This is a genomic window from Sulfitobacter mediterraneus, assembly GCF_003054325.1.
Lineage (GTDB): Bacteria > Pseudomonadota > Alphaproteobacteria > Rhodobacterales > Rhodobacteraceae > Sulfitobacter > Sulfitobacter mediterraneus.
On sequence record NZ_QBKU01000003.1, the window covers coordinates 57,672 to 115,342 of the forward strand.

At 59.5% G+C, this 57,671-nt stretch carries 47 protein-coding genes (2 of these 47 cut by a window edge); 13 read left to right on the forward strand and 34 right to left on the reverse strand.

What is annotated here, in order from left to right; translation table 11 throughout:
* From C8N31_RS05530 to C8N31_RS05575, 10 genes are all read right to left on the reverse strand, one after another.
* Positions 1-2,199, reverse strand: the 5' portion of a protein-coding gene (locus C8N31_RS05530) for an FG-GAP-like repeat-containing protein (protein ID WP_025048457.1). 1,899 nt of this gene lie to the left of the window's left edge; the window shows 2,199 of its 4,098 coding nt (coding positions 1-2,199); its start codon is at positions 2,197-2,199; its stop codon lies beyond the left edge, outside the window.
* Positions 2,200-2,478: 279 nt separating this feature from the next.
* On the reverse strand, positions 2,479-3,093 hold the full coding sequence (locus tag C8N31_RS05535; protein ID WP_025048456.1) for an AAA family ATPase: 615 nt from the start codon (positions 3,091-3,093) through the stop codon (positions 2,479-2,481).
* Positions 3,090-4,025 (reverse strand): carbohydrate kinase family protein, encoded by a 936-nt coding sequence (locus C8N31_RS05540; protein ID WP_025048455.1) that lies wholly within the window; start codon positions 4,023-4,025, stop codon positions 3,090-3,092. Before C8N31_RS05540 ends, C8N31_RS05535 begins: the two co-directional genes overlap by 4 nt.
* Positions 4,026-4,028: 3 nt before the next feature.
* Complete coding sequence (locus C8N31_RS05545; protein WP_037918518.1) at positions 4,029-5,525, reverse strand: mannitol dehydrogenase family protein; 1,497 nt, start codon at positions 5,523-5,525, stop codon at positions 4,029-4,031.
* Positions 5,525-6,298 carry an L-iditol 2-dehydrogenase gene (locus C8N31_RS05550; RefSeq protein WP_025048453.1) on the reverse strand — a complete coding sequence of 258 codons (774 nt, stop codon included), beginning with the start codon at positions 6,296-6,298 and terminating at the stop codon, positions 5,525-5,527. Before C8N31_RS05550 ends, C8N31_RS05545 begins: the two co-directional genes overlap by 1 nt.
* A complete protein-coding gene (locus C8N31_RS05555) occupies positions 6,295-7,299 on the reverse strand; it encodes an ABC transporter ATP-binding protein (RefSeq protein WP_025048452.1) in 1,005 nt (334 codons plus the stop codon). Before C8N31_RS05555 ends, C8N31_RS05550 begins: the two co-directional genes overlap by 4 nt.
* Positions 7,300-7,316: 17 nt before the next feature.
* Positions 7,317-8,147 (reverse strand): carbohydrate ABC transporter permease, encoded by an 831-nt coding sequence (locus C8N31_RS05560; RefSeq protein WP_025048451.1) that lies wholly within the window; start codon positions 8,145-8,147, stop codon positions 7,317-7,319.
* A 66-nt stretch (positions 8,148-8,213) separates the two neighbouring features.
* Positions 8,214-9,080 (reverse strand): carbohydrate ABC transporter permease, encoded by an 867-nt coding sequence (locus tag C8N31_RS05565; RefSeq protein ID WP_025048450.1) that lies wholly within the window; start codon positions 9,078-9,080, stop codon positions 8,214-8,216.
* Between the two features lie 119 nt (positions 9,081-9,199).
* The gene (locus C8N31_RS05570) at positions 9,200-10,501 is read right to left on the reverse strand and encodes an ABC transporter substrate-binding protein (RefSeq protein WP_025048449.1); all 1,302 of its coding nucleotides are present in this window, start codon (positions 10,499-10,501) and stop codon (positions 9,200-9,202) included.
* Positions 10,502-10,599: 98 nt separating this feature from the next.
* A complete protein-coding gene (locus C8N31_RS05575) occupies positions 10,600-11,631 on the reverse strand; it encodes a LacI family DNA-binding transcriptional regulator (RefSeq protein WP_025048448.1) in 1,032 nt (343 codons plus the stop codon).
* Between the two features lie 37 nt (positions 11,632-11,668).
* On the opposite strand from C8N31_RS05575, the gene C8N31_RS20300 reads away from it, so the two are divergent.
* Both C8N31_RS20300 and C8N31_RS05580 read left to right on the forward strand, forming a co-directional pair.
* Positions 11,669-11,854 (forward strand): hypothetical protein, encoded by a 186-nt coding sequence (locus C8N31_RS20300; protein ID WP_156026892.1) that lies wholly within the window; start codon positions 11,669-11,671, stop codon positions 11,852-11,854.
* A gap of 56 nt (positions 11,855-11,910) precedes the next feature.
* The gene (locus C8N31_RS05580) at positions 11,911-15,738 is read left to right on the forward strand and encodes an acetoacetate decarboxylase family protein (RefSeq protein WP_025048447.1); all 3,828 of its coding nucleotides are present in this window, start codon (positions 11,911-11,913) and stop codon (positions 15,736-15,738) included.
* A gap of 4 nt (positions 15,739-15,742) precedes the next feature.
* Here the strand turns inward: C8N31_RS05580 and C8N31_RS05585 are convergent, their stop codons facing one another.
* The 6 genes from C8N31_RS05585 to C8N31_RS05610 all read right to left on the reverse strand — a co-directional run bounded on the left by C8N31_RS05585 (position 15,743) and on the right by C8N31_RS05610 (position 25,155).
* A complete protein-coding gene (locus C8N31_RS05585; protein WP_081785685.1) occupies positions 15,743-16,723 on the reverse strand; it encodes an NAD-dependent epimerase/dehydratase family protein in 981 nt (326 codons plus the stop codon).
* Positions 16,716-19,970, reverse strand: a complete 3,255-nt coding sequence (locus C8N31_RS05590) for an ATP-binding protein (protein ID WP_025048445.1) — start codon at positions 19,968-19,970, stop codon at positions 16,716-16,718. Before C8N31_RS05590 ends, C8N31_RS05585 begins: the two co-directional genes overlap by 8 nt.
* 33 nt (positions 19,971-20,003) lie before the next feature.
* A complete protein-coding gene (locus C8N31_RS05595) occupies positions 20,004-21,044 on the reverse strand; it encodes a polyprenyl synthetase family protein (RefSeq protein WP_025048444.1) in 1,041 nt (346 codons plus the stop codon).
* Positions 21,041-21,766 carry a hypothetical protein gene (locus C8N31_RS05600; protein ID WP_025048443.1) on the reverse strand — a complete coding sequence of 242 codons (726 nt, stop codon included), beginning with the start codon at positions 21,764-21,766 and terminating at the stop codon, positions 21,041-21,043. The genes C8N31_RS05595 and C8N31_RS05600 overlap by 4 nt, the downstream gene beginning before the upstream one ends.
* Positions 21,763-23,889: an NAD(P)-binding protein gene (locus C8N31_RS05605; RefSeq protein ID WP_197021520.1), complete on the reverse strand. Its 2,127-nt coding sequence runs from the start codon at positions 23,887-23,889 to the stop codon at positions 21,763-21,765. Before C8N31_RS05605 ends, C8N31_RS05600 begins: the two co-directional genes overlap by 4 nt.
* Before the next feature lie 135 nt (positions 23,890-24,024).
* On the reverse strand, positions 24,025-25,155 hold the full coding sequence (locus C8N31_RS05610) for an SMP-30/gluconolactonase/LRE family protein (protein WP_025048441.1): 1,131 nt from the start codon (positions 25,153-25,155) through the stop codon (positions 24,025-24,027).
* Positions 25,156-25,245: 90 nt separating this feature from the next.
* Here C8N31_RS05610 and C8N31_RS05615 point away from each other — a divergent pair, with 90 nt between their 5' ends.
* The gene (locus C8N31_RS05615) at positions 25,246-25,812 is read left to right on the forward strand and encodes a TetR/AcrR family transcriptional regulator (RefSeq protein ID WP_025048440.1); all 567 of its coding nucleotides are present in this window, start codon (positions 25,246-25,248) and stop codon (positions 25,810-25,812) included.
* Between the two features lie 24 nt (positions 25,813-25,836).
* On the opposite strand, the gene C8N31_RS05620 is transcribed toward C8N31_RS05615, so the two are convergent.
* From C8N31_RS05620 to C8N31_RS05635, 4 genes are read right to left on the reverse strand one after another with little or no spacing between them, the layout of a single operon-like run.
* Complete coding sequence (locus tag C8N31_RS05620; protein ID WP_081785683.1) at positions 25,837-26,181, reverse strand: RidA family protein; 345 nt, start codon at positions 26,179-26,181, stop codon at positions 25,837-25,839.
* Positions 26,178-27,584, reverse strand: coding sequence for an FAD/NAD(P)-dependent oxidoreductase (locus tag C8N31_RS05625; protein ID WP_025048438.1), 1,407 nt, complete (start codon positions 27,582-27,584; stop codon positions 26,178-26,180). The genes C8N31_RS05620 and C8N31_RS05625 overlap by 4 nt, the downstream gene beginning before the upstream one ends.
* The gene (locus tag C8N31_RS05630; RefSeq protein ID WP_025048437.1) at positions 27,581-27,871 is read right to left on the reverse strand and encodes a (2Fe-2S)-binding protein; all 291 of its coding nucleotides are present in this window, start codon (positions 27,869-27,871) and stop codon (positions 27,581-27,583) included. The genes C8N31_RS05625 and C8N31_RS05630 overlap by 4 nt, the downstream gene beginning before the upstream one ends.
* Positions 27,864-28,964, reverse strand: coding sequence for an NAD(P)/FAD-dependent oxidoreductase (locus tag C8N31_RS05635; RefSeq protein ID WP_025048436.1), 1,101 nt, complete (start codon positions 28,962-28,964; stop codon positions 27,864-27,866). Before C8N31_RS05635 ends, C8N31_RS05630 begins: the two co-directional genes overlap by 8 nt.
* Positions 28,965-29,173: 209 nt before the next feature.
* Between C8N31_RS05635 and C8N31_RS05640 the strand changes: the two genes are divergently transcribed.
* The 3 genes from C8N31_RS05640 to pssA all read left to right on the forward strand — a co-directional run bounded on the left by C8N31_RS05640 (position 29,174) and on the right by pssA (position 31,889).
* Complete coding sequence (locus C8N31_RS05640) at positions 29,174-30,259, forward strand: sulfurtransferase (RefSeq protein WP_170116153.1); 1,086 nt, start codon at positions 29,174-29,176, stop codon at positions 30,257-30,259.
* Between the two features lie 188 nt (positions 30,260-30,447).
* Positions 30,448-31,125 (forward strand): phosphatidylserine decarboxylase, encoded by a 678-nt coding sequence (locus C8N31_RS05645; RefSeq protein ID WP_025048434.1) that lies wholly within the window; start codon positions 30,448-30,450, stop codon positions 31,123-31,125.
* A gap of 8 nt (positions 31,126-31,133) precedes the next feature.
* Positions 31,134-31,889 (forward strand): CDP-diacylglycerol--serine O-phosphatidyltransferase, encoded by a 756-nt coding sequence (gene pssA, locus C8N31_RS05650; RefSeq protein ID WP_025048433.1) that lies wholly within the window; start codon positions 31,134-31,136, stop codon positions 31,887-31,889.
* A gap of 9 nt (positions 31,890-31,898) precedes the next feature.
* Here pssA and C8N31_RS05655 read toward each other — a convergent pair whose 3' ends face one another.
* Genes C8N31_RS05655 through C8N31_RS05665 form a run of 3 tightly spaced genes read right to left on the reverse strand, consistent with a single transcriptional unit; the run spans position 31,899 to position 34,913 of the window.
* Positions 31,899-32,909, reverse strand: a complete 1,011-nt coding sequence (locus tag C8N31_RS05655) for an ABC transporter substrate-binding protein (protein ID WP_025048432.1) — start codon at positions 32,907-32,909, stop codon at positions 31,899-31,901.
* The gene (locus C8N31_RS05660; protein ID WP_025048431.1) at positions 32,888-34,255 is read right to left on the reverse strand and encodes a sensor histidine kinase; all 1,368 of its coding nucleotides are present in this window, start codon (positions 34,253-34,255) and stop codon (positions 32,888-32,890) included. The genes C8N31_RS05655 and C8N31_RS05660 overlap by 22 nt, the downstream gene beginning before the upstream one ends.
* Positions 34,248-34,913 carry a response regulator transcription factor gene (locus C8N31_RS05665; protein ID WP_025048430.1) on the reverse strand — a complete coding sequence of 222 codons (666 nt, stop codon included), beginning with the start codon at positions 34,911-34,913 and terminating at the stop codon, positions 34,248-34,250. Before C8N31_RS05665 ends, C8N31_RS05660 begins: the two co-directional genes overlap by 8 nt.
* Before the next feature lie 106 nt (positions 34,914-35,019).
* Here C8N31_RS05665 and C8N31_RS05670 point away from each other — a divergent pair, with 106 nt between their 5' ends.
* Genes C8N31_RS05670 through C8N31_RS05680 form a run of 3 tightly spaced genes read left to right on the forward strand, consistent with a single transcriptional unit; the run spans position 35,020 to position 38,068 of the window.
* On the forward strand, positions 35,020-36,006 hold the full coding sequence (locus C8N31_RS05670; RefSeq protein WP_025048429.1) for a Bug family tripartite tricarboxylate transporter substrate binding protein: 987 nt from the start codon (positions 35,020-35,022) through the stop codon (positions 36,004-36,006).
* 60 nt (positions 36,007-36,066) lie between these two features.
* On the forward strand, positions 36,067-36,549 hold the full coding sequence (locus tag C8N31_RS05675) for a tripartite tricarboxylate transporter TctB family protein (protein WP_025048428.1): 483 nt from the start codon (positions 36,067-36,069) through the stop codon (positions 36,547-36,549).
* Between the two features lie 4 nt (positions 36,550-36,553).
* Positions 36,554-38,068 carry a tripartite tricarboxylate transporter permease gene (locus C8N31_RS05680; protein WP_025048427.1) on the forward strand — a complete coding sequence of 505 codons (1,515 nt, stop codon included), beginning with the start codon at positions 36,554-36,556 and terminating at the stop codon, positions 38,066-38,068.
* Positions 38,069-38,086: 18 nt separating this feature from the next.
* On the opposite strand, the gene C8N31_RS05685 is transcribed toward C8N31_RS05680, so the two are convergent.
* Complete coding sequence (locus C8N31_RS05685; protein WP_025048426.1) at positions 38,087-39,466, reverse strand: aspartate aminotransferase family protein; 1,380 nt, start codon at positions 39,464-39,466, stop codon at positions 38,087-38,089.
* 121 nt (positions 39,467-39,587) lie between these two features.
* The gene (locus tag C8N31_RS05690) at positions 39,588-40,070 is read right to left on the reverse strand and encodes an Lrp/AsnC family transcriptional regulator (protein ID WP_025048425.1); all 483 of its coding nucleotides are present in this window, start codon (positions 40,068-40,070) and stop codon (positions 39,588-39,590) included.
* A gap of 107 nt (positions 40,071-40,177) precedes the next feature.
* Here C8N31_RS05690 and C8N31_RS05695 point away from each other — a divergent pair, with 107 nt between their 5' ends.
* The 3 genes from C8N31_RS05695 to C8N31_RS20470 all read left to right on the forward strand — a co-directional run bounded on the left by C8N31_RS05695 (position 40,178) and on the right by C8N31_RS20470 (position 48,190).
* Complete coding sequence (locus C8N31_RS05695) at positions 40,178-41,362, forward strand: M24 family metallopeptidase (RefSeq protein WP_025048424.1); 1,185 nt, start codon at positions 40,178-40,180, stop codon at positions 41,360-41,362.
* Positions 41,359-42,351, forward strand: coding sequence for a N(2)-acetyl-L-2,4-diaminobutanoate deacetylase DoeB (gene doeB, locus C8N31_RS05700; RefSeq protein ID WP_025048423.1), 993 nt, complete (start codon positions 41,359-41,361; stop codon positions 42,349-42,351). The genes C8N31_RS05695 and doeB overlap by 4 nt, the downstream gene beginning before the upstream one ends.
* 280 nt (positions 42,352-42,631) lie before the next feature.
* Positions 42,632-48,190 (forward strand): DUF4214 domain-containing protein, encoded by a 5,559-nt coding sequence (locus C8N31_RS20470; protein WP_025048422.1) that lies wholly within the window; start codon positions 42,632-42,634, stop codon positions 48,188-48,190.
* A gap of 34 nt (positions 48,191-48,224) precedes the next feature.
* Here the strand turns inward: C8N31_RS20470 and hemN are convergent, their stop codons facing one another.
* From hemN to ccoG, 5 genes are read right to left on the reverse strand one after another with little or no spacing between them, the layout of a single operon-like run.
* Positions 48,225-49,577, reverse strand: coding sequence for an oxygen-independent coproporphyrinogen III oxidase (gene hemN, locus C8N31_RS05710; protein WP_025048421.1), 1,353 nt, complete (start codon positions 49,575-49,577; stop codon positions 48,225-48,227).
* Complete coding sequence (gene ccoS, locus C8N31_RS05715) at positions 49,574-49,774, reverse strand: cbb3-type cytochrome oxidase assembly protein CcoS (RefSeq protein WP_025048420.1); 201 nt, start codon at positions 49,772-49,774, stop codon at positions 49,574-49,576. Before ccoS ends, hemN begins: the two co-directional genes overlap by 4 nt.
* The gene (locus tag C8N31_RS05720) at positions 49,771-51,963 is read right to left on the reverse strand and encodes a heavy metal translocating P-type ATPase (protein ID WP_025048419.1); all 2,193 of its coding nucleotides are present in this window, start codon (positions 51,961-51,963) and stop codon (positions 49,771-49,773) included. The genes ccoS and C8N31_RS05720 overlap by 4 nt, the downstream gene beginning before the upstream one ends.
* A 9-nt stretch (positions 51,964-51,972) precedes the next feature.
* On the reverse strand, positions 51,973-52,425 hold the full coding sequence (locus tag C8N31_RS05725; RefSeq protein WP_338063670.1) for a FixH family protein: 453 nt from the start codon (positions 52,423-52,425) through the stop codon (positions 51,973-51,975).
* Between the two features lie 2 nt (positions 52,426-52,427).
* Positions 52,428-53,921, reverse strand: a complete 1,494-nt coding sequence (gene ccoG, locus C8N31_RS05730) for a cytochrome c oxidase accessory protein CcoG (protein WP_025048417.1) — start codon at positions 53,919-53,921, stop codon at positions 52,428-52,430.
* A gap of 199 nt (positions 53,922-54,120) precedes the next feature.
* On the opposite strand from ccoG, the gene C8N31_RS05735 reads away from it, so the two are divergent.
* Positions 54,121-54,705 carry a DJ-1/PfpI family protein gene (locus C8N31_RS05735; RefSeq protein WP_025048416.1) on the forward strand — a complete coding sequence of 195 codons (585 nt, stop codon included), beginning with the start codon at positions 54,121-54,123 and terminating at the stop codon, positions 54,703-54,705.
* Between the two features lie 91 nt (positions 54,706-54,796).
* Here the strand turns inward: C8N31_RS05735 and ccoP are convergent, their stop codons facing one another.
* The 4 genes in view from ccoP to ccoN are tightly spaced (at most 14 nt apart) and all read right to left on the reverse strand, a layout consistent with a single transcriptional unit that may run on beyond the window.
* On the reverse strand, positions 54,797-55,696 hold the full coding sequence (ccoP, locus tag C8N31_RS05740) for a cytochrome-c oxidase, cbb3-type subunit III (protein WP_025048415.1): 900 nt from the start codon (positions 55,694-55,696) through the stop codon (positions 54,797-54,799).
* Positions 55,693-55,917: a CcoQ/FixQ family Cbb3-type cytochrome c oxidase assembly chaperone gene (locus C8N31_RS05745; protein ID WP_025048414.1), complete on the reverse strand. Its 225-nt coding sequence runs from the start codon at positions 55,915-55,917 to the stop codon at positions 55,693-55,695. The genes ccoP and C8N31_RS05745 overlap by 4 nt, the downstream gene beginning before the upstream one ends.
* Before the next feature lie 14 nt (positions 55,918-55,931).
* Positions 55,932-56,687, reverse strand: coding sequence for a cytochrome-c oxidase, cbb3-type subunit II (ccoO, locus tag C8N31_RS05750; protein ID WP_025048413.1), 756 nt, complete (start codon positions 56,685-56,687; stop codon positions 55,932-55,934).
* A gap of 11 nt (positions 56,688-56,698) precedes the next feature.
* Positions 56,699-57,671 carry the 3' portion of a cytochrome-c oxidase, cbb3-type subunit I gene (gene ccoN, locus C8N31_RS05755; RefSeq protein ID WP_037918505.1) on the reverse strand. 632 nt of this gene lie beyond the right edge of the window, so 973 of the gene's 1,605 nt are visible here — the last part of the coding sequence; its start codon lies off the right edge, out of view; its stop codon occupies positions 56,699-56,701.

Genomic DNA, 57,671 nt, shown 5'->3' on the forward strand with positions numbered 1-57,671 from the left:
GCGTCCGCCGATCAAAGTGTCATCGCCATCGTTGCCATAGACAATGTCGTCTTCGTCGCGGGCAAACACGTGATCGTTGCCTGCCCCGGCAGTGATCACATCATCACCATACAGCCCTTCGATCTGGTCATCGCCATCGCCGCCGTTGATCGTATCGGCCCCATGTCCGCCGCGCAGCGTATCTGCGCCATCGCCGCCATCGATCAGATCATCGCCCGCATCCCCTTCGACGCTATCGTCCCCGCCAAGCGCCAGAATTGTATCATCGCCTGTGGTGCCAACCAGATTGTCGTCACCTTCGGTGGCTTGGTTTGTGTCATCTTCGGGTGGATTGCTGTCAGAAACATAGGCCGCTGTGTCAAAATCCTGCACCAAAGGTGCACCATCGACCTGTTCAAAACCGGTGCCCGTGGACAATGCAACCTGCACGCCCTCCGCGCCAAATCCGACCAGATCCGCCATGCCGTCGCCATCCACATCGGCCACGGCGCGGGCGTCGGCATCATTGGTCCAGCCCTCGGATGTGCCCATCAGCGTGGACCAGGACGTGGCATCGTCAAACCCTGTGCCGGTTGAGAGCGCGACATAGACGCCATCTGCGCCAAAAGACACAACATCAGACAGCCCATCGCAATCAACGTCGGCAATTGTGCGCGTGTGATCCGCGGCGTTCCAGTCGCTGCCCGCGGCAGCCTCATCCAGCCAAAGCTCGGTCTCGTCAAAGCCACTGCTGTTGGACGTGGCGACCGATACGCCATCACTCCCAAAACCGACAATATCGGCCAGCCCGTCGCCGTTCACATCATCCAACACCCGCACATGATCATCCATGCGCCAGCCATCATTGTAGCCAAAATCGGTTGACCATCTCTGGCCCGCTTCAAAACCCGTTCCGGTGGACAGGGCCACTGTCACTTGGTTTTCGCCAAAGGCCACAACATCGGCCAGCCCGTCACCATCCACATCCGCCACATCGCGCTCGTGCCGGCTGCTGGTCCAACCGGCATCGCTGTCAAAGCCGTTTGACCAAAGCTCAATGGTTTCAAAACCGCTGCCATCGGACAAAGCCACAATCACATTGCTGCCGCCAAAGCCGACAATGTCGTCCAAGCCATCGCCGTTCACATCGCCCAAGGCGCGGTCATGGCTATCAACGCGCCATCCACCTGCGTTCTGGGTAAAATCGTTTATCGCTGCTGTGGCGCTCTCAAACTGGGTGCCGTCTGAATGTGCGATCTGCACGCCGGTCTCGCCAAATCCGGCGATATCGGCCATGCCATCGCCGTTGATATCCGCCAAGGTGCGGATGTGTTCGGCGTTATCCCAACCGCCTGCGCCGCTGGCAAATTGATCCGACCAGTTTTCAGGATGTGCATGGGGGTCCGGCAAGTTGCCAACCTCATAGCTGGCCTCGGTCCATGCGCGGTAAGTGTCCGAAATGATCGGATTGCCATCCGCATCGGTGCCGCTGGCCACATGAGGATCATGGGCGGCATATTCGTAAAAGGTATCAAGGTTCTGCGCCGCATCCTCATCAGACAGGTTTGCCCCCAAATCGGCAGAGGCATATTCGACATAGGAAATCAGCTCATGATCGCCGCTGTAAAACTGCTGTGCCTCATAGGCAAATTGCGAGGAGTTCACATGGTCCGAATGGTTGCCGCCCGCATGTTCAGAACTGTGATCCTGAATGAGAATGGCGTCAGGCTGATGATGTTCCATGATCCCGAGCAGAAGACCGGAAACATCATCAGCTGATAGGGTATTGGACCCGTCAACACTGCCAATCGCGGCAATATCGCCGTCCCACAATTGTTCAAGACTTTGCTGATCCGTGCTGGCATAGCCAGACCCGTTTGGATTGCCATCGGGCAGACGCAGGAAATACAAACGGATGTCAGGATCGCTTTCCAGATAGGATGCGCGGACCTCAAAATCATCGCTGCCATTGCTGAAGGTTGTAACCGTATCGACCCAGTCATCCGCCCCGGCCATATGCGCATATGCGGCCTTGGCCCCCAGTTCGCGACCTTCCCAATAGTCCGCGTCCTGTCCGGCATCACCAGCTGTCAAATAGACTGTCGTGTGCCCGCCGCCCGCAGAAATACTGTGCTGGATATCGGGGTTCTGAAACAGCAGATCGTCATCAATATGAGCGACAATGGATAGTGTTGCGCCCGCAGCATTTGAAAGAGGCATCGGGGGGTCTCACAGTTCTATTTGGTCCTAAACAAGGCAGAGATTGCCTGAAAGGACGGCCATCTGGCAACGCTCTGCAATGGCGGTACTTCGTGTTTAATTGAATAAAATCATTATATTGAGCCAAATCTGATTGGATTTAGCTGGGTCAAACAAGCGTTAAATAAGGCAAGGGCCGGCCGCTCTTGGGTGACAATAATCGGAGATTTCAGGAATTGTTTCGATTCAATCATCGGGTGAATCCACAATTAGGCCGAATCAACCGGCCTTTGCGCACCTTTATGCGGATTGAACGCGGATATCAGGCTCAATCGACTGACCCATAACCGTTTGCGCGTTCGGCAAATCGTTTGATGCGGCCCGGTCCTGCGCCTGTTGAAGCGGCAAGTCATGATCTGTCCAACGCTGAACAAGACGTCGGCGCAACTCGGCCTCGGGCACATCAAGCAGGACGGTCAAATCCCACATCTCATGCATCTCGCGCCAGCCCGGCGCGTCCAGCAGCAGGTAATTGCCTTCGACAAGGATGATCTGCGCCTCAGTGGCGATCAACGCCCCATCCGGCACCACGGCATCGGCAGTTCGGTCAAAGATTGGCACAGACACTGCGCCCCCGGCGGCGACCTTGCGCAAGACCCGCAGCATCTCGGCTGTGTCAAACGTGTCCGGCGCGCCCTTGCGGTGCAGGCGGCCTTTCGCTGTCAGGGTGTCATTGTCCAGATGAAACCCGTCCATCGGAACAACGGCGCTATGCGGGATGCACTTGCGCAGGGTCTCAACGATGGTGGATTTGCCCGATCCCGGCGCACCGGCAATCGCAATCATCCGGCGCGATTTGCCATCGTTTTGCGCAGCAATCTGTATCGCCAGAGCTGCAATGCCCTGCGGGGTCACCCCAAACCTTCCAGTTCCGTCGCCCATGGTGGATTGGCACCCGCCCGCGAAACCGTGACCGCAGCGGCCTGCGCACCCAATGTCAGGGCAGGGCGCAGATCCTCAATCGTGGCGGCGGCGAGGCTGGCTTTGTCCAATAGCCCAAAGTGGCTGAGGCCAACCATGAGACCGGCGTTAAATGTATCGCCCGCGCCAACGGTATCGACGACGGCCGCTGGCACCGCCGGGCTATCGAGTTCGGCGTCGCGGCTCACCACGGTCACGCCATGCTCGCCCTTGGTGACCACCACAAACTGCGGTCCGGCCTCGCACATCTGGCGGGCACGATCCGCCTGGGTTCCACCCTCTGGTGTGATCCAGTCCAAATCTTCGTCCGACACTTTGACGACATCGCTCATCGCGATCATCCGTGCCAAACGCGCCCGATAGGCGGGCTCATCGGTGATGAAACCGGGCCTGATGTTAGGATCGAGCACGATCGTGCACCTGCCCGCCGCCTGTGCCATCAGCGCCTCATAGGCGGTGGCCGCCGGTTCCGCGACCAAACTGATCCCGCCAAAATACAGCGCCGAGATGCCGTCCGGCAGCGCAGGCAGATCTGCCTGCGTGAGCGCGGATCCGGCGGAGTTCTCATCATAGAAGGAATAGACCGCCTTGCCGTCCGAAAGATGCACAATCGCCAATGTCGTGAGCCGGTCCGAGCGGATCAAGTGGTCTGTTCCGACGTTATTGGCCTGCAAAGAGGCGACCAACATCTCACCAAACCCATCCGTGGACACCCCGCTGAGCAATCCCGCCTCCGCACCCAGCCGCCCTAGGGCGATGGCCGTGTTAAATATCGCACCGCCCGTGTGCGGCGCATAGGCAGTTCCGCCCGAAACTACGGGCGTGGGGATCATGTCGATCAAGGCTTCGCCGCAGCACAAAATCATCGCTCAAAGATCCAGATAGCGGGCCAGTGCCGCCTCGACACCATTTGAGTGCAGCAGAACCATCCAACCGGAAAATGCCGTATCGAATACCGGATTGGCCGCCAGATCGCCGTAGATCTGCCTTTGCGCGATCCAAAGACCGGGCTCAGACGCGGCCTCTTTGGCCAGATCTGTCAGCGCCTGCCAATTCGGATCATTGGCCGCTATCGGTGTGCCGTCCTCGCGGGTGCCAAGGCAATAACGCGCCCAGATTGCAGAAACCAAAGCCAGACCAGAGACCGGCGTGCCTGACGCCAGACCGTCACGCACCGACGGCAGAATGAACCCCGGCTGCCGGCTTGACCCGTCATAGGCCACCCGCCGCGTGGTGTCGCGGATCTCGGGGTTGGCGAAACGCCGGTCGATCAGATCGAGATAGGCGAGGGGGGTCATGCCGGGAACATCGGCCACATGCGGTGCGATCTCTTGCTCGATGATTTTGCGCAAGGTCCGCCGGATCAGCGGATGATCCATCGTCTGGGCGATGGTCTCAATGCCCAGCAGATCTCCGGCGGCGGCGATGATCTGATGACCGCCATTGAGAATGCGCAGCTTCATCGCTTCGAACTGGTGCACATCTTCGCAGAATGTCGCACCAACCTCTTCGAGGGGCGGACGCCCGGCGCAGAAATCATCTTCGATCACCCATTGGCGAAAGTTCTCATGGGTCACTGGCGCGGCATCGTCGATGCCAAAACCATTGGCCAGCGCCCGCTCGGCGGTGCCAGTGGCCGGAACGATGCAATCGACCATCGAATTTGGAAAACTGCACTCTGCGGCGATCCAGTCGGCCAGCGCCGGATCAGACATCCGCGCCAGCGACAACACCGTCTGGCGCAGCACATCGCCATTGCTTTGTAGATTATCACAGCTCATCACCGTGAAGGGGCCGGTCCCTTGGGCGCGGCGCAGCTCAAGCGCGGCAATGATCGCACCAAAGGCGGTGCGCGGGCGGCCGGGATGCGCGGCGTCATGAACGATATCGTCATGGGCTGCATCAAAGCCGCCGGAAGCCGGATCAACGAAATAACCGCCTTCGGTGACCGTGAGTGACACGATGCGGATTGCGGGATCGGTCATCTTGGTGATCAAGGGGCTGTTGTCTGGGGCCACGGGCAGGAAATCAATCATTGCGCCGGTCACTTCGGCGGACATGCCAGCAGGGTCCAGCTCAATCAAGGTGGTCAGGCAATTCTGCCCCAGCAGGCGCTCACGCTGCGCACCATCGGCGGCACGGACGCCTGCGCCGATGATCGCCCAATCTTGTGCTTTGCCGATTTGCATCAAGCGGTGCAAATACCATGCCTGATGGGCGCGGTGAAAATTGCCCAGACCGATGTGCACAATCCCCGCTGTCAGCGCCTCACGGTTGTAGGTGGGGCGCGCGACCGCATCGGGCAGCGCTGCGAGGGTTTGATCGCTCAGCCGGATCAAACCATTGCCGTTTGCTCCATCTGCCATCAGTTCATCCATTGGCCGCCATCGACGTTGTAGCATTGCGCCACCACGTACTCCGCCTCGTTACTGGCCAAAAAGACCGCCATACCTGTCAAATCCTCCGCGCGGCCCATTCGGCCATAAGGGACGCCTGCCGCGACCTCTTGTTTCTTTTGGCCCGGTGCCTTGCCCTCGTATTTGGCAAAGAACGCATCGACTCCGTCCCAGTGTTCTCCATCCACCACCCCGGGGGAGATCGCATTGACGTTGATCCCGTGTTTGATCAGATCGAGACCGGCCGATTGTGTCAGACTGATCACCGCAGCCTTGGTTGCGCAGTAGACTGCGACCAATGGTTCCCCGCGGCGTCCGGCCTGACTGGCCATGTTGATGATCCGGCCCTTGATGCCGCATTCGATCATGTGGCGGGCCACGGCCTGTAGCGTAAACAGCGTGCCACCGACATTGATGTCGAAAACCCGCGCATAGTCAGCGCGGTCAATCTCGACCACGGGCGCGGCAGAAAAGAGGGCGGCGTTGTTGATCAGAATGTCGATCTGGCCAAAGCGATCGGCGACCTGCGCCACAGCGCTGTCGATGCTGGCCTGCTCGGTCACATCCATCTTTACGGCCATGGCCGCATCGCCCAATTCGGCCGCTGCTGTGCGGGCGCGGTCGATGTCGATATCGGCGATGGCCACACGCGCCCCTTCGGTCACGTAAGCCTTGGCAAAGGCCAGACCGATACCCCGTGCCGCACCCGTGATCAGGGCGTTTTTACCGGCCAGCCGTGTCATGCGATGCGCAGCCCCTGCGCGTCAAAGCGGTGCATGACGTCTTCGCGCGGGGTCAGATGCACGGTGTCGCCATGGCGAAAGCCGACCTCGCCGCCCGCACGGACGGTGATGGTTTCGGCCAGACCCGTGTCGTGGATATGGAAGAACGTGTCAGAGCCCAGATGTTCGGAAACCCCAACCACACCTTTCCATTCGCCCTTTTTGTCAGACACGGTGATATGTTCGGGGCGGATACCGATGGTGGTTGCATCACGCTTGGCCGCCTCCGGCCCGCTGATCAGGTTCATCGTGGGGGAGCCGATAAAGCCCGCCACAAACAGATTGCGGGGATTGTGATAAAGCTCAAGCGGGCTGCCGACCTGTTCGATATGTCCCGCCCGCAGCACCACGATCTTGTCCGCCATGGTCATCGCTTCGACCTGGTCGTGGGTCACGTAAACCATCGTGGTTGCCAGCTTTTTGTGCAGCTCGGAGATTTCCATGCGCATCCCGACCCGCAGTGCGGCATCGAGGTTCGACAAAGGTTCGTCGAACAGGAACGCAGAAGGTTCGCGCACAATGGCACGGCCAATAGCAACACGCTGGCGCTGACCGCCGGACAACTGGCCGGGCTTGCGATCCAGATAATCGGCGAGGTTCAGAACCGCAGCCGCCTGATCAACGCGGCGGTCCTGTTCGGCCTTGTCCAGCTTGGCCATCCGCAGCGGAAAGGCGATGTTCTTGCGCACCGACATATGTGGATAAAGCGCATAGGATTGAAACACCATCGCCAGCCCGCGTTTGGACGGCGGTACATGAGTGGCGTCATTGCCATCAATGCGGATCTGCCCGGATGAGATATCCTCAAGCCCGGCAATCAGCCGCAGCAAGGTGGATTTACCGCAACCGGACGGGCCGACAAAAACGGTAAACTCGCCGTCTTCGATGGTCAGGTCCAAGGGTGGAATAACTTCGACATCGCCAAAGCTTTTCGTGACTTTGTCCAGTGTGATACGTCCCATAGTCTTTGGTTCCTGTCTTATTTCACGGCGCCGAAGGTCAGACCGCGCACCAGTTGTTTTTGGCTGAACCAGCCCAGAACAAGGATGGGTGCGATCGCCATTGTCGATGCGGCGGAGAGTTTGGCGTAGAAAAGCCCTTCAGGGCTGGAGTAGCTGGCGATAAACGCGGTCAGCGGCGCGGCCTTGGCAGCGGTCAGGTTGAGTGTCCAGAACGCCTCGTTCCAGGCCAAGATAAAGTTCAAGAGCAAGGTCGACGCGATGCCGGGGATCGCCATGGGCGTCAGCACATAGAGGATCTCCTCGCGCAAGGTGGCGCCGTCCATACGGGCGGCCTCAAGGATCTCGCCCGGAATTTCGCGGAAATAAGTGTAAAGCATCCAGACGATGATCGGCAGGTTGATCAGCATCAGCACAATCACCAGACCCAGACGGCTGTCGAGCAGGCCAAACTGGATAAAGATCAGGTAGATCGGATACAAAACCCCAACCGCAGGCAACATTTTGGTGGAGAGCATCCACAGCAGGATATCCTTGGTCCGCTTGGAGGGCACAAAGGCCATCGACCACGCGGCGGGAATGGCGATCATCACGCCCAGAATGGTGGAACCGCCCGCGATGAACACAGAGTTCCACAAGAACCGCATATAATTAGAGCGTTCCTGCACCACGGTGTAGTTCTCAAGCGTCCAGTCAAAAAACAGGAACAGCGGCGGGTCGTTGATCGCCTGCGCCTCGGTCTTGAAGCTGGTCAGGATGGTCCAGAGGATCGGAAAGAAGATCAGCAAACCAACGGCCCAAGCCACTGCAGTGTTGATCGCCTTGCGTTGTGAGGTGACAGAGCGGGCCATCAGACAGTCCTTTGGTTGAAAAAGCTGCGGGGCGAGGTGCCGGAACGGGCGGGGGTGCGGTGTGGATCAAGCATCGAGGTTCTTCCCCACAATCCGCATCAAGAAGATTGCGACGATATTGGCGAGGATGATCGCATAGACACCGCCTGCCGATCCCAAGCCAACGTTCTGGCTTTCCAGCACCCGCTGGAAGATCAGATAGGTCAGGGTTTTTGATCCGAAGGCACCGCCGGTGGTCACAAAAATCTCGGCAAAGATCGACAGAAGGAAAATCGTCTGGATCAGCACGACAATGGTGATTGCACGCGCCAGATGCGGCAGGATGATGAACCAGAACCGCTTGAGATGCGGTGCGCCGTCCATTTCGGCGGCTTCCAATTGTTCACTGTCCAGCGACTGGATCGCGGTGAGCAGGATCAGCGTCGCGAAAGGCAACCATTGCCAGCTGACGATCAGGATGATCGAGGGCAGGGAGGCTTGCGACAGCCATGAGACCGGATCGGCCCCGAAAAATTTCCAAAGATGCGCAAACAGACCGTTGGTGGGGTCCATAAAGATGTTCTTCCACACCAGCGCAGATACGGTGGGCATCACAAAGAAGGGGGCGATCACAAGGATGCGGACAACGCCCTGGCCCCACATCGGCTGATCCAGCAACATTGCCAGCACTACGCCAAGGCACACGGTGATTAGCAGAACGGCACCGACAATGATCAGCGTGGCCTGAATACTGGGCCAGAAGGCGCTGGACGTCACGAAACGGGTGTAGTTGTCAAATCCGGCCCATCCCAGATCACCGCCGCGCAGGGGCAGGTATTTGCGGAACGAGAACCAAAGCGTCATGGTCAGGGGCACCAACATCCAGCCCAAAAGCAGGATCACAGCAGGGGCCATCATAACGCGGGCGGCGGATCTGGATGCTTTGGTGGCCATTTTGGATACACCTTCCTCGGGGGCGGACAAGCCGCCAGACTAAGATCAGACTGGATGAAAAGGTCGTCTAGGTGAAGGGCGGCGACCGGGCCGCCGCCCTTGCGGGATGTCGGCGCGGCTTATTTGTAGCCAGCCGCTTCCATTGCGTCGTTGGTCAGGGCCTGCGCCTTGGCCAGTGCTTCTTCTACGGTCTGCTGACCGGCATAGGCAGCTGAGAACTCCTGGCTCACGTCTGTTGCGATGCCTGCGAACTCCGGGATCGCCGCGAACTGCACACCCACATATGGGCTTGGCTCAACGGTGGAGTTGTTAGGATCAGCAGACAGGATCGAATCCAGCGTCATCTGAGCAAAAGGCACGGCCTGGTAGTTCGGGTTTTCATACAGGGATGTACGTGCGCCCGGAGGAACGTTTGCCCAGCCTTCTTTGCTCGCAACCAGCTCGATGTAGTCTTTGGATGTGGACCATTCGATGAACTGCAGCGCGGCGTCCTGTTTCTGAGTACCGGCAGGAATGGCCAGCGCCCAAGCCCAGAGCCAGTTGGAGCGTTTGCCCAGACCGGTGTCCGGTGCCAGCGCAAAACCAACGTGGTCTGCAACGGTGGAATCCTTGCCTGTCACAAAAGAGGCCGCAACTGTGGCGTCGATCCACATGCCGCATTTGCCCTGATTGAACAGCGACAGGTTTTCGTTAAACCCGTTTGTTGCATAACCCGCAGGGCCGGATGCATCCATCATACCCTTGAAGAAGTTGAGCGTGTCGGCCCATGGCTGCGTGTCGAACTGTGCGTTCCAGTCCATATCGAACCAGCGTGCGCCGAAAGAGTTGGACATCGCGGTAATGAACGCGCCACCTTCGCCCCAACCGGCCTTGCCGCGCAGGCAGATGCCGTTGATCTCATTGTCGCGGTCGGTCATCGCGGCTGCTGCCTTGGCGATGAATTCCCATGTTGGTGCCTTTGGCATGTCCATGCCAGCCGCTTCCATCAGGTCGGTGCGATACATGATCATGGAGCTTTCGCCATAAAACGGCGCCGCATAAAGCGTGCCATCGTGGCTCAGACCGCCGGCCATCGCTGGCAGAATGTCATCGACGTCATATTCAGCGGACAGATTGTCAAGTGGCACCAGCCAACCGTTCGCACCCCAGATCGGCGTTTCATACATGCCGATTGTCATGATGTCGAAAGACCCACCCTTGGTGGTGATGTCGGTTGTTACGCGCTGGCGCAGAACGTTTTCTTCCAGCGTGACCCACTCGACGTTGTGGCCGGTTTTTGCGGTGAAGTCATCGGTCAGACCCTGCATGCGGATCATGTCGCCGTTGTTCACTGTTGCGATGGTGATGGTGTCGGCGAATGCGCCACCGGCGGTGATCAAAGTGACCGCAGTTGCCGCACGAAATGCGTTTCTCAAAGACATCCGAATCCTCCCTAAGCTGGATGTTGTGTGGGCAAAGACTAAGCTGATTGAACAACGGGCGTCAATAAAAAATTTACGCGCGTAAATTTTCCGACCAATTAGGCCGACGCCCTCAACACCAATTGTGCCTCGCACAGTGTATCGGTCCGTTCCTTGAAGCGCTCTCCGGTTTCGATCAGCTTCAAAAGCCGCTCCACACTGCCTTTGGCCACGCCGTCATAGTCATGACCGGCCGTGGTGAGGGACGGGCAAGTGAACCGCGAGAACGGATGATCATCATGCGAGGCCACCCGCAATGCGCAGCCGGCTCCGCGCCCGACGCGCAGACCTTTCTCATAGCAGGCAGACAAAAACCCGATCGCCAACCGGTCGTTGCTGCACAAGATGGTGCTGCTGGGCAGGCTGTTGTCCTCAAGCACACGCAAACCGCCCTGTTTGCCGATCTCCTCAAACTGCCAGCCGGTGCCTTCGACGCGAATAACATGCGGTTCATGCCCCAGCGCCTCCATGTTTTTAACAAAGGCCGCACGGCGTTTGTTGGCGTTGGGGTTGGCGGGATTGCGCATCTCGAAAAAGCAGGGCGGCTCGCCCGTTCTGCAAAGATAATCAACAGTTTGCTCAACAAAGCTTGCGTTGTCAGATCCCACAAATGCCTCGCCCAGCCCTTCAAGGTTACTGTCGAACAGAACGGTAAAAACCTCGTCGCAGAACGCCTCGATGTTGCTGCGATCCGAGGCGCGGCCAAGCGGGGCCAATAACACACCCGCCGGTTTGAGCAGCCGTAGGTTGTCAAGGATCTGCCGTTCCAGATCAGGGTCGCCATGGGAGCTGAACAGTGTCGGCGAATATCCCGCAACGATGCAGCGGGTCTCAATATTCCGGGCAATCTCGGCAAAAAACGGATCGGCAAGATAGGGCACCACAATACCAATGTTCTTGGTCAATTTGCGGTTCTGATTCATCGCATAGATGTTCGGCCGATAGTCATATTCCACAAGCGCATCTTCGATCCGCTGGCGGGTGCTGGCCCGCACACTGTTCGGGTCGTGGAAATACTTGGACACCGTTGGCCGCGACAGCCCGCTGATCTGGGCAAACTCTTCCATATTCTTGATCTTGGTGTCGGACATTGCGGCGCCCCCTCAATATTTACCTGCCTCACGTTAGGTGAAAAAGCTTTACGATGTTACTCAAAAATTTACTCGCGGCATGTTTTTTGTGTTGGAAGTCACAAAAATCGCCATTTCGCCTGCAAAACGCGCCTCGGATTTTGCAAATGGTAAGTTTCGGAGGTCAAATTTGAAGTTCTTGCCGCTCGCCTTGCCGGTTTGCGCCTTGATGATGCTTGTCTGAAATGCAGCCCCAGCCTAGGCTTTGAGCCAGTCAAGCCAAGGGCGGAGCCATCTGCAATGTCGAACGTTCTCTTTAATAATGCGCGCGGCGCGGCCAGTTCGTTGCAAATGTCGCCGCCGTTTTCGTTCTCTGATGTCACAATGTCGGTGTTTCCGCTGCGGGCCAGTCTGCCGAGCCTTGAGAATTTTACCCGAAACTACCTGAACCAAGCGCCTGATCTGGTGCAGTTCCAACCCTTTGTGCCTTTTGTCTATCTGGTCATCCTCGATTACGGTCGTATGTCGCTTGAGGCCGCCAACATGGGCTGGGTGTCACAGCGCGAGGTCGCCTTTGGCATTCCGCTACGTTGGATGAATGGCGGTGAAACGGGCCCGCAGTTCCACGATTGGGCGTTTTCTTCGCCGTTTATCTTTGTGGACAACGAATTGTCGATGAGCACCGGCCGCGAGGTTTATGGCTGGCCCAAGCTGCTTGCGCGGCTGGATCCATCGGTCAGTGAGTGGGTCCATAACCCCCATGGGGCGCGGCGGGTGTTTCAGGTGTCCACCAAGGGCGCAGCAGAGGCCTATGCCGGAGAAACCAGCGCATATCGGCCATTGCTGAGCGTCTATCAGCATCGCACCGCCGGGTTGCTGGATATGCCGCCCAATCTGGATTCGGTGCTGAAACCATTGGGGCAAATGTCCTCTTCGGCGGCAGGGTTCATGCGTTTGGGCCGCGATCTGGCGCAGACCTTTGCCGGCATGGCCAGCGACCGGATCACCGGATCGTCGGTGCTGCCGGATATGATGGATATGGACACCCTCAAGGCGCAGCTGTCCCCCGAACGCCAGAGCGCATGGCGCAGCGCCAAGGATTGGATGCCGGGGATCAAGGATGCGTTGTGGTCGCTGTTTCCGCGCATGTACGCCAACACGATCAATTTCAAACAGTTCCGCGATGCGGCCAACCCCCACGCCACTTGTTATCAGGCCCTCACGGCGGCGCGGATGCCGGTCAAGGCCTTCAAACAAGGCGGCTTTCTGGGGCCGCAGAACATGTTGATGGGCCAGCTGGACGGCGGCTTCCGTATTGATGTGCATCATCTGGCCGGATTGCCGATTGTCGAAAGCCTTGGCCTTGAGGTCAGCGAAGAGCGCGAGGCAGGGGGCAGTGTTGTGCATACCCTGTCGCCGGTTGCGCCGTTGTGGATGAAGGTCGATATGACCTATGGCGTGGCCGATACCCTGATCTGGCGCGGGCGCGAGGGCGGCTGGCGTGAGGGCGATGTTCTAAAGGTCGCGCGGGCTGCATCGGCGGCCAAGCGGGCCGAGGAGCAAAAACAATCCGCAAAGCCGCAAGCAGGGCCAACGCCGCAGACACCTCAGACCGGCGATCAAACTGCGCCCCAGCAAACCGCACATGTCCATCACGCGCCGCCCATCGGGACAGATGGCCCCGAAGAATTTGAGGACGGGCAGGGCTTTGACTACATCCGTGCAATGAACTTTTTCAACACCGCACGCGGCGCAAGCGAGGCGGTGGGCGGTTCGTTTTCGGTGCCCGATGCCTCGGTCCGGGTGCTGCCACTCAAGGCGGATGCGGCCACGTTGCAAAACTTTGTCCGCGATTACTTGCGCGTTCAGGATTGTATGAAATTCGAGGCCTGGGGTGATTTTGTCTATCTGGTAATCAGCGATTTCAAACAGATGAATTCCGAGTTGTCGGCGCTGGCCAAACGGCGGGCGCGGGAACTGAGCCTGCTGGTGCCGGTCAAATGCTACAAATGGCATCGTGACGGCGCCTATCCCACGGATAAACCGGGGGCACAGGGGGAACGGGGCCGCGAGCGGCTGTTGACCACCGGCTTTGTGAGTGCCTTTACCTATGTGGATGATGTGGAAACGGCGATCACCGCCAATGAGGTCTTTGGCGTTCCCAGTATGGGGTCCACCATCCGCGCCAGTGAAAACGAATGGCTCAGCCGGGATTATGGCACCGAACAGACCCAACATGAGATCCTGACCATGTCGGCGCAGGTTCTGCCAGAACTGATGGCAGGGGCGCAGGCGGTTGGCCGGACCTTGGTTGATGTCACAACCCACCAACCGCATCATCCGGCGGTGCAGGAAACACAGGACGAATCCGTCAATCGCTGGCTTGGGGTCTTGGCCAATGATCTGGCCACCAAATACCGCGAGGCGGGTCTGTCGTCGCGGCCAGATATGGACCCCGACCTTGAAGAGAGAATAGACGAGGGCGTCTGTGCCGCTCAGGGCTTCGCGCTCAAGATCCTCGGCGGGGACAACGCGCTCAATCAATTTTCGCTCAAACAATTCCGCGACAGCCACGACACCAACAATGCCTGTTATCAGGGCCTGATCCTGCGGCGGCACCAGATTTTGAAACTCAATGATTTCCGCGAGATAGACGCGCCGCTTCATGTATCTATCACCGATTATCCGACCCAGCCGATTACCGAAATTCTGGGGCTGAAACCCAAATTCAGCTATCCGGGCAAAGATCGTCTGGTCAAAGTGTTTGAGGCCGTGCGCCCGTTTTCATTGAACGCCGATCTGCGGCGCGGCACGGGTGTGACTTTGTTTGAGCGGGTGGGCAGCGAGCGCTGGCATCAGGTCGACATCACCGAACAGATGTTTGGATGGCGCAAGATCGAGATCGACCAGATCGAGGCCTTCGTGGACAGCATCGGCAAGGAGGAAAAGATCGAGCTGGCCTATGCCCGCCACGTCCCCGGCAGCGGCATCACCACTGAAAAGCGGCCCGGCCGGGTGGGGCAGAAATACCTGCGTTTGTGGTACGAAAAGCGGGTGCAGCGCGGCCATGTCAGCAGTGTGTTCATCCGCCAGCGGTCCCATCCCGAAGGGGTCAAGGTTCTAACCGATGCGGAGCGGCTGAATGCGCCGCGCCGGGCAGACGGTCTGGACGTGGCGGCATGGAACGCGCAGATGGTGCCGTTCGAGACCGGCTTTGCCCAATCGGCGCTGGCGGAAACGTTGGAATATTTTAGCCCGGCCACCATTCTGGACAAGGCGCTGTCGCGCAAATGGGGGCTGGCGCGGGGCACGGCCCTGCCCAAGTTTGCCAAGCCGGACTATTGTTTGCCCGTCTGTTCCGCACCGCCGCATTACGCCGAAACCCTGTTCCCTGCGCAGCAAAGCCATGCAGGCTATTGGCCACAATCAGGCGATCACTATGGCGCCCAACTTAAGAAACGCGAACGCGAGGCGATGGCTTTCAAGGTTGAGTTGAAATCGGCGATCCACATGTTTGCGCTGCTTTACCCCGGCGTTCTGATGCGCACCGAAGAGCATAGCCAGCCCGAGGAATGGACCTTTGAAAAGGCGATCGTATCCCTTGCCGAAACGCTCAATTCATACCTCGATGACGATCAGTTGTCGCAAACCGAAAAGACCGCCAAAGAGGCCCTGCGCGATATCAAGGGCGACGAGGATATCGAAGGCATTATGAAGGCCACCGAAGATGTGGTGGTGCAATTTGTCGATGTGCATTTGCCCGAGCCTTTCAAGCTGACCGAACAGGCCTACCGCAAAACCGTATTTGAGCGGATGATGGAAGGGGCGATGCCGCTGATTTCATCGCAGGACTGGCTGGATGTGCATGAGGCGCTCAAACTGGTGCGCCAAAAGGTCGAGATTTCGCTGGGCGGCGAGGATGACCTTGAGCAAAGTGAAGAGATGCAGGGGGTTGCCGAATATCTCGATCCATTCATTGCGCGGGCGCAGACCAACCACGACGATATGAAAATGATGGAGCAGTTGGAGCCGGACATGCCCTATCCGTCACCTGTATCCGATCCGGCTGGGGATCTGCGCAGGCGGCTCAAGGCCTTGTTTTCAGGTGAGGATACGTCGAACGATTGATTGTTCAGACCGCGCCGACCTGTTGATACCATTGCACCGCGTCCTGCAAGGTCAGCGGTAAGGGGCGCAGGTTGGGATGCAGGTCAATCTGCTGCGCTGTGGGCGTTGCGGCATAGCTGGCGCTGACCAACATCATCGGCAAGCTTGGCCAAGGGCTTTGCCGCCCTGTCAGGGCGAAGGCGGTTTCCATCCAATAGAGGCCCGCCAATCCCATCAGGGACGGCACTTCCAAACGGGGCGGGGCCGCACCGGTGATGGCGCAGATTTGTGTGGCCAGATCGCGCAGGGAAACGGTATGGCCAAACACCGGCACCTGCACATGGGGAAACCCTTGCGCGGCACAGGCCAGCACAATGTCCGCGACATCGCGCACATCCACCACATTCAAATCATGCCGCACCAATCCGCGCACTTGCCCGCCCAACAACATCGGGACAAAGGCCTGTTCTTTGGGCTTTAGATCATAGGGGCCAAAACAGGTTGCCGGATTTAAAATGCAGCCTCGTAGTCCTTGATTCAAGGCGCGCCGCACGCTGTCTTCAACCCGTTGTTTGACATCGAAATAATCGTGCATTCCGCGCAGGACACCCTGTCCGATCTGCGATAGGGCGGATGGGTTTGGCCGCGGCAATGTGGTGAAGGAAGAGATATGAACAAACGCTGCATCGGCCTGTTTGGCGGCGTCCAGCAACGCTTTGCTGCGCAGCACCGCCTGTTTGGTCCGGCCCGCAGTGTCACGCCCGTGGAGGGCAACCGGATAGGGCGTTGCGGCATCGACCACCAGAGCCATACCCGCAATCATTGGCAGAGCATCTTGCCCCACGGCGATGCGCACCTCTGTGCCTGCCAGATTGGGCCTTGGTTTGTCGCTGCGCCCGGTGGCGGTGACGCGATATCCGGCCTCGGCCAAGCGCCGCGCAATGGCTGCGCCGATATGGCCTGTCCCGCCCAGAACAAGCGCGGAGGGGCGAGCCGCATCACAAATCGCGCAAAACCTCCGCCGCGCGGGTCAGGGCAGGGATCGGCTCGCTGCTGCTGATCCGCGCCATAGCGGCGGCCAGCGCCCCGTTTTCTGCATCGCGGCGCCCATCGGCAATCAACAGTTCCGCCAATTCCAAGGCACAAAGGAAGGCGTAATAATGTGATCCGATCTTTGCGCCCACAGCCATGCCTTCCCGCAAGCTGGCCTCTGCGGCGGCTAGATCCAGGCTGCGCAACGCCTGACCGCGCCGCCACAGCAAGTTTGGTTCAAACGCACAATCCAGCCCGCTGCGCGACATTTCAAGCGCTTCGTCTGCGGCGGTCACTGCCTCGTCCGGGCGGCCAAGGGCTGTCAACGCGGCCACCAGATAGCTGCGCCAATAGGTCTGCGGCGTGCGCTGTCCAATCATGTCAAAGAACGCGAGGCTCTCGGCGATATGGGGCAGACCCGCCTCATCGCCGCCACTGGCCATGGTAAAGCCAAGCCCGATACGGCCCGCACAGGCCCAATAGGGATAGCCCTGCAAGGTCGAGATTTCGATCACACGCGGTGCTGTCTTGGCCACTTCGTCAAGCAGGCCCATCTCCATCATGCGGCCCATCTGGAACGAGGTGCTTCGCGTGAGGGCGTTTTTGTTGTTCAGCTCACTCGCCATTTCAATGGCTTTTGCGATCAGATCTCGCGATTGATCTATCTCGCCGCGCATGGTGTGAATCCAGACCATGTAACACATTGAAAATTCAGCAAGATCATCACCAAATTGTTCCACCAGTGGCCCGTGTTGTTCTGGTGTGTAGAGCGCCAGAGCAGCGTCGAAACTGCCGGCGGCATTGTCCAGCTCTCCGGCAAAGGTCTGCGCGACCCCCATCGCAAAATGTGCTGCAATCGCCCATGAGGGGACTGGACATTCGCCAAAACCATCCAGCATCTCACGGGCCAGCGCCATTGCCTCGTCCCGGTCAGACCGGGAGGCAGCAACTGTAAAGAGCCCATACAGGCAGGAACAATACATCACATTGTCGCCCAGGCTCAGACACAGGGCGCGGGCGCGGGCAAAGGCATCATAGACCTCAGGCGCGGCAAAGCCGCGTGTGGCCATCAGCGCGGCCCCCAAAAGCGCCCTTAACAGCACCTCTTGTTCATCGCGGGCGCGTCCCTCAGGTAGATGTTCAAGGTGATCCAGTGCCGTGAGGTAGTGATTGGTTGCCTCCACCTGCGCTGCCCGTGCGGCGGCTTTCTTACCCGCCAGAATCAGGAAATTGATCGCCTCGCCGTATTGTTTGGCGCCGGCGTGATGCCGCGCCAACGTTTCCGGCTCGGTTTCAGCCAGTGTCGGTTGATGTTCCAGCAGCAAGGCAACGATCTTTGCATGCAATTGCTGGCGTTGTTTGCGGGCCAGCCGTCCATAGGCGGCCTGTTGCACCAGCGCGTGGCGGAACTGCATGGTCTGGGATTGAGCGTCTTTCTCGGGCAGCAAGATCCGCGCTTTGACCGGCTCTACAAGGGCGCTGGCAAAGGGTGCTTCGTCCATCTCAAGCACCGTGCGCAGCGTCGGCGTGGCAAAGCGGCGGCCAAAGACGGCGGCGGTTTGCACCACGGATTTGCCCTGCGGCAACCGGTCAATCCGCGCCATCAGACTGTCTTCGAGGGTGATGGGCACATCGACATCGGCAAAATTCCCGCTGGCGCTGCCGGGGTGGTCCATGACTGAACGGCTCAGCTCTTCGAGGTAAAGCGGGATACCATCGGAGGCCTCAAGGATCTTGTGCAGGATTTCGGGCGGGCAGGGGCTGTTCCCCATCACAGCGGCGATCAGTTTCAGGCTTTCTGTGCGGTCAAGCCGGTCCAGCGCCAGCGTGGACACATGGGCGGCAGGGGCCAGTGTCACTTCGCCTTCGGGGCGCTGGGTGACAATCAACAGGATCGGCAGCGGCGCGATGACCTGTTCGACAATCACATGAAGCAGCTCCAGCGTCGAGGGGTCGGCCCAATGGGCATCTTCCACCACCATCAACAGGGGGGCCTTGCTGGCCTCCTGCGCCACCACCTGCATCAAGAACCCGTAGGTGGCCTGCTTTTGCTCAATCGCGGTCATGTCCAGCGGCGGCAGGGCCTCGCCGGGGTCCAGCGCCAGAAGGTCGGCCACCAGCCGCACAGCCGTTGGGTCATCGCCCACACGGGCCATGATCTTGGGCGCGATGTCTTCGGCATCTATTGGGCCGCGCAGGCCGGTCAGATGCGCAAGCTGGGCCCGAATGGGATACAGCGCACTGTTTTCATACCCCGGTGCACAGAAATAGCGAAAGGTCTGTGCCCCTTCGGCCCGTACATGGCGGCGAAATGCCTTGAGCAGGGTTGATTTCCCGATGCCCGCGCCCCCCGATAACATCAAGACCTGCCCCGCGCCGCCTTTGGCGCTGTCCCAAAGCCCGCGCAATTGGTCAAAATCCGCTTCACGGCCCAGCAGGTCAATCACGCCGTTGTCTTGTGCATTGTCCCGCTCGGACACATCGCGCATCCCGTTGACCTGCCAGATTGTCACGGGCTGATCAAAACCGCGCAGATGGCGGTCACCCAGATTGTCCAGATCGGCCAGATTGCGGATCAGACTGTGGGTGTTCTTGCCAACCACCACCGTGTTGGCGGGGGCCTCGTCCTGCAGACGCGCCGCCGTGTTCAGCGTGTCCCCGACCAGCGCACTTGAATCTGACACCGGCCCACGCACAAAAACCCGCCCGGTCTCCAGCCCGATGCGGCTGTTCAGGATCAAGCCATCGCCAAACTGCAACTCCTGCAAGGATTGCGAGATTTCCAGCGCCGCGGAAACGGCCCGCTCCGCATCGTTTTCAGAGGCTTTGGGATAGCCGAAACAGGCCACCACGCCATCGCCCTGCGTGCCCAGCGGCATGCCGCCCCAGGACCGGATCACCGATGCGGCATGGGCGTGATAACGCTCCAGAATGTCCGACATATCTTCGGCGTCATAGCGGGCGGAAATCTGGGTCGATCCAACAAGATCGCAAAAGAAGATCGTCACCTGACGGCGCTGCGCAAGCGCCTCGTCGGGGGCAGTGTCCAAGGCGCGGCGCAATTGTTTGCGGTGCCCGATGGTCAGACCCAGCTCGCGCAGGTCCGCCTCGGTCAGGTCGCGCAGATCATCAAGGGTGAGATCCTGATCGCGCATCACCTGTGCATATTGCTCCAGCCCGTGTTGGGTCAGGAAAGCGGCCAGTGCGTTTGCCGTTGTCATGATTGGGGCCTCCCTGCGGGGCAGTCTACACAGCTAGTGGTCACGCCGAAACGTCCATGTGACCAGATCGCGGATAAAGGTCTTGTCCCGGCTGTCCGGCACTGCCTCGAACAGGCGGCCAAACTCATGGATGGCGGCACCCGCCATGCTTTGGGAAAAGGTAAAGGCGCGGTCGATTGCCCCGCTGTCCTGCATGCGTGCCAGCAACCATTCCACATCCGCCTGATCGCGTTCCTCGCGGGGCTGCGCCATAAATCGGTCAAAGCGGGCCTTGTCGGTGCCGGTCAGCTGCCCGGCGATGTCGATCAGCATCAGCGTGCGCTTGGCCTCCCACAGATCACCACAGCTTTCCTTGCCATAGACCTTGCCGCCCTTGAGGTTCAGCACATCGTCATGGATCTGGAACGCCGCCCCAAAGAAATAGCCAAAGCGGATGAACGCATCTTGCGTCACTTGCCCGCCATTGGCCTTGCCCAGCATCGCACCGACACGGCAGGGAAAGATCGCCGCCAGCCAGCAGGTCTTTTTCAGCACCATTTGCAGATAGTCGTTGCGGGTGACGGAGACGTCCGGATTGGCCCGCCAGCCCAGTTCCATCGCCTGTCCCTCGGCCGAAAACCGCGCCATACGTTCCATGTCGTGCAACAGGTTCAGCGCGACGGGCGGCGGCAGCATCCGCGCATTGTCCAGCATCGGGCGCAAAGACAACATCGCCAGCGCATCCCCTGCATTCAGCGCAATGGGTGTGCCATGCAGCATATGCAAGGTTGGTTTGCCGCGGCGTTCTTCGCTTTCATCCTCGATATCATCGTGGATGAGCAGGGCATTGTGCAGCATCTCGATCGCGGCGGCGGCTTTGGCCGCGCGGTCTGGCGCGGCACCAAAGGCACAGGCGGTGGCGATACAAAGGGCGGGGCGCATCATCTTGCCACCCCGCGTCGGGTAATCCGCAAGCGGATCATAAAGGTATGCGCGCGGTTCACGCTTGGGCAAATACGCGTCCATCGCTGCGCGGGTCAATGCGCCGTATTCCTCAAGCAGAGGGGTGACCGTATCAATCCCGCTTGCGTTCATATGGAACCCTCGGCCAGCACATCCAGAGTGACAACACCCGCCGGGCCTTGGCCGTCCTCAATCAACAAACCATAGTAGGTGCCGGGCGGCTGATCATGGGGAACGCTGATGCACAAACGGTTATGGGTCACGGACACTTCGGTGATCCGCGCAGGCTGTGCCGGATCATCGGACCCCAATGGCTGTGCCGACAGTGCCATAGCAGGGCGGAACATCTCGATGCGCACCTCAACAGGGCAGGCCGCCCGCAGGCTGAGCGCGGGCGCGGCATGATGCGCGCCCTGCGGGGCTGCTGGGGCCGGGGCTGCCGCAGCGCGGGTCAAGTAATCTTTCAACGTGCCAGCCAGATCAACCCATTGCGCGGCAACATCCGCATAGGTGCGCGTTACCTGTGTGGCCAGTGCGGACAGATCCGCCCCGCTCAGCCCGCCATAGCCCGCAGACAAAGCGCCCCACAGGCCGGTGTCCGGCTGATCGGCGGCCTCGCCCTGAATATGCAAATCGACAACCTGCGCCGCCTCGCGCACTTGATCATCCAGAAAATCAAATGGCGTGTCTGTCTCCGCGCCACCAAGCCCCAAAGGATGCCCTGTAGGCTGTGCGCCCCACTCCGGCGCGATCTGCCCATTCTGCCCCCATTCCTTTTGCCCAAAGGCCCCCAAAACACCGCGCTTTGGGGTGGTGCGTTCAGGAACAGGGCGGCGCAAACGGGTCTGGGTCATGGGTGATCATATCCGATAATGTGGCTCAGTTGCGGGGCCCCCGACAGGGCCGATGCCGCCAACAGGCCCGACATCACCGCCGCCTCGACACAGCCCGCCTGATGGCCGCAACCCGTCCAGTCGCCCGCAATGGTGAAATTGTCGAACCGGTTGTCGAGCGGCGAAATCCGATGTTCCAGACTGCCGGGCAGGGACAGCACATAGCGTTCGGTGGGGGCGGTGTTGGCGGTCCAGAACTGGCTGTCAAACCGCGCCTCGCCGCTGCCCTCTGCTCCAGCCAGAAGATCCCAGTCAAAACCATCCTCGTTCACCGCGCCGGGCCAGAAATGCGCCACATCGCGGTTCAAAAAGGTGATTGCGCTTTGCCGGACGATTTCATGGGCATTCTCGCCGGTCTGGGTGTCCGGCAAGACCGAACAGAAATAAGCGATGGATTTGGGATCGTCCTGCCAATCCTCGACCTTGATCAACTGGCGCATGTCGGCCCATGTGTCAAACGGCTCCACATAGCCGGAGATGTTGATCGGCGGCTCGTCCCAGCCCAGATCATCGACATTCTTCGTCAGCCAGACCTGAAACGCCTGTGTGGCAACGGTTTTGACCTCTTCGGTCATACGTTTCCATTTCGGGTCCGCCGCGATCAACTCGCCGCACAGCCCCGGCACCGCGCCAAAGCCAACCGCCAGAACGGCAAAATCGAAATCTTCCCCCACTTTTAGTGCCTTGATATCGGCGGTGCGGTCATCATCCGCCTCTTCAGGGTTCCAACCGGCCTTGGCCAATTGCCTGCCGTATTTGAGCTGATCATAGTTGGGCAGAGAGGGCCAGCAGGGCAGGCCTTTGACATCCACCAAGGGATCGTAGGTGCCGTCTTCTTTGACCTCGGCCTGCACGGTCACGTCCAATGTCTCAACATGGGTCTTGTCGTCTGACAGATGAATATCATCTAGCCTGTGAAAGAACTCAAACTTGACGCCGCGTGCCTTGAGCACTTCATAGGCGGGGGCAAAGACCACATCCCCCATGCCCGCTTGCATCTTCCAAAACAGTGCCCCGCGATAGGTGAAAAACATCCGCATCGCCCCGCGCAACGCTTGGCCGGCGGCCAGTTGCGGCTTGCTGATGTCACCGTCCTCATAGGCAAACAACAGATCGTATGACCCGCGGATAAAGGCGCTGTCGATGGTCGCTTGCGCAGCACCGTGGGATTTGAGCCATTCGCGCCAGTCGTATTTATCCAAAAGGTCAAACCCCTGCGGCGAGAACAGCACGCCCTCACGCAGACAGCCGCGGATGATCGCCAGCACAGTGTCGACAATTTCCCAGATCCGCCGCACCTCGGGGTCGGTGGCCAGCAACAGTTCAAACTGATAGCGGATCGCGCCGGACAGTTGATCCAACACCCCCGCAGGCTTGGCCGCATCGCTATTGCGGGTCACCCCGTCGATCAATCCTTGCAGGACCGAAATCGCCTCAAGGATCAACGCCCCCAGCGCCAATTGCCCGTATCGCGCCGCACGTTTTGCGGTGCCGGTCAGATCAGAACGTACCGTGGACAACAGCGAGGTGATCAAGGACGCCGCCGCCCCGGTCAGCGAGGCCGGACTGCCTTCAGCGCTGGGCAGATGGCCCTTGTCCTGAACGCTCAGCAGCAGGGTGCGGAGCAGATGCAGGCATTGGGTCAGATAGCCTTTGACGGAAAACGGATTGCGCACGGCAAAAGGATCGCCCGGTTGGCCCGCCGCAGGGGGAAAGTAAGCCGACCAATTCGACCATTGCCCATCCAGCCCCTTTTCGGTGACGCCCACATAATTGTCCGGTTTGAACGCATCCTCAAAGCGGCGCATTGGATGGCCTTCGGGACGGTCCAGTTCATCGTAACAATCGCGCATAAAGCGGAAGGCGTTTTCATAAAACCCCATCCACAGATGCAGCCCGTGTTCCTCGATCCGGCCTGTGGCGGCATCTCGGCCAGAGGCGCCCTTGCCACCCAGCCGCCAACCCATCTGATAGATCGTGACATCAAACGCGCCGCCATGTTCGGGGCGTGTCAGCTCAAATGCGGCCGCAATGCCTGCGCAACCGCCGCCGAAAATGGAAACGCGTTTTGCTCTGTCCTGCACCAAAATCCCCCTCTAGCCGGGGAACCTTAGCAGCAAGTCTTTGATCTGCAATCATTGATTAACATCGCAAATGCCGCATCGGATCACCTTTCAAGCACAGGTTGCGCTGGGCTGGAACCGTGTGGCGATGTGTGATCATTCGGCCAAACGGTTCGCTGGAATACGGTAGATCGCATAGGGCGCTGATTGCTGCATAACCTCTGCCGAGGCGGGATTGCCAAATGGATCAAGCAGATCGGTCAGCCTGCTGTCGGTGAACCAGATGTCACCATTGGGGGCCAGGGTCACGCTGTCGGCCCAATCGACGCCTTCCAAAGCCACAAGCGTTTGCAGCTTGCCGTCCTCAAGAACCGCGAGACCACCATTTTCCACATCGGTCAGGATCACCGCCCCCGCCGAGGTCAGCGCGATGCCGTCGCTCATCGGGGCGGGGCCAAGCGTTTCAATGGCGTTTTCAATGTCTTCCGGTTGGCTGTCAAAGTTGGTCAACAGTGCGGTTGGCACCCGGTAGACGCTGTCATGGCTCATTGCCGCATAGATCAGCCACTTGCCGTCTTTGGACAGCTCCAATCCATCGACGCCCACCTGAAAGCTGATCAAACCATAGCCAAGACGATAGGCGCTGCCATCGGTGCGCCGCATGACCCAGTTTTGCGGCGCGGTTGTTTCATGCCCCACCAGCACCTCGCGAACCTCGTTGGTTTGGGTGTCGAGTACCAGCAGCGCCGCATCTGTGAACCGCAGCAGCCCGGTGTCGGCCAGATAGACATATCGGCCATCGGCGGAGACCCGTAAATCCTGTGCAAATCCGCCCACGCCATCGGGGAGTGTGTGTTCAAAGGCCAATTTGCCGCTGTCGATGTCGATGGCCAACACCTGCGTGGGGCGGCCTTCCATCGCGCCGGGGCGCACCGCCCAAAGCCGGTTTTGCCGGTCCACGGTGATGCCAAACACACCATGGAGCTGCGCAGCAAGATCGGGCGCCAATGGCACCGCGCCGCTGGAGGTCCATTCAAAGACCAGATGCTCCGCGTGGTCTTGGGGGCGGTGAAATGGATGGTAGGTGAAAAAGATCCGGCCTTGTGGCCCTGCAGCGACCATACCGGGCGGCAAGGGCAGGGTTATCGCAGGCTCCGCATCACTGCGCAGTGGCGGCGTTGATACATCCGGATAGGGCCTGCCCAAGCCATAGATCAACTTTATCGCCAGCAAGGTGACGATGACCATTCCGGTAAGGCCCATGAGGGCCCATTTGATGATTTTCATGGCAGCTTTCACCTTTCTCAGTAAAGAGAATCAAAGCGAATTGAACGATGAATGATCATAGTGTATAAATTAACAGATGGAACAGCCTTTATGACAGAACCCCTCAGCCCCCTCCGGTCTGGTCGCCGTGACCGCATTGTTGCACTGGCCCAGCAGGCGTTTGTGCAATCGGGCTTTCGCGCCGCCTCGATGGAGGGATTGGCGCAAGCGGTGGGGGTCTCCAAAGCGACGCTCTATAGCTATTTTCCCGATAAGGACGCGGTCTTTGCCGCTGTGGCCGATCATGTAGCGGCGCGTTTGATCGGCGCGGTCGAAGCGGTATTGGCAGAGGGCATTGGCACAGCGCGGCAACGGGTGGCGGCCGCCCTGACGGACAAACACCGAATTGTGCATGATCTGGTGCGCCAATCGCCCCATGCGGCCGAATTGTTTGCCGCCAAAACCCGGTTGCGGTCTGATCAGTTTGGCGAGACGGACCGGGTCATTGAGGCCGCTTTGGCAAACGTCTTGGGCCAAGTTGCAGGCAATCCTCAGGAACTGGCCGCGCTGTTGCTTTCGGCCAGTCAGGGGATCGCCAATGCGGCGCAAGATTTCCAAACAGCCGAAGTCAGGATCGCACAGCTGTGCATGTTGGTCCCGGATGACAACGCGGGTTGATGAGCCGGAAAGCGGTGCGTTCGGTTAGGCCACTGCCGCCGTGATAATGATCTCGACCTTTAGTTCTGGTCGCGCCAGAGCCGCCTCACCGCAGGCGCGGGCAGGGGCCGCGCCTGCGGGCACCCAATCATCCCACACGGCATTCATCGCCGTAAAATCAGACATATCCGCCAGCCAGATCACCGCCTGAAGGATATGCGCGGGGCTTGATCCGGCTTCGGCCAGCAAGCCCTCGACCCGGCGCAGGCATTCGCGGGTCTGGTCCGCGACATCACCTTCGGCCCCGCCAACCTGACCACACAGATAGACCGTTTCATTGTGGATCGTGATCTTGCTCATGCGCTGGGCGGTGTGGCTGCGGGTGATCATGGGTCTTGTCCTTCTGGCTGTTGGGGGGCGGGGCTGTGCAGGGCGGCAACTTCGCCCAATGTGACGGGTTTCAGCGGGGCGCGGATCTTGAAATATCCGGTGTCTTGCGGCGATAGGCCGGTGGCTTGCGCCAAAACCTCGGTCACCGTCAATCCGCAGGTGCGCCCCTGACAGGGGCCCATTCCCGCACGGCCAAAGGCCTTGGTTTGGCTTGGCCCTTTGCAGCCAAGGCGGGCATAGGCGCGAATGTCGCCTGCACTCACCTCTTCGCAGCGGCAGACGGTCACGGCATCGGGGGGGCGTAAAATCGCGGCAGGCGGGGCATATAGCGCATCCAGAAACGGGCGCAGCGCCTGTTCGCCCGCGAGGTTTCGTTTGGCGGAGGCCGCAAGTGTATCACGCTGGGCGGCGGTGATCCGGCCTGCGCAGCGCAGGATATCGGCTGCCGCGCATTGGCCCGCGTGTTCTGCCGCCTTGGCCCCGGCAATTGCAGCGCCGTCACCGGCGACGTAGATCTGCGAATGGCTGCTTTGCCCCCATGGTGACAGAACCGGATGGAAACAACGCTGCCCCGCATGCCATTGATGATCCAGACGCAAGGCGCGGGTGATCTGGGTGTTGGGCACCACCCCTTGATGCAACAGCACGGTTGCGCATTCCAGATGATGGACTTGCCCCTTCGCCGTAAACCGCAGCCCGCTGGCCGCAGTGTCCCCCGTGATGGCAAGATCGCGGGCCGCCGTGTAGCGCGGTGCACTGGCGCGGCGCAGCTCGCGCAGCATCCGCGCCCCTTTCGCCAAGGCCTTCCACCCTCGCAATGCCCCGCCCGCATGGTGCAATACGGCGCGATAGTTTGCGGGTGTCTGGGTTTCAACCAAGGCTTTGGGCGGGGTGCCCGCCCGCAGCATCTGCACCGCAACAAGGTATAGCAGTGGACCGGACCCTGCCAAGACAGCGTCTTTGGCCAGTAGTCCGCTGGTTTTCATCAAGATCTGCGCCGCACCTGCGGTCATCACCCCCGGCAAGGTCCAGCCGGGCAGCGGCACAGGCCGTTCCATCGCGCCCGTGCTGAGCAACAAATAATTCGCTTTGACGCGATAGGCTTTGCCATCTTTCGAATAGGTGACCGTGCGCTCTTGATCCACATCCCAAACCACCGCGCCCGAGATCAGGGTCAGCGGTGCGGCGGCCAGCCCGTCAAGCAACATCTGTCCCGCCGTGTAGTCCGGCCCCAGCATTTGCCGTTGCTGGGTGCTCGAAGCCCCCAGATTGCGGAAAATCTGACCGCCCGGCGCGGGTTGTTCGTCCAGCACCAGCACAGACATGCCTTGCTGCGCGGCCATCGTGGCACCGGCCATACCCGCAGGGCCAGCACCGATGACGATCAAATCGGGGCGGGTCATGGCTGCGCCCTCGGAACGGGCGGGGATGTCACCACGAGACCGACTTGAGCGGGGGTCTGGCAGGCCTGCACCGTTTCACCATCCACCACGACCAGACAATCAAAACAACTGCCCATCATGCAAAAAGGTCCGCGCGGCGCGGCGGTTGTCGGGGTGTCGCGAAACACCTTGTGGCCTGCAGCCAGCAAAGCGGCGGCGAGGCTGTCACCGGCGTTGCCAATGACGGTCTCACCATTGAAGGTGAACCGCACCTGAGCTGTGGCGCTATGGCCTATCCGTTCAAACATCAAACCGATCCTCGCCAAAGGCCGACACGTCAGGCTGCTCCGCCGCATCTGTCAGCCAATCGCCCAAAACCCCCGCATGGGCCGCCGCCAGCGTGATGCCACTGTGACAGGTGACAAAATAGGCGCCGGGGTGCCGGGCCGAGCGTTGGTAAATCGGCAAACCATCCGGCGACATGATCCGCAACGCCGCCCAACTGCGCAGCATTTTGGCGCGGGCCAGTTTGGGGAACATATCCACCGCATGGGCCGCCAAACCGGCAATCGTTGCCACATCTTCGCGATCATTCAGCCCAACCTCGGCACTGCTGGCGCCGATCTGGATGCCGCCCTCATCGACCTGCCGCACCTCGACATTGGGACGGTTCATCAGCTTGGGCAGTTTTTCGGTGATGATGATCTGGCCCTGTTGCGGGCGGATCGGGGCCTTGAACCCCAGCTTTGGCCCCAGCGACATTGCGCCCAATCCGGCGGCCAGCACGACCTTCTTTGCGGTTATCGGCGCGGCATCCTCGGCGGTAATGGAAAACTCTGCGCCCTGCGGTGTGATATCTGTCACCTTGTGGCCGGTCCGCAGTGTGCCGCCCAAATGGCGCACCGCGACCGTGAGACCGCGCAACAATCGCAAGGGGTTCACATGCCCGTCTTCCTTGCAATAGAGCGCCCCGGCAACCTTCGGCCCGATGTTGGGCTCTTCGGTTTTCAGCGCATTGTGCCCCATCACCTCAAACGGATAATCACCCCCCAATCGGCTGCGCAGCCCTTCATAAAGCTTGCGATCCGCATCAAGGCTGTCTTCGCTCATGTGGATGATATAGCCGCCATCCTGTTGCAGGTTCAGCGGCGAACCAGAGATTGTCTTGATCTCATCCGAAAAACCCCGGTACGCCCGTGCAGAGGCGCGTGTCCATTGCGCATATGCCGGTTGGTGCAAACCTTTGCTTTGCACCCAGACCAAACCAAAATTGCCCCGAGAGGCGCGAAAGGCCCCGTCGCCTTCATCGAGAACGCAAACCGTCTTGCCGCGCCTCAGCAGGCCGTAGGCCAATGACAGCCCGACAATTCCGCCGCCTATGATGGCAAATTCGGTTTCCACAGAGTCTCCGTTGTGTTTGCGGCCTTAGGGATGCACGGCGCAGCGGCAGAGGGCAAGGCAGGACGTGCCCTGCTCAGACTCAGCATTTTATCAGGGTCAACGCCCTGCAAGAAAAGCGCGGTTCTGACGTTGGCGCGAAATTATGCTATTCTGCCATGGCACGAGGCCGCCAAACAACGCAGAACCGCTGTCTGTGGCGAGGCGAAATTGTGATTGTGCGCATCTCCTATGGAGGCGGCGCACCGGCCAAGGTCGCGGAGTGTTCCGGTCGCTTTTGGAAAACCGCAGATCGCACTGATGAATGGGCGGCGGGGCAATGCGCAAACGCGGCAAAACCCCTTGGCTTTGCAGCAAGTGTAACGATCTCGTTGACCGGCGACACCGGTAAGGCAGAACCAGCGGAGGACCGAAGAATGACTTATGCAAGCCTCAGAAACCCCAACGCTTTGGTTGACACTTCGTCGCTCCAACACCGACTGCGGGATCCCAATCTTAGGCTGTTCGATTGTTCAACTGTTTTGCAATTCGAAGAAGGAGGAGAGCGGCCTTATCGGGTGATCAGTTGTGCGGCAGAACATGAGGCGGGCCACATCCCGGGCGCAAGCTATTTTGACCTTCAGCGGGATTTTTCGCGCAGCGACAGCCCCTTTGGGATGACCCTGGCGGATCCGGCTGTGGTGGCGGCCGCGTTTGAAAAGGCAGGTGTTGATGACCAATCGCAGGTCATTCTTTACAGCCGCAGAAGCATGTCTTGGGCCACGCGGTTTTGGTGGATGCTGCGATGGCTTGGTTTTGACAATGTTTCTATTCTTGATGGCGGCTTTGATAAATGGGTGGCGGAGGAGCGGCCACTGTCCAAAGAACCTGACAGCTATCCAGTGGGGCAATTGACCCCGAACCCGAGGCCAGAGGTTTTTGTGTCGAAAGACGATGTACTGGCCTGCCTTGGTGATCCGGAGGTTTGCCTTGTGAATGCTCTTGGACGCGATGTTTTTTCTGGTCAGACAGCGCGCTATGGGCGGCCGGGGCGCATTCCCGGCAGCATCAATATCCCCCAAATCGAACTGGTAGACCCCCAGACCAATGCCTTCCTGCCTGCCGCAAAGATCGCAAAGATCTTCGAACAGGCCGGGACCAAGAACGCCTCAACCCATGTGACTTATTGCGGTGGCGGGATCTTTGCGACCGTCGACGCATTCTGGCTGCATCAGCTGGGGTACGACAAAGTTGCGGTCTACGAAAACTCGATGAGCGAATGGGGCCCCGATGAAACTTTGCCGATCGAAGTGGGTTAGGCACGGCACAGTACCCTGCGCCATAGAGCGGGCCAGCGGCGCCCCTGTGCAGGGCGGACTGGACTGCCCGTGCTGCTTGGTGCTGCAGAACAGCATGCTGAGGCGGCCTTGAAGAGATGTGAATACCCTTGCACTCTTGCCCAATCGCCTTATGAGAGATGCGGTACCTGCCACAAGGAAAAGACACCATGCAAATGATGGGCACCTTCATCAAACCAATGCACCCTGAAGGCATTAAATTTGTTGCCATTTTTGCGGCTGTCACTTTGGTCCTGTTCCTGATCTCAACCTTTCTGGGCTGGATCGGCGTTGGCCTGACGGTGTGGTGCTACTATTTCTTTCGCGACCCTGAGCGGGTCACACCGGACCGGCCCGGACTGATCATCAGCCCCGCCGATGGGGTGATTTCCCTGATTGAACCTGCGGTGCCGCCCGCCGAACTGGGCATGCCGGATGAGGCGCTGACCCGTGTGAGCGTATTCATGAATGTGTTCAATTGCCATGTGAACCGCACGCCGGTCTCGGGCGAAATCCGCGCGGTCAGCTATCGCCCCGGCAAGTTTTTCAACGCCTCTCTGGACAAGGCCAGCGTTGACAATGAACGCAACAGCCTTTGCGTCAAGATGGACAACGGACAGGAACTGGCCGTGGTGCAGATCGCCGGTCTGGTGGCGCGGCGCATCGTCTGTTTTGTGGAGCCGGGCGCAACCTTGCAGCGCGGCGAACGCTTTGGCCTGATCCGTTTTGGCTCGCGGCTGGATGTCTATCTGCCCAAAGGGGTGGAGCCGATGGTCCGTATTGGCCAAACCATGATTGCGGGCGAAACCGTTCTGGCCGAACTGCCTGCCTCTGATGAGAGCGCATGAGCAAACGGATGGGCGATCTTCCTGAAAAGACCAAGGGTGACTTTTCGCTGGTTCAGCTGATCCCGAACATGCTGACCATCGCGGCGATTTGTGCCGGTCTGTCAGCCATCCGGTTCGGGGTTCAGGGCAATTTTGTCTTTGCGGTGCAGCTGATTGTAGTCGCCGGTGTTCTGGATGGCCTCGATGGGCGCATGGCGCGGCTGTTGGGCAGTGACAGCGCCATGGGCGCTGAGCTGGATTCGCTGGCAGATTTCCTGAACTTCGGGATTGCGCCGCCGCTCATCCTCTATTTCTGGGCGCTGCAAGATATGAACAGCGCCGCGTGGTTTTCCGTGCTGGTCTTTGCGGTTTGCTGCGTGGTGCGGCTGGCGCGGTTCAACGTGTCCAGCAAAGCCGAAACCGATCAACCGCCCAGCCCGCATTTCACCGGCGTGCCATCCCCCGCCGGGGCGCTTTTGGTGCTGCTGCCGATGTTTGCCACCTTTGCCTTTCCCAATACGCTGGTCCTGCCGGGGCTGGTGATCTGCGCCTATATGGTGGTGATTGGTCTGTTGCTGATCAGCCGCGTGCCGACATGGTCGTTCAAAACCACCAAGGTCTCGCGTCACAATGTGAAATACTTCCTTGTGGGTGTGGCGGTCGTTGCAGCGGCGGTGCTGACCTATGTCTGGACCACGCTTGTCGTGCTCTGCCTTGCCTATATGGTGGTTGTCCTGTGGTCACTGGTTACAGGCCGCGTTCCCAGCTTTGGCGGCAAGTCCTGAGGCGCAGGTTCAGCGATCCTGAATGATCGCGCTTTCCCATTCCTTGAGAAACGTGCGCCGCTTGAGCCGGTCGAGATAGGTCATCAAGGCAGGTTCCAGCGCTATGGTGGATTGCGCGATGCTGCCCTGTTCAAGGTTGAGCGGCGGCAGGGGGAAATCCTCGGGTGCGGCCATGGATTGTAGCGCAATCAGATAGCGGATGAATTCTGCGCCCATCTGCGCGTTGCTGGCCCCGCTTGGCACAAAGGCCGTGCGCATCATCGTGGTGGGAAAATCCGACGGCAATATGATCTCAAGCGCATCATGGGTGTCACGCCGCGCCAGCGCATAGCTGCCCAGAACATTATAGGCCACGGCAATCTTGCCGGTATACAGATCATCTATCATCTCGCCCGAGCAGCAATATAGGCGGATATCCAGCCCGCCCATCACCTCCATCAAACGCCAGAATGTCTCGGACGCGCGGGCATCTTGCGTGGCAAACAGATAGCCAAGCGCGGATTGGCGCACGTCATAGGTGCCCAAACGCCCGCGAAAGACCTCTGGGCGGGCCCGCAAGGCACGGATCAAGTCCTGCCGGGTTTGGGGAATGTCCTGCCTGGCAAAGGCCGCACGGTTGATCACTATCGCCGCCGGTTCAGTGGTAAAGGCAAACAGGCTTTGTCGCCACTGCGCCCAATCGGGATGATCTATGTCATTGATTTGCGCGGCAAAGCCATCGTTCGCCAGTTTCAATTGCAAATCCATTGCGCTTGAAATCACCAGATCATACTCCGTTGGGTTGCCGCGAAACCGTGTGTCAATTTCGGCGGTGCTGTGCACGAAATATTCAATGGCCCAACCGCTTTGTTCGCGCAAAAACCGCTGGATAATGGGCGCAAAGAACGAGGTGTCGGTACTCGACAAAACCCGCAGGGTCCGGGTGGCCTCGGTGCCTTCGAACCGTTGCTGGTCTTCCCATTCCTGCGCGGTCGCCAACAATGGCCAAATCCACAATGCTAAAGCTGCAAGGATACGCATGCGCCGCCCTCCACCCGGTTGGTCAGGGTCAATGTGCCGCCATGGGCGACGGCCACATCCTGCGCGATGGTCAGGCCCAGCCCCGATCCGATGATCCCTTCGGCGTTGTTGCCGCGTTTGAACCGAGATGCCAACGTGTCCATCTCGGCAGGCGGAAAGCCCGGACCCTGATCGCAAATCTGGATCTGGGGCAGTGGTTCATCGCTCAGGCTGATGTCCACCGCGCTTTCGGTTGGGGCATATTTCAGCGCGTTGTCGATCACATTGCGGACCGCGTTTTGCAGCAGGATCGGATCACCCGAATAGGGCAGCTGCGCCGCGCCATGCACCCGAAGATCGACATCTCGCATGTCGGCTACAGGGGTCAGGCGCAGGACCAGATCTTGCACCAATTCAACCAAATCAATGTCTTGCTTGTCCAGATGATCGGCCCGAAAGGTGATCATCGCATGATCCAACAACTGTCCTGCCGCGCGGGAACTTTCGTCAATGGCCCGGATCATCGACCGCAACGCCTCGCGGTTTTCTCCTCGGTTGACCCGTTGCAGTGTTGCCTCGGCGTAAGAACGGACAGTGGCCAACGGGGTGCGCACGCGGTGCGCGGCCTCGGCGATAAAATCCTCCGATTGATTGAGCGATTGATCCAACCGCCCCATCAGCGAATTGAGCGACCGCACCAGCGGCAACATTTCCGACGGCACCGGCTTGGCAAACGGGCTGAGATCTTGCGGGCCGCGCCGCGCCACAGACGTGGTCAGCCGTTTGAGCTGGCCAATGGTGGCGGATGTGGCCCAAAGCGACAGCACCACCGCCAGCGCAAAGAACCCCGCGCCAAAATAGGCCGCATTGCGCGATATCCGGTTGAGCGTCCCGGCCAGTGCATCTTGGGTCTGGCCCACGGAGACTGTGATCCGCGTGCGGTCGCTTTCCCCCACCAACATCCGCGATGCGGTCGCCAGACGCAGGGAAGTATTCAGGAAATCAATGGTTTGAAAGCCATCTTGCGCCGCACCGCCGTCTGCGGCGGGCAACAACCCCTCATAACCCGATACCAATGTCTGATCCTGATGCACCGCGTAAAACACCCGATCATCCGAGGCGGTGCTGAGCATGGAAAACGACGCATATGGGATGTCGATCTCAACCTGCCCGCGCCGCAATACGGCGGCATCAAGGATCGAGGCCACAGAGGCGCGCAGAATGCTGTCTTGCCCTTCCTGCGCCACCTGCGCGGCATAGCTGCGCAAGGCCAGAAACAGTAAAAGCGCCAGCACTGCCGCGCCGCCGATGAGGGTGATCATTAGGCGCCCGCGCAGCGAGCCGGAGACTGGCACCGCCTCAACCATGATCAAGCCGATAGCCCAGCCCGCGCAGGGTGGTGATACGCAGATCGCACCCTTCGAGATGTTTGCGCAGACGCCCCACATAGACCTCAATCGCGTTTTCGCTGGCGTCGTCATCAATGGAAAACAGCCGATCAAACAGCTTTTGCTTGGAAAAAATCTGCCCCGGTGCGTTCATGAACAATTCCAACAGCCGCAGCTCTCTGTTGCGCAGGCCAATCGCCGCGCCGCCAATTTGCAAGGTGCCCGCCACCGGATCAAACACCGCGCCGCCAAGTTCGATCTCGGTCTTGCCTTTGCCCGCCTTGCGGCGCAACACAGCGCGGCAGCGGGCCTGCAATTCGGCGTGATCAAAGGGTTTGGTCACATAGTCATCTGCCCCCAGATCCAGCATGCTGATTCTGTCGGACACCTGACTGCGAGCGGTCAGAACAATCACCGGCGTGTCTTGTCCGCCCGATCTGTGCTGTTTGAGAAAGCTGCGCCCGTCGCCGTCCGGCAACATGATATCAAGCAGGATCAGATCGTATTCGCCGGTCTCGGAAAAGGCGATGGCATCGCCAATTTTATCTGCGTGATCAACCACATGCCCGTCGAACTTCATCCGCGATGAAATCGCCTTGGCCAGTTCGGCATTGTCTTCGACCAATAGGAATTTCATCGCGCGGCGGAGCCTTTTTCAGACGTGTCAGGTTTGTGTCAGGTTGGCGTTCTAGCCTCCCTTCAACTGAGCCGTGCTGCGGCCAGATGTCAAATGGGAGGACAACATGACCACATTGAAACTGGGCCGCCGCGCCCTGATTGGCGCTGCTGTTGCGGCGCTTAGCTTTGGCGCACCTGCGATGGCGGATGGCCACAAGGTGCTCGACAGCATTCACTTTTTGATCCCCGGCGGCGCCGGTGGCGGCTGGGATGGCACTGCACGTGGCACCGGCGAGGCGCTGACCGGCGCGGGCCTTGTGGGCACTGCATCTTACGAGAACATGTCAGGCGGCGGCGGCGGCAAGGCCATCGGCTATCTGATCGAAAACGCCGAAAGCAACCATGGCACGCTGATGGTCAATTCCACGCCCATCGTGATCCGGTCTTTGACTGGTGTGTTTCCGCATAACTTTCGCGATCTGACCTTGGTGGCGGGCACTATCGGTGACTACGCGGCGATTGTTGTGGGCAAGGACAGCCCGATCAATTCGATGGCGGATCTGCTGGCGGCCTATGATGCCGACCCCTCCGCCACCGCCATCGGCGGCGGCTCTGTCCCCGGCGGCATGGACCATCTGGTTGCGGCCATGGTGATGGAAGCGGCGGGCAAGGACGCGCTTGGCGTCAAATATATCCCCTATGACGCGGGCGGCAAGGCCATGGCGGCGCTGCTGTCTGGTGAGATCGCCGCGCTTTCGACAGGGTTCTCCGAAGCGGTCGATCTGGCCAAAGCGGGCGAGGTCAAAATCATCGGCGTGACAGCGGATGAACGCGTGGCCGCCGCGGCGGATGCGATGACCATGAAGGAGCAGGGCATCGACACCAGCTTTGTGAACTGGCGCGGGTTCTTTGGTGCGCCAGACCTGCCCGCAGACAAAGTTGCGATGTATCAGGACGCACTGGCCAAGATGTATGACACTCCCGAATGGGAAGCCGTGCGCGCCCGCAACGGTTGGGTCAACATCCACAACTCCGGCGATGATTTCCGCGCTTTCCTCGAAGGTCAGGAAAAGGTCATCGGCGATCTGATGAAAAAGCTCGGCTTTCTCTAAGAAACGCTGAACATGGCAGGGCGGTGCGCCGCCCTGCGTCACCACTGGGGGGATGGGACGATGGCGCTTGATCGCTGGATCGCACTGATATTGCTCGGAATTTGCCTGACTTATGGCTACACCGCGTGGTTCACAATGGACGGCAGCCTTGCCCCCTTTATGAAGCGCAATCCCATCTGGCCAAGCACCTTTCCCAAGGTTCTGTCGGTGCTGGGCATCATTGCCTCACTGATCATCCTGCTGGGGCTTGAGAAAAGCGAAACCAAGGTTGGCGAGATAGATTACCGCCGATTGGGTGATTATCATCTGGGGCAGGCGGTTCTGCTTCTGGCGCTGATGGTGGCCTATGCGCTGTGCCTGCGCCCGCTTGGTTTTCTAGGCTCTACCGGTGCATTTCTCATTCTGGGATCGTTCATTCTGGGCGAACGCAAATGGCATGTGATGGTGCCGGTTTCGGTGCTGACGGCGGTGGTGGTCTGGTATCTGGTGCAACAGGTCTTGGGCATCTACATGCGCCCCTTGCCCGGCGTTATCGGAGGGTGATGACATGCTCGAAGGACTTCTGATTGGCCTACAAACGGCCCTTTCCGTACAAAACCTGTTGATGGTGATTGGTGGTTGTCTGATCGGGACATTCATCGGAATGTTGCCGGGCCTTGGCCCGATGTCGATCATTGCGATCATGATCCCGGTGGCGATCTCGATGGGCGATCCCTCTGCCGCGCTGATCCTGCTGGCCGGGGTTTATTACGGCGCGATTTTTGGCGGATCGACCTCTTCGATCTTGCTGAATGCGCCGGGGGTGGCGGGCACCGTGGCCTCCAGCTTTGATGGCTATCCGATGGCGAAACAGGGCAAGGCCGGCAAGGCCCTGACCATCGCCGCCATCGCCAGCTTTGCCGGAGGGACAATCGGGGCGCTATTGCTGATGATTTTTGCGCCGATGCTTTCCTCAGTGGCGCTTTTGTTTCATTCGGCGGAATATTTTGCGCTGATGGTGGTGGGCCTGTCGGCCATCGCGGCCTTTGCGGGCACGGGGCAGGTGGCCAAGGCGATGATGATGACGGTGCTGGGCCTGATCATGGCGACTGTGGGCGAAGGGGCATTGTTCAATCTGCCGCGTTTCACCATGGGGGTGATGGACCTGCAATCCGGCTTTGGCTTTATCACTTTGGCGATGGCGATGTTCGCCCTGCCTGAGGCGTTGTTTCTGGTGCTGAAACCCAAAACCACCCAAGGCGGCGGCGACGGCAAAATCAAAGACCTGCGCATCACCCGCAGCGAGGCCCGCGCAATTGCGCCGGTGATCGGGCGGCAATCCTTGCAAGGGTTCTTTATCGGGGTTTTGCCGGGGGCAGGGGCCACGATCGCCAGCTTTCTCGGCTACGCCGTCGAACGCAATATCGCCACCAAAGAAGAGCAGGAAGAATTTGGCAAAGGATCGATCAAAGGCCTCGCCGCGCCTGAGACTGCCAACAACGCCGCCTGCACCGGATCATTTGTGCCGCTGCTGACGCTGGGCATTCCCGGCTCTGGCACCACGGCGATCCTGCTTGGGGCGCTGATTGCGCTCAATGTCTCGCCGGGGCCGCGTCTGATGATTGATGAGCCGCAGATTTTTTGGGCGGTGATCATGTCGATGTTCATTGGCAATCTGGTCCTGCTGATCCTGAACCTGCCGTTGATCCCCTATATCGCCAAGGTGCTGTCGATCCCGCGCAACTATCTGATCCCGTTTATTTTGTTCTTTACACTGATGGGGGCCTACATCGGCCAGAACAACGCGACAGAGCTGCTATTGCTGGTCGGGTTTGGCATCTGCGCTACGGCGCTGAAGTTTGCCGATTATCCACTGGCACCGCTGCTGATCGGGTTCATTCTGGGCGGTATGCTTGAGAACAACTTTGCCCGCTCCATGCAGCTTTATGATGGCATCGGGTTCATCTGGGAACGGCCGATGACGCTGGGCCTTTTGGTGATTGCCGCGATCCTCGTGGTGCTGCCCAGCTATCGTGCACGGCGGGCGCGGGCACGGGCGGCTGGGGTGGCGGACGGCGATTGATCGCCGCCCGCTTGATGTTCAGCCCAGAACGTCGGTGATGGCCCGGTGGGTCACACCAACAACCTGCTCCGCCTCCGATTGGCTCAGGCAGAACGGCGGGGCAAAGCCGATGATGTCGCCCTGCGGCATGGCGCGGGCGATCACGCCCAGTTCCAGCATCCGCGCCACAATCCGCGGCGCGACTTTCTCGAACGGATCAAAGAAGATCCGGTCATCGCGATCCTTTACCAGTTCGACCGCGCACAGCATCCCTTCGCCGCGGATCTCGCCCACATGGGCATGGGTGCCCAATGCCGCCGCCATCGCGGCGTTCAGGTGCGCGCCGATGCGGCCCGCGTTGGCCACCAGATCCAGCCGGTCCAACAATTCGAGGTTGGCCACCCCTGCCGCCGCCCCGATGGGGTGTGCCGAATAGGTCCAGCCATGGCCGATGGGGCCGTTTTCATCGGTGCCTTGTTCCAGCACTTTCCACATCTTGCCTGACACGATGGAGCCGGACAGCGGTGCATAGGCCGAGGTCAGACCCTTGGCGATGGTGATCAGGTCGGGCTTCATCCCGTAGTGATCTGAGCCCATCATGCTGCCCAAACGGCCAAAGCCGGTCACGACCTCGTCCGAGATCAGCAAGATATCGTGCTTGTTCAACACGGTCTGAATCGCCTCCCAATAGCCGGCGGGGGGCGGAACAATGCCGCCTGTTCCCAAAACCGGCTCGCCGATAAAGGCGGCGATGGTGTCTGGACCTTCGCGCTCAATCAACGCCTCAAGCTCTGCCGCGCAATGGGCGGTAAACTGCGCCTCTGTCTGGGACAGATCATCTCGGCGGTAATAATAGGGTGCCTCAGTATGCACCACTTGCGACAGCGGCAGATCAAACTTGTTGTGGAACAATCCCAATCCGGTCAGAGAGCCCGTCATCAGCCCCGAGCCGTGGTATCCACGCCAGCGCGAGATGATCTTTTTCTTCTGCGGACGGCCAAGGATGTTGTTGTAATACCAAACCAATTTGATGTTGGTCTCATTGGCGTCAGAACCGCTTTGCCCGTAATAGACGTGGTTCATGCCCTCTGGCGCACGCTCTGCAATCATCCGTGACAGGGTGATGGAGGCCTCGGTGCCGTGTCCCACATAGGAATGATAATAGGCCAGCTCATGCGCCTGTTTGGCAATGGCCTCGGCAATTTCAGTACGACCATAGCCGACGTTCACACAGTAGAGCCCGGCAAAGGCATCCAGCGACCGGTTGCCCTCACGATCCGTGATATGCACACCATCGGCCCCGGTAATGATCCGGTTGCCCATTTCGCGGCGGGCGAACTGGCCCAGATGGGTGGAGGGGTGGAAAAAGTGATCGTGGTCCCACTGGCTAAGCTGGTCGTTGCTGCGTGTGTCTGTCATGGCCGGTCCTTTGGTCTTTGCCTTGGCAAATGTGTTGCCTCATTGGGTTTGACCTAGCCTGCGGCGCGGCGATGATTTTTCGGCAAATCGGTTCAGATCCCAAAAAATCGTCGGATCGCGCTCAGCCGCCGCTCAGCAGATCAAAAGGCGGCGGGCCGTCTTTGACAGGTTTGGTCACGATGTAGGTAAAGTAGCGGGTCACCCCCGCGCGTTGATCCAATAGCGTGTCGATCAGGCGCTGATAGCTGTCGATATCGGGGCTCACCACCTGCAACAGATAGTCAAATCCGCCGCCCAAGGCCCAGCAGCCTGTGATCTCATCATGGCGGGCCACTTCGCGTTCAAATTTGTCAAAGTTTTCAGCACGATGCGCGCCCAGCTCGACCGTCACAAACACCGTGATCGACGGGCCGATGGCGCGCAAATGAAACTCTGCGCGATAGCCGGTGATGACGCCGTTTTCCTCTAGCTTCTGCATCCGTTCCCAGCACGCTGTGGGCCGCAGCCCGACCTTGCGGGCCAGATCGCTTTTGCTGATCCGGCCATTGCGCGACAGCAGGGCAAGGATGGCGATATCGGTCTTATCAAGGCGTGGTGATTTCATAAGGGTGATCATGTCGGTGCAACATGGGCGCTTGTCAATTCCTACAAATCAGGAAAATCTACCCGTCAGGCGGGACAGGCCCGCGCGGAATTGACCGGAACAAGCCCATGACAACATTTGATAAAAACTTCTCTGACGATGAATATCGCCGCCGCATTGCCAAAACCCGCACCGCGATGGACGCCGCAGGGTTGGAGGCGATTGTGGTTTGCGATCCGTCCAACATGTCTTGGCTCACCGGTTATGACGGCTGGTCCTTCTACGTCTATCAGGGCGTGGTGCTGACGCAGTCCGGTGATCCGGTGTGGTGGGGCCGCGCCATGGATGCGGTGGGCGCGGGGCGCACGGTGTTCATGGACGGGGCCGATCATATTCGCGGCTATGATGACACTTATGTGCAGAACCCGGAAAAGCACCCGATGTCCGATCTGGCGGGGCTATTGACCGAATTGGGCCTGTCCAAGGCGCGGATCGGGGTCGAGCTGGACAACTACTATTACTCTGCCAAGGCGCATATGACCTTGTCCGATGAATTGTCGGAGGTGCGGTTCGCCGATGCGACCGGTCTCGTCAACTGGCAGCGGGCGGTCAAATCGCAGACCGAGATTGAATACATGCGCCGCGCCGCGCGGATTGTCGAAGTGATGCATGAACGTGTGTTTGAACTGGCTGAACCGGGGTTGCGTAAAAACGATCTGATTGCCGAGATCTACGCGACCGCCATTCGCGGAACCGAGGGGCATTGGGGGGATTATCCGGCGATTGTGCCGATGGCCCCGTCCGGCCTTGATGCCACCGCGCCGCATTTGACATGGGATGACCGGCCAATGCAGGCCGGCGAGGCGACGTTTTTTGAAATCGCAGGCGCACACCGGCGCTATCAATGTCCGCAGTCGCGGACCCTGTTCCTTGGCGATGTGCCGCAAAAATACCGAGATGCCGAAAGCGCGGTTCTGGATGCCATTGACGCCGGGCTTGAGCAGGCCAAGCCGGGCAATCAGGCCCAAGATATCGCCAATGCCTTTAACGCCACGCTCAACAAGGCGGGTTTTGAGAAAGACAGCCGCTGTGGCTATGCCATCGGGATCAGCTATCCGCCCGACTGGGGCGAACGCACGATCTCATTCCGGCGCGGTGACACCACGGTGCTTGAGCCGGGGATGACCTTTCATTTCATGCCCGCGCTTTGGCTCGACGATGGCGGGCTTGAGATCACGGAGCCGATTTTGATCACCGAGGCGGGCCATGAGTGCCTGTGCAATACGCCGCGTGAATTGTGGGTGAAACGATGACGGCCAACCCGATCACCGCCACGATTCCACTGGATGCGCAGGGCGTGCATCACGGGTTTCTGAAACTGCCCCACAGCCGCGATGACAGCGCTTGGGGGTCGGTGATGATCCCGATCACGGTGATTGCCAATGGCACAGGGCCAACCGCATTGCTGACGGGGGCCAATCACGGCGATGAATACGAAGGGCCAATTGCGCTTCAGAATTTGGCCGTGACACTGACCCCCGATCAGATCACCGGGCGGGTGATTATCCTGCCGATGATGAACATGCCAGCCTTTGCGGCGGGCAAACGCTGTTCGCCCATCGATGGGGCCAACATGAACCGCAGCTTTCCGGGAAAGCCCGATGGCAGTGTCACTGCCAAGATCTGTGATTTCATCGCGGCCCAACTGGTGCCTTTGGCCGATGTGGTGCTGGATTTCCACTCGGGTGGCAGCACGCTGGATTTTCTGCCCTTCGCGGCGGCGCATGTTCTGGAAGACAAGACCCAAGAGGCGGCCTGCATGGCGGCGATGCAGGCCTTCAACGCACCCTATTCGGCGCGAATGCTGGAGATCGACAACGTTGGTATGTTTGACACCGAGGTCGAAAACCAGGGTAAGGTCTTTGTCACCACCGAATTGGGCGGCGCGGGCACGTCGACCGCCCGCAGCGTCGCCATCGCCCGCAAAGGTATTCACAACCTGTTGATCCATAGCGGTATTTTGCAGGGCGAGATGAGCCAAGCGCCTTCGGTTAACATCGACATGCCCGATGCCAGTTGTTTCCACTTTGCGCCAAATGCCGGGATGATCGAATATCTGGCGGACTTGGGTGATCCAGTGAATGAAGGACAGCCGATTGCCCGCATCTGGCCCGCAGATCGCACTGGCGTGGCACCGCAGATCTGCACCGCGGGGCGCAGCGGTATTCTGGCCGCCCGCCATGTGCCGGGGCTGGTCAAAATGGGTGATTTTGTAGGGCTGGTGGCCGTGGTTCTGGACTGAGGCACGCCACCCGCACCGCCAGCGGCAATCGGCCGAAGCAGACGCACGATCTGCCGATCTTTGCCGACATCGCAAGCCGCTCTGGCGTTGCGGTCACGTTTATCTATTTTCTGTGCTCAAGCACGATTTGGAACATCTTTTCGTCAACTTTTTCGATCATGGTCACAGGCGCTTGGGCGTTTTTGAGGCCGGTTTTGCGAAGGTGTGATGCAAAGCAGGGCCGGGCGTGCGGGTGTAGCAGGGCGCGAGGCCGCCTGATTGATGATTAAAGGTTTAAGACATGTCGTTTGAGATCAAGTTTGACTATCGCTTTGACACAAATGGGTTTTTCTCGGATGCCAGCCGCCGTGCCACCCTTGAAGAAGCCGCCCGTCTTTGGGAAAGCATCATCAGCGATGACTTTGAAGACGTGCAGGCGGGCATCTCGTTCGACATTACCAATCCCACCAATGGTGTGACCCAAGAAACCATCACTCTGACCGAGGCGGTTGATGATCTGATTGTGTTCGTGGGGGCGGCATCGCTGGGCGGTTCAACTTTGGGATATGCCGGGCCATCGGGTTATTCGGCATCCGGCGATATCTTTTCTGCACGGATCAGCGATGATTTTCGCGGCCAAGGTGCGGTCAGCGATTTTGAACCTTGGGCGGGTACACTGACATTTGACACAGGCACCAACTGGCACTTTGGTTTGGGTGCGCCTTCTGCGGGGCAGAACGATTTTCTGTCGGTCGCGGTACATGAAATCGGTCATATCCTTGGCATTGGCACGTCTGGGGCTTTTGATGCGCTGGTGTCGGGTGAAACCTTTACAGGAACCAATGCGCGGTCCGTCAATGGCGGCGCGGCGGTGCCTTTGCACGATGATCACAGCCATGTCGAAGAAGGGTTCGACGGTGATACCGTGTCCCTCGATCCGATGTTGACCACGGGCACACGCGTATTGCTCAGCGATGTGGACAAAGCCATCCTTGCCGATATCGGCTATGAGGTGACGGGATTTGCGGCGCAAGGATCTCAGCCAGCGATAGCCACCGGCAGCGGCGAGACGATATTTGGCACCATTGTTGGTGATCTGATCGACGGTCTGGGCGGCAATGATCAGATCCAAGGCAATCTGGGCGATGACACGCTGCATGGCGGCAGCGGGCAGGACACGTTGTTTGGCCAGACCGGCGCGGATGAATTGTTTGGTGACGCTGGGAATGATCAGCTTCAGGGCGGCATCGGCAATGACACCCTGCGCGGCGGTGCGGGCGAGGATGTGATGTTTGGCCAAGGCGGCACCGACACCTATGTTGTCGGCCTCGGGGAGGGACAGAACACCGTATATGATTTTGATCTCCGCTCCGAAGTGATCCGTTTGATCGACAGCGGCTTTGCCACTGCAAATGCGGCGATTGCCGCGATCACCAAACCGTTTTCCAACGTCTCACGGCTGACGTTGTCTGATGGCACTTACATCGATGTCTTCCACGGCTCCCAAAGCGGCACACCACTGACCGCCGCCAATATTGAGCTGGAGGGCGATGTGCCCGCTGGCAATTCCGAGGCAACCGGATCTGTCACCATCAGCGGCACCGCCCGTGAGGATCAGACCCTGACCGCAGGCACAGCAGGGATCGCCGATGCCGATGGATTGGGCGCGTTTTCCTATCAATGGCTACGTGATGGCAGCGCCATCAGCGGCGCCACCGGCAGCAGCTATACCCTTGGCCAGTCCGATGTGGGCGACCGGATTTCCCTGCGGGTCAGTTTTGAAGATCAGGCCGGTTATGACGAAGCCCTGACAAGCGCCCTGACGGCCACAGTACAAAACGTCAACGATACGCCTCAGGGCAGCATCGGGATCAACGGCACGGCGCGGCAAGGCGTCTTGTTGACTGCCCAGACCTCTGGGCTGTCGGATGCCGATGGCCTTGGTCCGTTCAGCTATACATGGTTGCGCGACGGCGCGGCGATCTCTGGCGCGACCGGCAGCAGCTATCGCCTGGCCCAATCGGATGTGGACCAAACCATAAGCCTGCGCCTGTCCTACACCGATCAGCAAGGTACCACCGAATATGTCAACAGCGCCGCCACTGCCGCTGTGCAAAACGTTAATGACGCGCCCACGGGCGGCGTGCAAATCAATGGTACCGCGCGCGAGGGCAGCGTGCTTTCGGCGCGCACCAACGCCTTGGCTGACGCCGATGGTCTGGGTGCATTGTCTTATCAATGGCTGCGCGACGGCAGTGTCATCAACGGCGCAACCGGCAGCAGCTTTGCCCTGACGCAGGCCGACGTTGGCCGTGAAATCACGTTGCGGGTGCGCTACACCGATCAGCAGGGCACGTCCGAGACCGTGACAAGCGCGGCGACCGATCCTGTGCAAAACCTGAACGAAGTCGCGCAGGGCCCGGTCGATATCACCGGAACCGCCTTGCAGGGCGTGACCTTGATGGCAGACACGTCAGGCGTGACTGACAGCGACGGATTGGGCGGTTTTTCCTATCAGTGGCTGCGTGATGGCGGACAAATCGCTGGCGCCACATCGGCCAGCTATCAATTGACCCAAAATGACGTCGATACGCAGATTTCGGTCCGGGTGAGCTTTGTTGACGGGCAGGGCACCTTGGAAAGTCTGACCAGTGGGGCCAGCGCAGTGGTGCAAGACATCAACGATGCGCCGCAAGGGTCGGTGCAGATCAACGGTCAAGCACAAGAAGGGGCAACCCTGATTGCAATTACAAACGGTCTGTCCGACGCCGACGGTCTTGGTTCATTTTCCTACCAGTGGCAGCGGGGCGGCAGTGATATCGCTGGCGCCACCGGCAGCAGCTATGCGTTGCAACAAGGCGACGTGGGCGCAGCGATCACTGTGCAGATCAGCTATACCGATGGGCAAGGCCACCTTGAAACCGTCACCAGCCCTGCCACAGCCGCAGTCGAAAACACCAACACCGTACCGCAAGGCAATGTCACCCTGACCGGCATCGCCGCGCAGGGAGAAACGCTGGGCGTGGATGCATCCGCAGTGACAGACGGGGATGGTCTTGGGGCATTTTCTTATCAGTGGTTGCGCGATGGGCAAGAGATCACCGGCGCAACAGCACAGAGTTACGATTTGGGCCAACAGGACGTGGATGCGCAGATGTCAGTGCGCGTGTCTTACGTTGACGGGCACGGCACCAGCGAGGCCGTAACCAGCGGCCCAAGCGGCCCTGTGCAAAACGTCAACGATGCGCCGCAGGGCACGGTGCAAATCACCGGCATGGCCAAACAAGGCGCCACGTTGACAGCTGGCACAGGTAGCATCGCGGACCCAGACGGATTGGGCGCGTTTTCCTATCAATGGCTGCGCGGCGAAACGGACATCGCTGGCGCGACTGGGGCGCAATACACGCCTGTGCAGGCGGATGTCGGTGCCACCTTGCAGGTCCGCGTGACATATACCGATGATCAAGGCAGCGTTGAAACCGTGATCAGCGGCGCAACGGCAGCTGTGGAAAACCAAAACGATCCGGCCACAGGCACGCTGACCATCACAGGCAACGCCGTTGAGGGTGGCACATTGACCGCCGCAGTCAACGATCTGGCCGACGACGATGGTCTGGGCGCATACACGATCACCTGGATTGCCGATGGTCTTGAGACCGGTGTCACCGGCACCGCCTATGGCCTGACCGCCGCCGATATTGGCAAGGTTTTCTCCGCCCGTTTGGATTTCACCGACGGCTTTGGTGCAAGCGAGGTCTTGCTGGCAGAGCCAACCGGCCCGGTGACAAACACCAACGATCCGGTGACGGGTGCGGTTGTGATCAACGGCGATGCCAAAGAAGGCGCGACATTGACCGCAGATGCCAGCGGGCTCAGCGATCCGGACGGGCTTGGCCCGTTCCACTACCAATGGCTGCGCGATGGCGTTGCACTCACTGGCGCAACAGAGGCCGAATATACCCTTGTCGCCGCCGACATCGGCAGCGCCATGTCTGTAGGGGTGTTCTTTGATGATCAATACGGCAATGCCGAAGCTGTGACGTCTGGCGCAACGGACCTGATTGAAAATGTGAACGATCCGGTAACCGGTGCGGTCCATGTCTCTGGCACATTGCAAGAAGGCAGCACCTTGACCGCCCAAACGGATGCTCTCGCGGATTTGGACGGATTGGGCACATTTGCCTTTGTCTGGCTCCGCGATGGCGCGGAAGTGCCGGGCCAAACTGCGGCAAGCTATGACTTGACCGCCGCCGATATTGGCAAAGAGTTGCAAGTACAGGTGAGCTTCACGGACGGCCAAGGCACAGCCGAGACCGTGACATCAGCGGCCACAACACCTGTTCAAAACCTGAACGACGCGCCGGTTGGTGCCGTGACCTTGACCGGCATGGCCAAAGAGGGCAGCGCCCTGTTTGCGGATACATCAGGGATCACCGATGCTGACGGGATCGGCCCGTTCCGCTTTGTCTGGTTTCGTGATGGCGTGGAACAGACAGCGGTGGAAACCGCAACCTATGATCTGGGCGCTGCGGACATTGGCGCCGAAATCCATGTGCAGATCACCTATGAAGACGGATTTGACACACAAGAAGTCCTGACCTCGGCCAGCAGTGGCGCGGTGGCAAACCGCAATGACCTGCCCACAGGGGCGGTTGTCGTGACCGGAACTGCCGAAGTGGGCAAAACACTCAGCGTTGATACAAGCGCTGTGGCAGACGCAGATGGATTGGGGGCCTTCGCCTATGTCTGGCTGCGCGATGGAGAGATGATCATCGGCGCGGACGCTGCCGAATACACGCTCACCCCCGCCGATCTGGACGCCTTTATCGAAGCGCGGATTGCGTACACGGACAGTTTCGGCAGCGATGAAACCCTGACCAGTGCCAGCTTTGGCCCCATTGGCCCGCTTGTCAAAGACCGGGTCGAAGGTGGTCCGACGGATGATACCCTGACCGGCAGCACTGGCCCTGATGACGTATCAGGCGGTGCGGGCGATGACACATTGAACGGCGGGCAGGGCGATGACGACCTGAACGGCGGTGCAGGGGGGGACACGGCCCAATTTGCAGGCGCGCAACAGAGTCATACCCTCACCATCAGTCGCAGTGGCATGGTTCTGGCCGACCGCACTGTGGACGGCAACGGCACGGATACCCTGCAAGACATCGAATTTCTGAGCTTTGACAGCACCATACCGCTGTTTGATGGCAACGACATGGACCTGCGGGCCTTTGCCGGACCTGCCGCCCTGAGCGCAGACCAGATGGAAAGCGTGATCGAGCTATATATCGCCTATTTCAACCGCGCCCCGGATGCGGTGGGGCTGTTTTTCTGGGGCACCGCCTTTGCCGAGGGAACAACGCTTGATGACATGGCAAAGCTGTTCATTGATCAGGATGAAACCCGTGCGGCCTATCCGGATGGTACGTCAAATCTGGAATTTGCCGAAACCGTTTACAACAATGTTCTTGGCCGTACACCGGATGTGGCAGGCCTGAACTTTTGGGTTGGGCTATTGGATGACGGATCAGTTCAGCGGGCAGACTTCATCCTTGAGGTTCTGCGCGGCGCACGGGCTGATGCCCCAGTGGACGCCAGCGCAGAGTTCATCGCGCAACAGGCCGAGGACCAACAGTATCTTGAGGTCAAAACCGATATCGGCGCCTATTTTGCCGTTCACAAAGGCATGTCTGCCGTGCAAGAAGCCGCCGCAGCAATGGCGTTGTTTGATGGCACGGCGGCGGGAATTGAGGCCTCAACAGATGCGATTGAGGCATTCTTTGCAGATGCGCTGGATGCAGAAAACGGGGATTTCCTGATGCCGCTGATCGGTGTGTTGGATGATCCTTTCGCGGCCTGAGCAATGCCCGAGCCGAAAAAGCCTAAGAGCCTCCTCAGGAGACCCGCGAATATCCCACATTGCCCATGGTGAACGTGTCAAAGAAATGTGCCAAACGGCGCACCAAAGGGCGTGCCTCAACCGACAATGACAAACGCTCCGCGTCCTCCGTGTAGAGGCCCGCACATTCCGCCCGCAGTGCCATAAACGCCGGGGCTAGCATGGCCTGTTGCGCATCGGTCAGCGCCAACTCGTTATAATCAATGGCATAATCGCACATCAGCATTTCAATGATCCGGCTGCGCAGCTTGTCTTCTCCAGTCAGTTCATAGCCGCGTGCGGTGGACAGTTCCCCGCCGCGCACAATCTTGGAATAGGGGCCGGTCTGCGGTGTGTTCTGGCTAAAGCCATTTTCGAAACGCGAAATGGAAGAGGCCCCCAGACCCAGCAGGGTCCCACAGCCATTAACGGTGTAACCCTGAAAATTGCGCCGCAGATTGCCCTCGGCGGCGGCAATGGCCATGTTGTCCGTTGGTTTGGCAAAATGGTCGATCCCGATTGCGGTCATGCCCGATCCGGTCAAAACATCCGTTGCGTGATTGAACAGGGCAAAGCGGGCGCGATCATCCGGCAGCGCCTGTTCAGGGATCAGCTGTTGGCGTTTGGCCATATGCGGCACATGGGCGTAGCCAAAAAGCGCGATCCGGTCGGGATCAAGTGACATTACCTGATCCAGGGTGCGCCCGAACCCTTCGACGGATTGAAACGGCAACCCGTAAACCAGATCAATGTTGAGCGAGGCAATGCCCGCCCCGCGCAACAGATCAACGGCTGTCTTGGTCTGTTCGTAGCTTTGCAACCGGCCAATGGATTCCTGCACCTGAGTAGCAAAATCCTGCACCCCGATGCTGGCCCTCGACATGCCAGCCGCCCGCAGCGCGGTGATCTTGTCTGCATCCACCAGCGTTGGGTCAATCTCGACTGAAAACTCAGTGTTCTCATCACGTTGGAACACACCATCAATCGCCGTGACCAGCCGTTTGATCAACTCCGGTGGCAAGATTGTTGGCGTGCCGCCGCCCCAATGCATCTGTTTGATGCGCTGCTTGCCCTTCAGATGTTTGGCCACCACGGCCAGCTCGGCCTCAAGCGTGGCGATGTAATGCTGCACGGGCGCCAGACTGCTGACCCCTTGGGTGCGACAGGCGCAGAACCAGCACAGACGTTCGCAGAACGGGATATGCAAATAAAGCGAGATCGGCTCATCCGGGTCCAGCGCCGCAAGCGCTTTGGCCTGAAAATCGGCACCGATGCCGTCATGAAACGCAGGGGCCGGCGGATAGCTGGTGTATCGGGGCAGGCGCTGGTCAAAAAGGCCACGGGCCTTGAGTGTGTCAAAATCCATCATGAGGACTTTTGTGAATCGCTTTCATCGGGCTGTCTTTGATCAAGATCAACTGGCGCAGTTTCGTCATCCAAAAGAACACGCCAGGCCGCGCCGTCCAGATCGTCATACTGATCGGCCCGCAGGCTCCAGACAAAGGCGAGCAAGCCCAGGCCGCCAAGGCCCAGCGAAACCGGGATCAGGATGGACAGAATATTCATGCCTTGCGCCTCCGTTGCAGCCGCATCGCGTTCAGCAAGACCACGATGGAAGAACTGGACATGGCAATCGCCGCCAGCAACGGCGTGACAAACCCGGCCATGGCAAAGGGGATCACCAAGGCGTTGTAGGCTGCCGCGATGCCGAAGTTTTCCAGAATGCGCCGCTTGGCGCTGCGCGATGTTGTGATCAGTTCGGGCAGGGCGGCCAGCGTATCGCCCAGCATCACCACATCCGATGCTGCCCGTGCCGCATCCGCCGCCGCCGCTGGCGCGACAGAGGCATAGGCGGCGGCCAAGGCACCTGTGTCATTCAGGCCGTCACCGACCATCAGAACCTTGCTGCCGCTCTCCGCCAATCTGTTCAGATAAGCGATCTTGTCCGCCGGGCTTTGCCCCGCATGCACATGGTTGATGCCAAGCGCTTGTGCCACCGCATCCGTTGCGGCAGGGGTGTCGCCAGAGATCAGGTGCATCTCAGTGCCGCTCTTGCGCAGCTCTGCCACCATGTCCTCGGCACCCTTGCGCAGGGTTGCTTGCAAGGGCAGGAACACCGGCGCGTCATCACCGATTTGCAACCATGCACCATGGCCGCCTTCTGGCTGCGCACCGACAAAGTGATCCGCGCCCAGCTTGACGGCTTGCCCGTTGATCCGGGCGGAAACGCCTTTGCCGGGGTGTTCGGCTACATCGGTCAAAATGGCAGCCTTGGTGCCAAGGGACTCAAAGCCCAACGCCAAGGCGCGGGAAATTGGATGGGTCGAGGATTGCGCCAGCCCCAGCGCAATGGCGCGGGTGTTACTTGGCATTGTCTCAACCGCGCCAACCTCAAGCTGGCCTTCGGTCAAGGTGCCGGTTTTGTCAAAAACCACCACGTCCGTTTCGGCAATCCGTTCCATGGCGGTGCCGTTCTTGACCAGCAGACCAGACCGAAACAACCGGCTTGCCGCCGCAGTGGAGACCGCAGGCACCGCCAGCCCCAAGGCACAGGGGCAGGTGATGATCAGAACCGCGACCGCGATATTCAGCGAATGACGGAAATCACCGGTGTAGGTGATCCAGCCCGCAAAGGTCACAAGGGCCAGCAAATGTACCGCAGGGGCATAGATAGCGGCGGCCCGGTCGGCCAGTGCGGTATAGCGGTTGCGGGCGGATTCCGCCGCGTCGATCATTGTGACCATGCGGCGCAGGCTGGTGTCTTCGCCCACAGCCGTAGCGCGGATCGTCAAGGGACCGCTCAGGTTCACTTCGCCCGCGCTAACCTGAACGCCGACATTGGCCGCCACCGGCAGGCTTTCACCGGTCAACAGGGCACGGTCGATGTTGCTGACCCCGTCGATCACCTCACCGTCCACAGGCACCCGTGCGCCGGGCAAAACGATGATCGGATCACCCACCTGCGCTTGGCTGAGGTTGATGGTTTCACGCCCTTCTGCGGTTTTGCGCAGGATGCGCGGCACTTCGAGCGCCGCCAGTTCCTTGGCCGCGGATCGCGCCGTGGCGCGGCAGCGGTGATCAAGGTACCGGCCGATCAGCAGAAAACAGGTCAGCGACAGCGTCGCATCGAAATAGGCCGTATGCCCGCCTGCGGCTGTCTCATAAAGTGACATCGCCGCCGTCAGGATCAGCGCCAGCGAAATCGGCACATCCATATTCAGGCGGCCCACCCGCAGGGCGGTCCAGGCGTGACGGAAGAATGGCTGTGCGGCATATCCCAAGGCAGGCAGTGAGATCGCGGCAGACAGCCAATGGAACAGCGTTCGGGTTGCATCCGTGGCACCGGACCAGACCGCCACCGACATCAACATGACATTCATCATGGCAAAGCCCGCGATGGCGATGCGGATCAGCAAGGCGCGCCCTTCGCGGTCGCCGTCTTGCCCCAAGGCATCCAGATCAAGGATACGCGCCTCAATCCCCAGATCGGTCAGCTGATCAATCAGGTCTTCGGGCATGGTGCCGTGCGCGGCTGTGATCGTCACCTGTTTGCGGTTCAGGTTCACGCGGGCGGAATGCACATCGGCGCGGCCCAAGAGCCCGCGTTCCACGGTTGAAATGCAAGCCGCACAATGGATCGACGGCAAGGACAAATGAAATATATCGCCCGCAGCATCGCTTTGGGCGGCGGCGGGCAGGGGGCCTGCGACACAACCCGGACAGGCAGCCAAATGAGGGGTTTCGGCCAGTGACATCAGCGTTTCCTATCGCGCCGTGATCGGGATGCGGCGGCGGAATTCGGTGCCATCCTCGGCCGTCATGTTCAGCCACAGCGTCCAATAGCCTGCTGGCACATCCACATCAGCCACCAGCGCCGTGCCATCCCAGACAAAGGCCGGCGTCACATCTTCGGCCACATGGGTGGCGCGGCCCAGCGTGGCTTTGACCGCTGCCGGTTCAAAGGCCACACCGTCCCGGTCCAGCACGCGCAGCGTGAGCACCTGATCGGCGATCTCGGCAGAAACGTCCCAAGCCAGAGCATTTTGCGCAGCGCGGTCCGCGTCAAACCGTTGGCTGGCCACATAGGAGTTTTTGGTCACCAACCCCGGAAAGGTCGAGACCGCCTGAAAGGCGAGGGTCAGGTTCACCCCGATAATCACGGCAAAACACCCTGCAAAGATGCCAAAGACATGCCAGCCGGTCAATGTACGCTTCATGATCATGAGCCTTTCCCGTTAAAGATCGTTGCCGTGCTGGCGCGGGTTTGTGTGTCGAGATCCTCGACCCAGATCCGCAAGTCGGACCGATCGGCACTTGCCGCCGGATCTTGCCGCCGTGCGGTGACATAAACGCGCTGCAACATCGTGCTGTCTGCAGGTACTTCTACACTGAGGGTCTCGCTGCCTTCAAGGTTGATGCGCAGGGTCTCCTCCGAGGTCAGCGACAAATGGAACAGGCGGTCATCGCCAGATTTGTTGCGCAGACGCACGTCATAGATGTTGCGGATCGACCCGTCTGATTGGGTCACATAGGTTGGATTGCGCACCGGAGATACGGTCAGTTCGATGTCCGACCGGATAAACAGTGCAAAGAGCAGACCTAGACCGACAATCGACCACAAGGCGGTGTAGAGGATCGTGCGGGTGCGGAACACGTGCTGCCAAACCGGTTTGGGCTTCCAGCTTTGGTATTCGGGTTCTTCCTTGGCGGGGGGCACATCTTCGAGCGCGAGATAGTCGATCAAACCGCGCGGCTTGCCGATCTTGTCCATGATCTCGTCACAGGCGTCGATACACAGGGCGCAGGTGATGCATTCCATCTGTTGGCCATCGCGGATGTCGATTCCCATGGGGCAAACGTTGACGCAGGCCATGCAGTCGATGCAATCGCCCTGCGCGACTTCCAACTCCGGCACTTCGGTTTCGGCATAGGCCGTTGTGGTGCGGGCGGCAGCGGCGGCGCGGGCGCCTTTGCGGTGCTTGCCACGCGGCTCACCGCGCCAATCGCGGTAGCCTACGGTCAATGTGCCTTCATCCATCATCGCAGCCTGAATGCGCGGCCAGGGGCACATGTAGATGCAAACCTGCTCGCGCATGAACCCACCAAAGACAAAGGTTGTCGCAGTCAGAACCGCGATAGAGGCATAGGCAACAAAGGGCGCATCCAGTGTAAAGAGGTTGATTGCCAATGTGGGCGCATCGGTGAAATAGAACACCCAGGCGCCACCCGTGGCGATAGAAATCAGCAGCCAGACGATCCATTTACTGACCCGAAGCCGCCATTTGCGAAAGCTCCACTTGGCCTTAAGCAATCTGATCCGTGCGTTGCGGTCGCCCTCGATCCAGCGTTCCACCAGCAGAAACAGATCGGTCCAGACCGTCTGCGGACAGGTATAGCCACACCAGACCCGGCCAAGTGCCGAGGTGAACAGGAACAACCCCAGCCCCGCCATGATCAAAAGACCGGCGACAAAGTAGAACTCATGCGGCCAAATCTCGATCCACAGGAAAAAGAACCGCCGGTTGGCCAGATCCGCCAGAACCGCCTGATCGGGCATGTTTGGCCCGCGATCCCAACGCACCCAAGGCAGCAAATAGTAAATGCCAAGGGTGATGCCCATGATCCACCATTTCATCGTGCGGAAAAAGCCCGACACGCGGCGGGGGAAGATCGGTTCACGGGGGGTATAGAGCGGCTGAGGGGAATCTGTCATTTGAATCGGTCCAAATAAGGGTCTGTTCGCACCGGAGTTATGCAGCCGCAGCGTGATCCTTGCTTTGATCTGGGTCAAGTGTCCTGACAGCCTGCGTCAGCAGACCGCAGGGGGCGGCGCAAAAGCTGCGTTCTACGCTGGACGCAATTCCATTGGACTGTCAGGCCGATGGTGATTAACGCATTGAAAGGACGAAAGAATGCACAAGGTTGCGGTGCTGCTCAGCGATGGATTTGCCGATTGGGAATATGCTTTGATCGGGGGCACGGGCGGGCCGTTCTATGGGCTTGAGATACAATATGTCACACTCGGCGCGGCGCATCTGACCTCGCAGGGCGGGATGCAGGTGCGGGTGGCAAAGACCCGTGCGGATATGGCGGAAATGCAGCCCGGTGTGATTGTGGTGATCGGCGGCATGATCTGGGAAACGGACCGTGCGCCGGACATCACGGATAGGTTGCGCCGGCACCATCAGGGCGGTGGTACGGTCGCGGGGATCTGCGGCGGCACGCTGGCACTGGCGCGGGCCGGGCTACTGGATGATCACGCACATACGTCAAATGATGCCGCGTTCCTGCCCGCCCATGCGCCCGGCTACAAAGGGCAGGGGCGCTATCAGGCCCAAGCCGCCGCTATACAAGATGGCCGGGTGATCACTGCCCCCGGCACAGCTCCGGTGAGCTTCACCGCCGAAGTCTTCCGAGCGGCAGGGCTGGGGGCAGAACCCGCGGCCCAATTCAAAGCGATGCTCGCAGCCGAGCATGAGATTGAAAAACTTCCATAAAAAAAGGGGTGCCCCTCCTCAGGCACCCCTTCCTTTGCGCGCGGCTTGGTGCGAACAGAGCCGCAAGCGCAAAGTTCCTTGTGGCTTGGTCTCAGTTGGCGGGTTCTTCGCCGCCACCAAGCTGGTGAACATAGGCCGAAACCGCCTGCACCTGTGCCTCTGTCAGACGCGTACCCCATGGAGGCATCACGCCAAATCGGGCATTGGTGATGGTATCGGTCAGTGCTTCGCGGTCACCGCCATAAAGCCAGATCGCATCCGCCAGATTGGGTGCGCCCTGATCGCGATCACCAAGGCCGGCGTCACCGTGACAGGAGGAACAATTGTCTGCGTAAAGCTCGGCACCCGGTGCCGCGACAGCCGCGTCAAATTCTTCGCCTGACAAGGACCGGACATGTTCGACCAATGCGGTGATTTCCTCTTTTTCCAGCAGCTCGCCAAAGGCGGGCATTTCGGAATAGCGGGCATCATCATCTACATCGTTGCGAATGCCGTGGCGGACGGTATAGGCGATGTCCTCCATGGAGCCGCCCCAGAGCCAATCGTCATCCAGCAGGTTCGGATAACCCTTGGCACCCGCCGCCCCAGAGCCGTGGCACTGCGAACAATTGTTGCGGAAGACAGAGCCGCCCGAAGACACAGCATAGCGGAACAGGTCATCGTTCTCGCGCAGGGTGTCCAGATCGGCACTGGCCAGTTGTGCGTCCCGCGCCGCCGAGGCTTCGCGGAATTCGTCGATATCCTGGGCCACTTCGCCGCGTGTGGAATAGCCCAGCAAGCCTTCGGTTGCACCGTTGATCAGCGGCCAGGCCGGATAAGCGACGGAATAGCCGATGCCCCAGATGATGGTCAGGTAAAAGCACCACAGCCACCAACGCGGCAGAGGGTTGTTCAGCTCCTGAATGCCATCCCATTCGTGGCCAGTGGTTTCGATCCCGCTGACGTCATCAACTTTGTCGTTCTTTCCGCTCTGTGTGTTCTGCGCGCTCATTTCGCGTCTCCGATCTGATAGTGTCCGTCCTTGGGGTCGGTGCCATCGGCACCGTCCAGAGGTCCGGTCGTGTCATTGCGAAAGGGGATGTTGGCGGTTTCCAGGTGGGTTTCCCGGCTGCCGGGCCGGAAGGCCCAGACAATCACGCCGAGGAAGAACAGCGTCAGAGCCAAAAGCATCCAGCTGTCCGCGAATTCCCGCATCCATGAATAGGTTTCCATCATGGTCTCCTTTCTTAACGGCTTGCGTCTGGCGTGAAGGTCGAGAAATCAACCAACGTGCCAAGCATCTGCAGATAAGCCACCATCGCGTCCATTTCCGTCAGGCCGGGCTGGCCGTCAAAGTTGCGGACTTGTGCGTTGGAATAGCGTTCCTGAAGGCCGTCATAGTCACTGTCGGGATCGGCCTGCGCGAGGAAGTCCGCCGCCGCGTTCTCAACCATCTCGTCGGTGTAGGGGACGCCGACGAAACGTTGGGTGCGGATCAGGTCTTCGATGTATTTCGCATCAATCGGGGTACGCGCAAGGAACGCATACTTTGGCATGATCGATTCAGGCACAACGGACTGTGGGTCCATCAGGTGATCCACATGCCAGCCGTCAGAGTAACGGCCGCCAACCCGTGCCACATCAGGGCCGGTCCGCTTGGACCCCCACTGGTGCGGGTGGTCATACATGCTTTCTGCAGCGAGGGAGTAGTGGCCGTAACGGTCCACTTCATCGCGCATCGGGCGGATCATCTGGCTGTGGCACGTGTAGCAGCCTTCGCGGACATAGATCTCGCGACCTGTCAGCTCAAGCGGCGTGTAGGGCCGCATGCCGTCTACCTCTTCGATGGTGTTTTCGAGGTAGAACAGCGGTGCGATTTCCACGATCCCGCCGATGGTGACAACTGCCAGAGACAGAACCATCAGAAGGGTGGCCGATCTTTCGATCATCGCGTGGCGTGCAAGGAAGCCCTTTTTGGGCGCAGTGTTTTGATTATCAGACATGTTTTTGTTCCTTACTCAGCTGGCACACCGACGGGGGCAGTGACTTTCTGTCCTCCGCGGATGGTCATCCACATGTTCCACACCATGATCAGCGCGCCGGTGAGGTATAGAACCCCGCCCAGACCCCGCACGATGTACATCGGGAACTTCGCAGCAACGGTGTCGGCAAAGGAGTTCACGAGGAAGCCCTGTGCATCCACTTCACGCCACATCAGGCCTTCCATGATGCCGGTCACCCACATGGATGCCGCATAAAGGACGATACCGATCGTCGCGAGCCAGAAGTGCCAGTTGATCGCGGACATGGAGTACATCTGCGCACGGCCCCAAAGTTTTGGCGTCAAGAAGTAAAGCGCCGCAAAGGTGATCATACCGTTCCAGCCAAGTGCGCCGGAGTGAACGTGACCGATGGTCCAGTCAGTGTAGTGGCTCAAAGAGTTCACCGCACGGATCGACATCATTGGTCCTTCGAATGTGGACATGCCGTAGAACGCAAGGCTGATCACAAACATCCGGATGATCGGATCGGTGCGCAGCTTGTCCCAAGCGCCGTTCAGCGTCATCAGACCGTTGATCATCCCGCCCCAGCTGGGCATCCACAAGATGATGGAGAACACCATGCCAAGGGTCGAGGCCCAGTCAGGCAAAGCGGTGTAGTGCAAGTGGTGTGGACCGGCCCAGATATACAAGAAGATCAGCGCCCAGAAGTGGATGATCGACAGTTTGTAGCTGAACACCGGACGGCCGGCCTGCTTTGGGACGAAGTAGTACATCATGCCCAGGAAACCCGCAGTCAGGAAGAAGCCAACGGCGTTGTGGCCGTACCACCACTGGGTCATCGCATCCTGCACACCCGAGAACACCTGAATAGAGCGCGAGCCCCAGATGCTGACCGGAACGGACAGGTTGTTGACCAGATGCAGCATCGCAACGGTGATGATAAAGCTCAGCAAGAACCAGTTGGCCACATAGATGTGCTTTTCC

What these genes read in the sequence shown, in the direction of transcription:
- C8N31_RS05540 (WP_025048455.1), bottom strand. Translation starts at nt 4,025, where the DNA reads ATGATTTTGTGCTGCGGCGAAGCCTTGATCGACATGATCCCCACGCCC.
- C8N31_RS05545 (WP_037918518.1), bottom strand. Translation starts at nt 5,525, where the DNA reads ATGGCAGATGGAGCAAACGGCAATGGTTTGATCCGGCTGAGCGATCAA.
- C8N31_RS05550 (WP_025048453.1), bottom strand. Translation starts at nt 6,298, where the DNA reads ATGACACGGCTGGCCGGTAAAAACGCCCTGATCACGGGTGCGGCACGG.
- C8N31_RS05555 (WP_025048452.1), bottom strand. Translation starts at nt 7,299, where the DNA reads ATGGGACGTATCACACTGGACAAAGTCACGAAAAGCTTTGGCGATGTC.
- C8N31_RS05560 (WP_025048451.1), bottom strand. Translation starts at nt 8,147, where the DNA reads ATGGCCCGCTCTGTCACCTCACAACGCAAGGCGATCAACACTGCAGTG.
- C8N31_RS05565 (WP_025048450.1), bottom strand. Translation starts at nt 9,080, where the DNA reads ATGGCCACCAAAGCATCCAGATCCGCCGCCCGCGTTATGATGGCCCCT.
- C8N31_RS05570 (WP_025048449.1), bottom strand. Translation starts at nt 10,501, where the DNA reads ATGTCTTTGAGAAACGCATTTCGTGCGGCAACTGCGGTCACTTTGATC.
- C8N31_RS05575 (WP_025048448.1), bottom strand. Translation starts at nt 11,631, where the DNA reads ATGTCCGACACCAAGATCAAGAATATGGAAGAGTTTGCCCAGATCAGC.
- C8N31_RS05580 (WP_025048447.1), top strand. Translation starts at nt 11,911, where the DNA reads ATGTCGAACGTTCTCTTTAATAATGCGCGCGGCGCGGCCAGTTCGTTG.
- C8N31_RS05590 (WP_025048445.1), bottom strand. Translation starts at nt 19,970, where the DNA reads ATGACAACGGCAAACGCACTGGCCGCTTTCCTGACCCAACACGGGCTG.
- C8N31_RS05595 (WP_025048444.1), bottom strand. Translation starts at nt 21,044, where the DNA reads ATGAACGCAAGCGGGATTGATACGGTCACCCCTCTGCTTGAGGAATAC.
- C8N31_RS05600 (WP_025048443.1), bottom strand. Translation starts at nt 21,766, where the DNA reads ATGACCCAGACCCGTTTGCGCCGCCCTGTTCCTGAACGCACCACCCCA.
- C8N31_RS05610 (WP_025048441.1), bottom strand. Translation starts at nt 25,155, where the DNA reads ATGAAAATCATCAAATGGGCCCTCATGGGCCTTACCGGAATGGTCATC.
- C8N31_RS05615 (WP_025048440.1), top strand. Translation starts at nt 25,246, where the DNA reads ATGACAGAACCCCTCAGCCCCCTCCGGTCTGGTCGCCGTGACCGCATT.
- C8N31_RS05620 (WP_081785683.1), bottom strand. Translation starts at nt 26,181, where the DNA reads ATGATCACCCGCAGCCACACCGCCCAGCGCATGAGCAAGATCACGATC.
- C8N31_RS05625 (WP_025048438.1), bottom strand. Translation starts at nt 27,584, where the DNA reads ATGACCCGCCCCGATTTGATCGTCATCGGTGCTGGCCCTGCGGGTATG.
- C8N31_RS05630 (WP_025048437.1), bottom strand. Translation starts at nt 27,871, where the DNA reads ATGTTTGAACGGATAGGCCATAGCGCCACAGCTCAGGTGCGGTTCACC.
- C8N31_RS05645 (WP_025048434.1), top strand. Translation starts at nt 30,448, where the DNA reads ATGCAAATGATGGGCACCTTCATCAAACCAATGCACCCTGAAGGCATT.
- pssA (WP_025048433.1), top strand. Translation starts at nt 31,134, where the DNA reads ATGGGCGATCTTCCTGAAAAGACCAAGGGTGACTTTTCGCTGGTTCAG.
- C8N31_RS05655 (WP_025048432.1), bottom strand. Translation starts at nt 32,909, where the DNA reads ATGCGTATCCTTGCAGCTTTAGCATTGTGGATTTGGCCATTGTTGGCG.
- C8N31_RS05660 (WP_025048431.1), bottom strand. Translation starts at nt 34,255, where the DNA reads ATGGTTGAGGCGGTGCCAGTCTCCGGCTCGCTGCGCGGGCGCCTAATG.
- C8N31_RS05665 (WP_025048430.1), bottom strand. Translation starts at nt 34,913, where the DNA reads ATGAAATTCCTATTGGTCGAAGACAATGCCGAACTGGCCAAGGCGATT.
- C8N31_RS05670 (WP_025048429.1), top strand. Translation starts at nt 35,020, where the DNA reads ATGACCACATTGAAACTGGGCCGCCGCGCCCTGATTGGCGCTGCTGTT.
- C8N31_RS05675 (WP_025048428.1), top strand. Translation starts at nt 36,067, where the DNA reads ATGGCGCTTGATCGCTGGATCGCACTGATATTGCTCGGAATTTGCCTG.
- C8N31_RS05680 (WP_025048427.1), top strand. Translation starts at nt 36,554, where the DNA reads ATGCTCGAAGGACTTCTGATTGGCCTACAAACGGCCCTTTCCGTACAA.
- C8N31_RS05685 (WP_025048426.1), bottom strand. Translation starts at nt 39,466, where the DNA reads ATGACAGACACACGCAGCAACGACCAGCTTAGCCAGTGGGACCACGAT.
- C8N31_RS05690 (WP_025048425.1), bottom strand. Translation starts at nt 40,070, where the DNA reads ATGAAATCACCACGCCTTGATAAGACCGATATCGCCATCCTTGCCCTG.
- C8N31_RS05695 (WP_025048424.1), top strand. Translation starts at nt 40,178, where the DNA reads ATGACAACATTTGATAAAAACTTCTCTGACGATGAATATCGCCGCCGC.
- doeB (WP_025048423.1), top strand. Translation starts at nt 41,359, where the DNA reads ATGACGGCCAACCCGATCACCGCCACGATTCCACTGGATGCGCAGGGC.
- C8N31_RS20470 (WP_025048422.1), top strand. Translation starts at nt 42,632, where the DNA reads ATGTCGTTTGAGATCAAGTTTGACTATCGCTTTGACACAAATGGGTTT.
- hemN (WP_025048421.1), bottom strand. Translation starts at nt 49,577, where the DNA reads ATGATGGATTTTGACACACTCAAGGCCCGTGGCCTTTTTGACCAGCGC.
- ccoS (WP_025048420.1), bottom strand. Translation starts at nt 49,774, where the DNA reads ATGAATATTCTGTCCATCCTGATCCCGGTTTCGCTGGGCCTTGGCGGC.
- C8N31_RS05720 (WP_025048419.1), bottom strand. Translation starts at nt 51,963, where the DNA reads ATGTCACTGGCCGAAACCCCTCATTTGGCTGCCTGTCCGGGTTGTGTC.
- C8N31_RS05725 (WP_338063670.1), bottom strand. Translation starts at nt 52,425, where the DNA reads ATGAAGCGTACATTGACCGGCTGGCATGTCTTTGGCATCTTTGCAGGG.
- ccoG (WP_025048417.1), bottom strand. Translation starts at nt 53,921, where the DNA reads ATGACAGATTCCCCTCAGCCGCTCTATACCCCCCGTGAACCGATCTTC.
- C8N31_RS05735 (WP_025048416.1), top strand. Translation starts at nt 54,121, where the DNA reads ATGCACAAGGTTGCGGTGCTGCTCAGCGATGGATTTGCCGATTGGGAA.
- ccoP (WP_025048415.1), bottom strand. Translation starts at nt 55,696, where the DNA reads ATGAGCGCGCAGAACACACAGAGCGGAAAGAACGACAAAGTTGATGAC.
- C8N31_RS05745 (WP_025048414.1), bottom strand. Translation starts at nt 55,917, where the DNA reads ATGGAAACCTATTCATGGATGCGGGAATTCGCGGACAGCTGGATGCTT.
- ccoO (WP_025048413.1), bottom strand. Translation starts at nt 56,687, where the DNA reads ATGTCTGATAATCAAAACACTGCGCCCAAAAAGGGCTTCCTTGCACGC.